Below are 54457 nucleotides of genomic sequence, written 5' to 3'. Positions count from 1 at the left end.
GGCCCTCGGTGATCCGGAGGGATATATTCTCAGCCGGGGAGGGCGGGTTTTCTTCGCGCGGTACGAGGGTGAGGTCGTCGGCACCTGTGCCCTGCTGAACGCGGGCGACGGGGTGTTCGAACTCGTGAAAATGGCCGTCGCGCCCAGAGCGCAGGGAAAGCAGATCGGCAAAAAACTGTGCCTGCATGCCGTAGAGGAAGCCCGGCGGATGGGCGCCCGGCAGGTGTTTCTGGAGTCGAATACCGTCCTGACGCCCGCCATCGAACTGTATAGAAAAGCCGGTTTCCGGCAGGTCGACCTCATTCCGTCGCCCTACCGTCGGTCGAACATCCGGATGCAGATCGATTTGTGAACCGGAAACCAGCCCGCTTATTCGAGTTGGCTGGGAAGGGACTGATACCGGCTTCCATACTGGTTGATCCAGTCGAGCAGGCGGTCGACGTCCGCTTTTTTGAAGAGTTCAGTGCCGGGGTTCATGGTCGCGGCCGATCCGCAGGCCACCCCGAGCCGGACCATTTCCCCGAAGGTTTTGCCCTGAGAGAGCGCCCAGGTCATGCCGGCCACCATGCTGTCGCCGGCGCCGACCGTACTCAGTTTCTTCACCATCGGGGCCGGCACGTGTTCGCACTGGTCTTTTGTGACATACAACGCCCCCGAAGGCCCCAGCGAAACGACCACTACTTCACAATCTCCGCGGGCAATAATGGCTTTGGCCGCATCGTCGACGTCATCCGCTTCGAGTTTTTCGACCCCGGCCAGCTTGCTCAGTTCGCCGAGGTTCGGTTTCAGCAGGTACACCCCTTCGTTAGCGGCCAGCCGGAGCGGTTCGCCGGAGGTATCCAGAATAAAACGGGCACCGAGGCTGCGTACCTCCCGGGCGATGCGGCCATAAAAGTCATCGGGCAGACCGGGAGGGAGGCTTCCGCTGGCAACGACGTACTCGGGTCGGGCAGGCAGTTCACGCAGGGCCGTCAGCAGAGCGTCGGCCTCGGCAGCCGTCAGCGTCGGGCCGGGCAGGCCGAAGCGGTATTGCGCGTTAGTGCGGGTTTCGGTAACGATGAAGTTCTCCCGGGTCCATTCCTGCGTGGCGATGATCCGGAAGTCGATGCCTTCCTTTTTCAGAAGATCCTGAAGCAGCTGGCCGGAAGGGCCTCCCGACGAGAAGAACGCCAGCGACCGTCCGCCCAGGCGTTTCAGGGCTTTTGAAACGTTCAGCCCCCCTCCGCCCGCGTCGTAGCGGGGCGTCGAGCAGCGCAGTTTCTGTTCGGCTACGAAATAATCGACCGTCGTACTTTTATCAACCGCCGGGTTGAGCGTAAGCGTGATGATGGGGTAGGTCATGAAGTGGGTACAAGTTGGTCTCCCAAAGTCGTGAGCGCCTGCCCGAGGTTCCTCATCAGAATCGTCAGTTCGCCTTCCGGGCCGATTTCAGCGCCGAATTCCAGCACGGCCGTACCCAGGTCCTTCAGAATCGGCTGGATCGTGTCCGAACCGGCGGAGTTTTCGACGGCCTTCTGCAATTCCGACAGTTTTTCGGCCATCGGGCGGGTGTTTTCAGCTTCATTCAGAATACCGATCCAGGGCGCAATCAGACTTTTTCCGTCGTTCACTGCCCTGGAAGCCGGGTCCTGGCTGAGCGCGTCGAGCGTCCGGTCGAGCAGCTCCATCGTTTGAGAGTGGGTAGCCATAAGATGAAAGCAATATTAGGCGGAAAGCGCCGGATTTACAAAGAGGTGGCCAGCGTCTGGATCGCGTCGGCCAGATCGGCCAGTGGCCGGCGCAGGTCCGCGTCGGCGTTGGACGCCAGCACGCTCGTCTGGTCCGAAAGGTCGAGCAGGATCGTACGGACCACCACCGCATCGGGGTTGCCGCTGTCGATCTGGCTTTTCAGATCGTTGAGCGAGGTGATGATCTGCTGCGTCTGGCCGGAAGGTTCCAGCGTGTCGAGCCACTGATCGAGCAGCGGAAACGCGTCGGGCGGGATGATGCTGGTAATCCCGCCGTCGTTCAGAGAAGTAACGGTCGTTGTAATAAGCTCCGTAGGCTGTTCCATGGTTACTGTCTTATAGTTGGTTACCGAAATCATTCAGCGCCTGGGCGATCTGTTCCAGGTCGTTAACCCAGGGGCCCTCCAGGTTCTGCGCCAGCATATGAGTCCGGTAGGACAGATTGCCGAGCAACTGCTTCAGCTGGTCCGTGTCGGGATTGGGCATCATCAGCATGGACCGGAGCTGCATCAGTTCCTGCCGAAGCGTAGCCGCCGGCTGCGACTCGCCGATGACCTTCAGCCAGTCATCGATAATCGATAGACCGTCGCGGGGTGAAACATCGGCAGGGCCGTCTCCCTGCAAGGTGCTGAGCGTCGCTCGTATGGTGGTCTGGGTTAGTGCGTTCGAAGGCATGAGAGGACAAATTGTTGAGTTGTTGAATGATTGAATTGTTGAATAAGCGCTGCCATTCTGAGCACCGCGAAGCTTCATTCAATCATTCAACAATTCATTTATTCAAAAATTGATTACGCTAGTTGGTTTCCGAAGTTCCTTAAAGCCGTGGCCAGGTTCTGAAGCCGGGCCGGGAATTCTCCGCCCGCCTGCGGGACCCAGCGTTCGGTCTGCTCGGCCAGGCCCAGCAGAATGTTTTTGACGTGAACATTGTCGATCATGGGCTCCTGCAAAGCGGCTTTCAGTTTCTGGAGCGTTCCGGCAATGTTGTCGGCTTCGGAGGTTTTAAGGGAATGAAGCCAGTCGTTGATGAGCGACAGCCCTTCCTGGCTTGAAATAGAAAGCGGCCCGCCGTCGAACGACTGCATCGTCGAATCGATCAGCGTCACGGCGTTGGCGTGCGGAGCCTGAGAATGTTGGTTTGCCATACGTTGTAACTATTGTGAATATACGAACTAATTAGTGAGGTCGGAACCGCTTTCGATCCGGCCCCGACGTCTTTACAGCTGCCGGCTGTTGCCTCCGCCCTCGCCGGTCGAACTGCGTTCGGGGCCGGCGCCGGTAGGCTCACTCGGTCCGGAATCCGGGGCGCCTGCGGCTGTGGCACCGGTGCCCATTTCCGGGGCACCCGCGTTGCCGGCCGCGCTGCCGGTGCCGGTCTGGGTGAATATCTGCCCGCGGCCCTGCATGAAATCCTCCTCGCCGGCGCCTTCATGGGGCTCCCCGGCAATCAGGTGTCCGAAGGACCGCAGGGACTTGGCCAGCTGGTTGAGTTGCGGTTCGATCACCTCATCGGCCGATTGGGCCGCGTCTTCCGTCTGGGAAGCCAGGTTATGCAGGGTTTCCTTGATCTGCTGGGTATCGGGGTTACCGGCCTGGAGCAGGTTTTTCAGTTCCTGGAGCGTTCCGGCCACCTGCTGGGCGTTTCCGTTGTCTCCACCGCTGCGAATGGCCGTGATCCAGTTGTCGATCAGCGAGATACCGTCCTGGGGGGAAACGGAGGAAACGGCGCCGTTGAATACCTGCGTCGTGGTGTTGATCAGCTGGGTTGAGGGCTGAGATGCCATGATCTGTATAACTTCGTTTAAGGTGTTTCGTTTATTTGGCCATGGCCCGGCTGAAATCCCGAAGGTTTTCGACCAGTTGGTTGAGGCCGTGACGACTGTCGCCGGTGGCGTTTGTGGCAATGACGGCCGTCTGGTCGGCGATGTCTTTCAGCAGTCGCTGAACCGCCACCAGGTCGTCACCGTCGAGGGCATCCCGAAGCTGTTCGAGCGCCGGAACGACCGTGGTCCATTCGGGCTGGGTTCGGAGGATCACGATCCAGTCTTCTACCAGATTGACGCCCTCGGCCGTGGTCGACGAGGGGGCCCCTCCGCCGAGCGCCTGGTTGGTATCGTCGAGCATCGTATCGATTTTTTCGTGGTGTGCCATGTCGTTGCCTGTTTGGTATTCGTCGGGCGGTTGTAGTATGAAAGAACCCTGAGCCTGTTCGATTGTTTGTACCTTTGGCCGGTATTTGGATAAAAATGATTAAACAAACCGGCCGTAACGCGCATGGACCCCACACGACTTTTTCCGGAATTGCAGTTTCAGTTTGCCCGCAGTGGCGGCAAAGGCGGTCAGAACGTCAATAAGGTTTCGACCAAGGCGGAGCTGTATTTCGACGTTCCGAACTCGGCCCTGCTGGGTGAGGAAGAAAAGGCGGTATTGCTGGAAAAGCTGGCCGGCAAACTGACCACGGAGGGCGTACTGGTGCTGTATCACCAGACCGAACGGTCGCAGCTCGCCAACCGCGACAAGGTGACCGAAAAGTTCTGTCAACTCATCCGGAAAGCCTTCGAGAAGCCTAAACCGCGCCGGGTCACCAAACCGACCAAAGCCTCGAAGGAGGAGCGGCTGGGAGAGAAACGGAAACGCCGGGAAGTGAAGGAAGGAAGACGGAAAATCGACTTCTGAGCCGACCGGCTATTTGTGTTCGTGCTGGTAATGTTCCGCCAGCACATCTTCGCCGAAATCACTGTTCAGGTCCCGCACGACGGAATGAACGTGGTTGGCGTTGTTCTGCGCGTTGTCGTACTCGATCAGGATCGTCGGGCCGTGGATGCGGTAGTATTGCCCCTTGCCGGGTCCGAAGCCGGGTTGCCGGTCGCCCGCCCAGGCAAAGACCAGCTTCTCCAGCCCGGTTTTTCTGAGCTTGTCCATCTGCTGGTTCTTCAGCGTGACGTGGTAGTTGTTCAGATAGGTTTCCAGCAGCGCCATGAACGTTTTCTGCTGACTTTCGGTCATCTCCGGCATCGGCAGCCCCTCCATTTTTTCCAGCGACGCCTTCCGTTTGTTGGTGGTGAAGATGTCGTTCGGGCAGGTTTCACTAATCAGCGCCTTCTTCAGCTGGTCGCTGTTCAGCGAATTGACCAGCGCCAGCGCCAGTTGTTCCTCGTCTTTCAGAATCTGTTTGCCCTTCTGCGGAACCTCGATCCGGACGATGCCCGGGTTGCTGCCCAGAAAAGCCGGGGCCATGCCGATGATCTTGCCGTTCAGGGAGGAGAATTGAAGCGACAGGTGGTGTCCGTCGACCCGCCAGCCCCAGGGTTTGTCCTTGTCGGCCCCTTTTCCGGTCGGTTCGCCGAAGAAGGTGAAGTAATAGTTATCCTGATTGCGGTAGGTGTCGTTCGGCGGCCGGTTTTCCACTACCCGCAGCACGTTTTCGAGGTCGATGATGGAAGTGGCTTTCGTGTAACCCTGATCGCTCAGGGCGGTTTTGAGGAGGGCCAGGGCGGCTTTCTGCTGCTCGGGTTTCATCTTGCCGAGCGGCAGTCCCTTGCGTTCTTTCGGGATGTAATACCAGTTGAACCGTTCCTCGCTCTCGAACGGGTAGACCGCCAGCTGACGCTGGGTGTTGTCGAGCGTGCCCAGAAAGGCCTGTACGGCCGAGGCCATTTCCCTGCTGATGGGTTCTCGGCGAGCGGGCACAAACGCCAGGAGCAGGCTGGTCAGGAAAATCAGGGGCTTTTTCATGGAGGTTCAGGATTCTTGTGCGAAAGGTACTAAAAATATCACTTTTTCACTTTATATCCTCATATCTCTTCAAAAGCTGCAACGGCATGACGGCCACCCTCTCGCAGTAGGCCGACCATCGGCTCCGAAAAAAGCGGTTGTTTTCGTCCAGCCCGTTCTGAAGCCGCGTTTCCACCGCCCCCACCAGCCGGGATTCGGCAGCGGTGGGCACGTCCGTCCGTCCGATCAGGAAAAGCCGGAGTTCCTGAATCTGTTCCGGCAGGCTTTGCCGTCCGGCAATGGTGTCCGCCCACCGGTTCTGTTCCGTCCGGAGAAGCTGCCGGATCGAGCGGGATTCGGACCGGAGGGCTTCGAACTCCGATCCCTGCCCGGTTTGGGTCTGTTTCAGCACCAGGTCCGCCCCGTCCAGAGCCTCCTGAATCCGGTGCGCGGCTTCCGCCAGCCGGACCTGACAACGCGAAAGCCGGTCGAGCAGCGCCCGGCGGGCCGCGACGGCTTCCGGACGGTAGTCGAGGGCGGGGTCGGGTTTGACGGTCACCTCGGTCGAATCCCGGAGATTGCCGTAATGGAAAACCAGTTTGTAGCGTCCGGGAAGCACCGGCAGAGCCTCCGGCCCGGCACCGACCGAAGCCCCCGGCATCCGTTCGTGCAGGTCCCAGGTGATCTGCTGCATCCCGGCGCTGGTATCCGCCGGCTGGCCGAGTGTCCGCAGAAGGCGGCTGCCTTCGTCGTAAATCCGCACAAATAACGAATCGGCGGAGCCGGAAACCGATGCGGGTGTTTCCGATTTTGGAAGGGCGGAAACGGCGGTTGCCGGAGGGGTCGCCGGCCGGGCCGGAGGAGCGCCGGATTCCTTCGTCCGCATGATGCTCCGGCGTAGCTTGCTGCTGGCCGGCGAAGCGGAGGAAGATGATGGGGTTTCGTCGGACGGGGACGGACGGCTGCCGGGGGCGATAAAGAAGGTGAGCGTCACCCCCTCGGGCCGGTTCCGGCCCGAGTAATGGTTTTCGGCCCGGCTCAGGCTTCCGGCCGGTTTTCCGACGGCCGTGAACCACCCTTCCGGCGACTCGAAAACCAACAGCGGGCGGTCGAGCAGCCGAAGCCCGGAAGCCGCCAGCCGGCGCAGGGGCCGGAGGTTGTCGAGAACATACACCGACCGGCCGCTGGTAGCGATGATCAGGTCGGCTTCCCGTTCCTGAAGGGCCAGCCCGGTCACCGCCACGGAGGGCAGGCCGTGTACCCAGCGGGTCCAGCTTTTTCCGTCGTCGATGCTGATCCAGAGGCCGGTTTCGGTCCCGGCAAACAGCAGGCGCGGTTCCACGGGGTCCTGAAGAAAGCAGAGCGCATAGCCGCTCACCCGCCGTTCATCGAGGAGCCGTATCCAGGTCTGCCCATAGTCGGTAGTGCGGAAGACGAACGGGCGGCTATCCCCGCCGTTCCGGAAATTTTCGGCCGTAAGGAACGCTTCTCCGGCCCGGTGTCGTGAGGTTGAAATCTGCCGGATGGGAACACCCGCCGGCAGGCCCTGAATGCGGTTCCGCAGATTCACCCAGGTCTTTCCGCCGTCGCGGGTCAGATGAACGCTTCCTTCCGTCGTGCCGGTCCAGAGAATGCCCGGTTCTCCGGGACCCGGAGCCACGGTAGTGACGGCGGCCGAAGGACCGGCCAGTTCGGGCGAAACGGGTTGCCAGGTGTCGCCCCGGTCGGATGATCGGTACAGAACCCGGCGGCCGAAATACAGCGTGTTGGGCGCGGATGGGTCCACGGCCAGCCCGGCTTCGGGCGCGGAAGTCCGCAGGGCCGCCGAATCGGTCAGCAGCGGGTCGATGGAAATGGTCTGCCCGGATTGCCGGTCATACCGCATCAGCCGGCCGGTTTTCGAGGCTGCATACACAAAGCGGGGCGCCTGCGGGTCGGGCTGGAGGGTGGTTCCGTCGGTCAGGATCTGCCAGTCGTGGTTGCGCAGGCCGTCCGGGCCAAATCGATAGGCGGGTCCGGTCCAGGTGCCGTTCCGATCCGTACCGGCATAGATCCGATAGGGCATCTGATGATCGGAAACGACGGAGGTGAAGGTACCGACAGGCAGGGTTTCTGGCTGGTTCCAGGTGCGGCCCCGGTCGCGGCTGAGGGCAATCCCGCCTTCGCTGCCGGCGATGAGCAGGTCCGGCCGGTCGGGATGAATCCAGAGGGTTTGCTGGCCGGCGGGCAACCGGTCGCTCAGGAGCTGAAAGGTTTTGCCGCCGTCTTCCGACACCGCCGGTAAGTCGGCCAGCAGATAAAGCCGGTTTTCATTGCCGGGATCGACTTCGATCTGCCGGATGCCGGTTAATGGTTTGTCGTTGATATTCAGGGTATTGTTGACCGAAATCCAGGTTTCACCCCCATCTTCGGAACGGTACAGCGTCGATTCAGCCTGGGCGAACACCCGGCCGGGTCGGCTTCGCGAAATGGCCAGCCGCATCGGCCCGCTGCCTTCCGGAAGCCCGTCGGCCCGGCCCTTCCGGCTCCAGGTCCGCCCGCCGTCGTAAGTGATGAACAACCCGGAACCGGGGCCGCCCGACTGGAGTGCCCGGGGCGTCCGGTGGTGCTGCCAGAGCGTCGCCAGCAGCTTCTGCGGGTTGGTCGGGTCCATGACCACATCGGCCACGCCCGACTGCTGGTTGGTGAAAAGCAGCTGCTCCCAGCTTCGTCCCCCGTCGGTCGTGCGGTACAGGCCGCGTTCGGGATGGTCGAAAAAGGGGGAACCCAGCACCCCGGCGTAAACGGTATTGGGCTGGCCGGGATCGATCAGGATGCGGCTGATGTGAAAGGATCGTTCAAGCCCGATTCGTTTCCAGGTCCGGCCCCCGTCGAGCGATTTGTACAGGCCGTTGCCGGAGCCGGTGATGCGGTCGGGATGGGCTTCGCCCGTGGCGACCCACAGGACGGCGGGGTTGTTGGGCTGGACGGCGACGGCACCGATGTTCAGGGTGGCCTGGTCGTCGAACAGGGGTTTCCAGGAAGTCCCGCCGTTCTCCGACTTCCAGACCCCGCCCGAAGCTGTTCCGGCCACGATGACGTCCGGTTGGGTGCGGACGGCATCGACGGACGTCACCCGGCCCCCGGCCGTGGCCGGGCCGATGCTGCGGGCTCTGATTTCCTTAAAAAGCGCGGAGGGAAGAGGCTGGGCGGCTGCTTCTATGCACAAACTACCGAACGCTGCGAGCCAGAAAAGAACGTGCCTCATACGGAAAAAGGGGTGGCCCGGCAATCCGGGCCACCGAATCGACTGAATACCAGTAAACTATAACTCCCGGATGCGGATGTTTCGGTACCAGACCACTTCCTGAGGGCTGTGGTTCTGGAGCGCAATTTTACCTTTGGCGTGCGGTTTGGCATACGCCCAATCCTTGAACTTGCTTTGGGACACCATCTGCTTCCAGGCGTCGCTGCCGTAGTGGTATTCCACCACTTTCTTCCCGTTCAGGTAATGCTCGACGTGGTCGTTGTTCACGATGATCCGGCCGGTATTCCACTCACCGGCGGGCTTCACGACGTTCAGGTCGCTGGGAGCCTGCATGTCGTAGTTGGCGCCGGTCATCTGGCTGCCCTTCAGTTTGGCGCCGTCGCCCAGCTGATAGCCCTTGTCGTCGATGACCTGGTATTCCGGTCCCGACATGTAGGTGGTTTTGTAGTCCGGGCTTTCGATGACCTTGTAGATCACCCCGCTGTTGCTTTTGGCGGGCAGTTTGAACTCGAACTCCAGTTCGAAGTTCTCGTATTCCTTATCCGTCACGAGGTCCCCTCCGGTTCCGTCGGGCGTCAGGGTTCCGTTTTCGATATTCCAGCCGACCACCTTGTCTTTCTGGTAGCTGTGCCAGCCTTTAATGGCTTTGCCGTCGAAGAGCGACACCCATTTCCCCGGTTTTTTTTCGGGGCCGGTAAAGCTCGTCAGGGAAATGATACCGGCCAGCAGGCCGATTGCAAGGGTTCTTCTTTTCATGGTTTAGTCGTTATACGGTATTCTGAATTTTCATTGCATTCGGGTCCCATCCGACGATCTGCTTTTTGAACAGGCTGATGTTGCCGCACTGGGTCGGACCGCAGGCCCGCAGCCCGAAGGTGGCGTCCTCAATGGACGGCTTGTTGTTCCGGATGGAATCGAAGAAGTTTACGAAGTGCTCATAACGGTCGCCCTTATACTCCTTCGGCGTTTTATAGACCATCTCGCGCGGCCCTTCCATCTCGTACACGGTCGGGTAAAGCTTCTTGTATTCATTCAGGTAGGCTTCCTGCTGATCTTTCGGGAAGTTGTCGATCGACAGGCCCGGCGCCTTGGGCAGTTTGTGGTGCCGGACGGTCAGGCTGTCCCAGCCGATGGCCAGATCGCCTTCCGTGCCGACGAGCCGGACGAGGTAGCCGCCCCCGCCCCCGTCGACGAAGTTGGCCCGGGTGGTGAGGTTGAACTCGGGATGTTCGGCGGTTTTGGGGTAGTCGTAAATGGCGAGGTGAAGGTCCGGCACGTCGCGGCCGTCTTTCCAGTACCGCAGACCCCCGCTGGCGAAGATCCGGTTGGGACCTTTGGAACCGGTGATGGTGTGGAGCGTCGTCAGGAGGTGTACGTAGAGGTCACCGGCCACGCCCGTGCCGTAGTCCTGGTAATTGCGCCAGCGGAAGAACCGCAGGGGGTCCCAGGCCCGTTTGGGGGCGGTGCCGAGGTAGGTGTCCCAGTCGACGGTCTGCGGAGAGGCATCCGGCGGAATCGAATACTGCCAGGCGCCCATGGCACTGTGCCGGTCATACTGCGCTTCGGCGAAGACCAGCTCGCCGATGTCGCCGGCTTTCAGGAGTTGTTTGGCCTTGCTGATGATGATGGAACTGGCAAACTGGCTGCCCACCTGGAAGACCTTTCCGGTTTCTTTCTGGACTTTGATGATCGTGTGGCCGTCCTCGAACTTCTGCACCATCGGCTTTTCACAGTAGACGTGCTTGCCTTTCCGCATGGCGTCGGTCGAGATTTTCTCATGCCAGTGGTCGGTGGTGCCGTTGATGATGGCGTCCACGTCCTGACGCTCGATGATCTGGCGGTAATCGCGGGTGGTGAAAAGGGCATCGCCCCACAATTCCTTCGCCCGGCGCAGACGGCCGTCGTAGAGGTCGCAGGCGGCCACCATCTCCACGCCTTCGACCATCAGGGCCGTCTGGGTATCGCCGATGCCCATGCCGCCGGTGCCGACGAGGGCGATCCGGATGCGGTCGTTGGCGGCCGTGCTGTTATGACGTTTGATCAGGTTGAGATAAGCCGGGGCGCTGCCGGTGCCGGCCAGTGCCGCCGGGGCCGTTGCCGCTGCCGTGCCTGCCAGGCCCAGTTTTTTAATGAAGGAACGACGGGAGGAAGCCTGTTCAGGTTTTTCCATAAATTGAGAAAGTAAGGTTACAAGGAGCCGTAAGTTACGACTTTTTATAATAAGCTCCCATGAAAAAAGGCCCTCAGTTCGACTGGGGCCGGGAAAACCTTTACTTTCTAAACGGAAAAGAGACCGTCTTCCGCCGGAAATCCGGCTTTTTATTTTTATTGTCAAACACCCCGGCGGGTATTCAGCCACCCGCCGGGGCAGTCGGTTACAACGCCCGTTTCATGCGGAAGAAGCCTTCGATCCGGGCGGTCCCGAGGTAGCCCCGGGTGTCGTTGTACACCCCGGCCTTCTCCATCTCGAACTTCCCGATGATGTAGTCGCCTTTCTTGCCGAACCGATAGAAGGTGAGGGCGCCGGGGCTGGGAATGAAAACCGGCGGAACGGCGTAGAAGTGTTTGTAATACACTTTTCCTTTTTCATCCGTAAGGTGAAAGAGCGGACTGGTCGGTTCGAGCGACCACGGCATCGTCATGCTGGTATAGGTCAATGCCAGGTTCTCATCCGTTTCCACCGGAGGCTGGTAGGTCTGGATGTTGACGCCCCAGTTGTTTCCTTCCTGCGTAACGCCCGCGGCCATGTCGAGATACCGGATGCCCTGCTGGGTCAGCAGCCGCCCTGTCGCCAGGGTGGTGATCCACTTGCCGCCGTTTATCCGGAAGGTGAGGCCCTCGCTGCCGATATAGAGGTTCGACACCAGCTGCAGTTCCCCGAAAGTCTGGCCGTCGATGGAGGTCGGAGCCTTCAGTTTAACACTCACCGCCACCGGATTCACGGCGGGCAATGCGTTGGGAGCCACATACCGGGCTTTCCAATTGTCGGGTGTCAGGTTTCCGGAACCGGCGAGCTTCCAGGTACTTGCGTCGATCAGATCCGCGGGGGAAACATACGGTTCAGGAATTTCCGTATCCTTTACCATCGGCACGAGGATTTCGTCGTTCAGAACGATTACCTCCAGGCCGATATCTTCTCCCGGTTTCACGAAACCGATTTCCGGCAGCAATTTGGCCCGCTCCAGGAGCGCCCAGTCACTGAAGTGCGTCGTTTCTACCGTGACGGCCTGGGCCGCCTTGTCTACCTTTCCTTTGGCCGCCAGCGTCCAGACGCCTTTATCGTTCTGGTAGGCCGGGGCCAGCGCTTCGGCCACCGAGCCGGTCAGCATGGCCGGGTTGTACCGGAAGCGAATGGTTACCGGCTTTTTAAACGTCGTGCCGTGGGGCGACAGCCGGAAGGCGTTGCCCAGCGACTGGGGGCCGGTGCTGCCGATCGGCTGAATGCTGAAGGTCTGGGCCGCATCCACCGCGCCGGCCGGAACGATGATCGTCAGCCGGTCGTCGGCGGAGGTCAGCTGCCCGCCGGCCGGGCCGATGGTCGCGGTGACGGCGGCTCCCTGCGGGCTACCGACCGGATACACTTTTCCGGGCCGCTTCTGCGGTTGTTCGGAGGGAACGTTCGGCTGTTCCGGGCTGACCGGATCGACCTCATGTTTACAGGAGGACAGAGAAACGAGGAGGGCAAAGCCGAAATAGAGGGTCCGTAACGGATTCATTGTCTTTTGTTGTTTACGTCCCCAAAGATAGAACCCGCCAACCCCTCCGGCGGAGCGTCCAACCCGATGAAACGGAAAATGCCGTTTCTGAAGCGGTTATTTTAGCCGGATAATCAGGCCCGTCGTTTCCGGTTCCGGGCATAAAAAAAGCCCCTCCGGATGGAGAGGCTCTGTAGGATATCCTGTCCGCTGCGCGGTCAGATGACGTCCTGTCGGGCGGCTTCGGGATCGTTGTAGTTCCGATCGAGCTGGTCCGTCGATTTCATGTCCGACGGCGCTTCGGCGGTCTGATGGTTTTCCATGGGGCCTTTTTTTACGGCGCTTTCGTCGAGGGCCTCGCGGGGCTGGTCCATCATCTGGGCCGTCTCCTGGGGCCGTTCGGCAGGCTGATAGGGGTCGGCGTCCCGGGCGTTGACGTCATAGGGACGCGCCGAATCGCCGGTATCCGGTTTTTCCTCCATGCCCTCGTCGGGGCCGGGGTCTGCCTGGGACGAAGGCCGTCCGGGAACGTGTTCCTTCGTACCCGGATTCGTGCCCTGGGTGGGAACGTCGGAACCCGGCATACCGGGTCCCTTCGATGCATCCTTACCGGTTTCCATACGCTTTCTTAGTTGGAACCGCCCTGGTTATTGATCTCGTGCGAACGGCCCGGCTGCGACGGTTCGGTTATTTCCGGACGGTCGGGGCGGGATTCGCCCGGGAGGTCGGGAATTTCGGGGCCGGCCGGGACGGGTGCCGGCGGGCTTGGCGTTTCCGGGGCCGCCGGGATCGGGTTGTTGGGGTCCGGCGTTGCCGGGATCATTTCGCCGGTCGGATTCTGAGTGCCCTCCTGGCCCTGAATCTGATCCTGATCGTCGTCATTCCGGCCCACATCAACCCGGTCGTAGGTTTTATGATTGGGGGCGTTGAGGCCCTGTTCTTCGTCGTTGGCATACTGGTTGGTGAGGTCGTCGGGCGAGATGCTTTCGGTATCCGCCGTCGGCACGAGCTTTCCGTCCACCAGTTTCACCATATGAGTCTGAGCCTGATCCTGACCAAACTTGTCGTCGGCGTGGTCGGGGTCCATCAGGCCGGCCGGTCTTGAATCATGAAACACATTTGATTCCATAACGTCGTTACGTATTAAAGGGTGAGGGCTTCTGCAGCCGAAAAACATTTCTGTAATAACCGTTCAGTCAGAAAAAGGTTTTCCGGCGCGGGAGACGGCAAAAAAGGAAAACCTCCGGAGCCTGTCCGGGGAAGGGGTGAAGTGCCTTCAGGCACTGCTCTGCTGGTTGCTGCCTTGCGAAAGCTACAGCCATTCAGTCGCTCTGCGACTCAAATCAGGGCATCGTCCTTTCCGGCAGCCGTGCCCTTGTTCCTCAGGATGACAAAAACGGGCGGGATGGCAAAGGGCGTCGGGAGGATAAGCCGGTCGGGAGGACAAAAGGGTTTCTCCTCACAACCGCTCAGGGGCTGAAGGCTCTCCGGAGGTCAGGGTTTGGGGCCTTCCTCCGGCTTCTCCGAATCACCGAAAAGTTCGTTGAAAAAACCTTTGGCTTTTTCTTTCACCTCGTCGAGGGTTTCTCCGGCGTCGCCCCGGAGTTCTTCCAGTTTTTCGGAGAGGACACCGAGTTGTTCGGCGGCCTCGACTTTCAGTTCGGCCAGCTTCTCGGCGGCTTCCGATTTGATTTCCTCGAATTTTTCGCTTGCTTCGGCTTTCACTTCCTCCAGCCGGGCCGAAGCCGTCTGCATGGTTTCCCGGGCTTCGACTTTGAGTTCTTCGATTTTGCGGCCGGCGGCTTCCTGGGCCTCCTGGGCGGTTTGGGCGGCCTGGTCGGTGAGTTGTTTCAGTTTGTCTTCCATGCGGTTCGGGGGATGAGTGAGCCGGTCAAGTTGGACAGAATTTCGAAAATATCAAATTTTTCAGCCTAACCGTCTCACAATTAACCCGTTGACAAGGTCGAACAGGGCGCCGGGTTTCAGCGTCCGCCAGTTGTCGATCTCGTCGAGGGTGCCGCCGAAGTTCATATAATAATCCAGGCGATACCGTTTCCACTCGCTTTCGACAAAATCCCGGAAATTCACGGCCGCGATCCAGCCGTCTTCCACATCCTCGAACCACTCCTCATAGTAAGAATCGTCGGAACCGTGAAAATTCAGGATGTTTTCGCCGATCAGGATAAATTTGTTGATCTGCCGGTCGACGAGCGGGTCGATGACCTGGCGCTTCAGATACATGATGTCGTTGTGCAGCGTGTCATTCCATTCGCCGAACAGCTCGATGATCACGAACCGCCGGTGGTAGTCGGCAAACAGAATCTTGCAGTAGAGCGTCTCGGAACCGATCTCATCCCAGAGCGGGTGAATGTAATACCCATAAATATCATGGGTATAATGGGTCATGTCGTAGGTTCGGCCGTAGAAAGGAGACTGGGGATCTTCGGAAGCGATATAGTGCTTCTCCCAGTTGTAAAAGGGTTCAATTTCGTGCATAAAAAATCCGGCGGTACGTTGAGCAGGCCGGCTATGACAAATATAAGAAGGATACGGGGCTGGGGGGATTCCGGGGCAGATTAAAAAACGATAAACAAAAAAGCCCGGACGCTTTGCAGCCGGGCTTTTCTTCGGAAACGTGTATGGCAGCAAAAACTCTACCTCCTCAGAGCCTTATACCGCTTGCCATAGACTTACGAGCGAGAAGCCCCTCCGGATTTCTCCCGGCCGAAAAAATTTGAATTATTTTTTGTCTTACTGGTAAGTGTCTGTAAGTTAATCAGTTAATCGGTAAAAAAACCTAATTGTTGTGGAACGACTTCTGGCCCTCATTGAAAGCAGTTCGGTTCTGACGCCCGGAGCGCGGTCGGCGCTGTCCGGCCTTTTCCGGCCACGCACCCTGGCCCGTCACGAATTTCTGGTCCGGGCCGGCGAGCCGACCTACGACGTCGCTTTCGTACTGGAGGGCGTTCTGCGAGCCTATTTCACCTCGCCGGACGGCGTCGAGTACAACAAGACATTGTTCATGGAAGACGATTTTCTGGCGATCTATTATTCCTTTCTTCAGAACCGGCCCAGTCATCTGCACGTGCAGGCGCTGACGCCCTGCCGCCTGCTGGTGGCCGACTATCGCCGGATCGAGGCCCTGTATGACCTCTATCCCTGCCTCGAGCGCTTTGCCCGCCGGCAGGCCGAATACCTGTTTCTGGTGAAGGAGCAGCGCGAGATCGACCTGGTGACGCTCGATGCCCGGACTCGCTACGAAAAGTTTCTGCGCGAGTACCCCGGCCTTGACCAGCGCATTCCCCAATACCATATCGCTTCCCATCTGGGCATTACGCCCACGCAACTGAGCCGAATCCGGGCAACCCTTTGAGCACCGTTTCTTTACCTATGTAAATGACATTGGCCGGGCAGTGCCTTTGTTTTGCTCTGTCAACGATTCAAACGATGAAATACACGGTTTTTGTCCTCTATCAGACCACACCGGCCTGGCTGGCCCGGACCCGGGAGCAGCGCAGTGCCTTTTTCAGCGAAACCGTCGCCCCGCTGCTGGCCCGCTATGAGAACCGGCTCAGCGCCCGGTTTTTCGACAGCGAGGCTTTTCACGCCCTCGTCTCCGACCTGCTGATGATTTCCTGCGACGAGTTGCAGGACTACTACCATTTCATGGAGCACCTCCGGGATACCGCCCTGTTCACGGTGCCGTATGTGGTGCTGAAAGACGTGATCGTCTCGCTGGAAAACGGGTTCCAAAAGTTTGAAAAAGGAGAGCTGCGACCATGAAAACTACCGGAAACACCATTCTGCTGACGGGCGGCACCTCAGGTGTCGGGCTGGCTTTGCTGGAGCGGCTGTACGAAGCCGGAAACCGCCTGCTGGTGGTCGGGCGAAATCGGGAAAAGATCGCCGAACTGGCCCCCCGTTACCCGGAAGCGCGGTTCATGGCCTGCAACCTTTCTTCCGAAGCGGACCTTCAGCAACTGATTTTAACCCTTCAAACCGACTTTCCGGATTGTAACGTGCTGATCAACAACGCCGGGGTGCAGTTCAACTACCGGCTGGGCGATGACCCGGAGGCCTATTCCCGCATCGAGAGTGAAATCCGGACGAACCTAACGGCGGCCGTCCAGCTTTGTGAGGCCCTCCTGCCGGGTTTTCGGCGGCAGCCGGAGGCCGCTATTCTGAACATTACCTCCGGGCTGGCCCTCTCGCCCAAGCGTTCGGCCCCGGTCTACTGCGCTACCAAAGCCGGCCTTCGCATCTTCACGAAAGCGCTGCGGTACCAGTTGGAAGGAACCCCGGTCCGGGTGATGGAGGTGATGCTGCCGTTGGTGGATACGCCCATGACCAGCGGGCGTGGGCGCGGCAAGATCAGCCCGGAACAGGCCGCCGATGAAATCCTGCGGGGCTGGGAAGCGGACCGTCCGGAAATTTATGTCGGAAAAGCCGGGATGTTCCGATGGATCTACCGCCTGGCCCCGGCGCTGGCCGACCGCATGCTCAGAAACGGTTAAACCCTGGTCGATTCTTCCAGGTTCGGGACCGGCCGGAACTTCCACCACGCCAGCGCGCCCACGGCCGCAATGCAGAGCGCGAACCAGTAGAACGGAAACCGCAGGTCCAGAATCGACAACCCTCCGAACACCACGGTCGTGGTGAAGCTGGCCAGCCCGTTGAGCGCCTGGTTGATGCCGAAGATTTCGCCCCGATCGTCGTCGGTGGTCAGGCGGGCGGTCAGCCCTTCGAGCAGGCCCCAGATGAGCGAGATGGTCAGGCAGTCGACGGTGACGATGGCATATAGCCCGAACAGGGAGGTTCCGACGTTGGCGTAGGCTACATGGATCAGCAGCCCGGCGAGTGCGAACCAGACGATGGTCCGGCGCTGGTCGATGCGGTCGGCAAGGTAGGTGTAGAACACAAAGTTGATCACCACGCTCAGGAGACCGAAATACATGAAGAAGAACGAGATGCCGCGGGCGTCGAGGTGCAGCGGACCGAGGCTAATGAAGGTGACGAAGTAGAAATAATACCCCTGGCTCATCATCAGGCAGATCTGCATCACGACCAGAATCATCAGCCCCGGCTTGTCACGGTCTTTCATCCGGAGCCGGTTCCAGAGCGTCAGGACGTTGAGGGAGCGCACCACCTCCCTCCGCAGCTGCGCCGGTTCGAGGGGGCTGCGGTTGCGGTGGGTTTCCTTCAGTAAAAAGGAAAGCAGCAGATTGAGGGCCGACAGACCGATGGCGATCTGCACCACGGTCCGGGCCTGCTCGGGGGCCGGCACGTCGAGGGCGGTCAGGAGCAGGCCCGAAACCATCGGTCCCAGCACGAAACCGAACGACACGATGGTACCCTCGATGCCCATATTCCGAAAGAGGTCTTCCTTCGGCGAAATATCGGCGATGGCCGACCGCACGGTGGCATACATCCCGTTGGTGAGGCCGTCGCTCAGGCGGTTGCTCAGGTAGGCCCAGGTCCGGATCGGCAGCAGGAGCAGGTCGGCCAGAAACGTGCCTGTCGCAGCAAGCCGCATCACGGGCCGCCGGCCGATACTGTCCGACAGCTTGCCCAGCAGGGGGGCCGAGAACAGCTGAATACCCAGAAACAGGGCCGTTCCGACGGCCAGCCAGAGCTGCGGTTCGGGGCGGCCCTTGACGAAATCCGGCAGGATCGGGCTGATCGCCGAGCCGACGACAACATCCACAAATACAATGGCGTAGATCAGCAGCAGACGGCGGTCTTTCAGCATTCGCTCAGTAGGTCTTGGTCATGTCGTCGGGGATGAGCAGGACGAAGCTGGCCAGATTCTCACCGGTTTTTTCGGGCCGCTCCAGGTCAGGCACCTCGACGGACGCGATGGTTATGATTTTCAGGTCGGGCTGTTTCTGGCGCAGGTACCAGACGATGCCTTCGAAGTTATTGGAGTGATAGGAGCCGTTGAGGTGCAGGAAGGTGGTGCCGGGTTTGCGGTTCTGCAGGATGAAGTGCGCCATGGTGGCATCCTTAATGGCCTGCGCGCGGGCAAAGTTCGCGGCCGGGTCGGCGGCCGCCGTGCCGCCGGTCGCCGGGGTGGGCGTATCGCCGTGCATCATGCCCAGCATGGCCTTGTAGCCGGGCAGATTCAGGTCCACGTCGATGGGCAGGGGCGCAATCCAGCTTTTGTCGCGGGCGGGCAGCGAGTCGAGGGCCGTCAGTCCCTGGCGGGCGACGGTGCCCGCATACCGCCGGGGCACGTTGGTCGCGATCATGGCGATGCGGTTCTGCCGGGCAAAGTCGACGATCGGACGGTAGTCGGTAGCGTAGTTGGCCCAGAGCCGGGCCTGTTTGGGAAATTCCTTGTCGGTAATCCGTCCGCTGAGATAATCCGACAGCGCCGGCTGATTGTCGGCTTCGAACATCTCGGCTCCCAGCACGAGCGCGTCCTTTTTCTCCCCGTACAGGTCCTTCGCCAGCTGCAGTTCCATCCAGTGACAGATCGGGTTGTTGTGCAGTTCGCCGAACAGGACGACATCGGCGCGGGCCGCTTCCTTCAGCATCTTGTCGTAGCTGGACGGTTTCAGATTGCCCGTCAGGAGCCGGTAAGCGGGTTTGTCGCTCATAAAGGCCAGGCAGTAAAGCAAAAGAAGATACTTCATGGGGCAAGGCAGATACACGTAAAGTACGTATTATCCGGGCAATATGTTTCGGACGGGCCGGTTTTTCTGCCGTCTGGCCCCAGAAGCGGACAGCCTCCGGCCGGGTGGACGGAGGCTGTCGGAGTGGGGGCGGAGCGGCTTAGAGTTCGCGAATCCAGACGTTGCGGAAGCTGGTCGGGTTGCCGTGGTCCTGAAGTTTGATGGGGCCTTTGCCGTGGGGCTTCACGATGGGCAGACCGACGTAGGGCGTCGGGCCTTTGATGGCCGTATGGTTCTGCACCAGCACGCCGTTATGCAGCACGGTGATGTAGGGCGGGGCCAGCATCATGCCGTCCTTGTTGAACTTCGGGGCAGTATAGATGACGTCGTACATCTGCCATTCGCCGGGTTTACGGCTGGCGTTCACCAGCGGCATGGTCTGTTTGTAGATCGACCCGGCCTGGCCGTTGGAATAGGTACGGTTATCGTAGCTGTCGAGCACCTGGAGTTCGTAGATGCCCTGCATGAAAATACCGCTGTTGCCGCGTCCCTGCCCGGTGCCGACCACCTCGGACGGTGCCCGGAATTCGATATGCAGCTGATAATCTTCAAATTCCTGTTTGGTCTGAATATCGCCGGCTCCTTTGGCGACGGTCATGGCGTTGTCGGCCACGGTCCATTTGGCGGCCGAGCCGTCTTTGGAAGAAACCCAGTTGTTGAGATTCTTGCCGTCGAAAAGCACGATGGCGTCGGAGGGGGCGGTGAGGCCGGAAGCCGCGGGAGAGGAGGTTCCGGCAGTGACGATGCGCGGAACGGGTTCCCAGATTTCGGTCGATTCGGGGGTCTGCTTACTGGGCTGAGGTTGAGCCAGGGCCAGCCCGGCCGCCCCCGTAAGGAAAGCAAGGGTCAACGCACTTTTTTTCATTGATCGAAAAGAATTTGAGGTATACGCCTTCAAAGATAGGGCAATTGTCAAATTCCTGTCCTTGCCTGAGAAAAATTGGTAACTTTCCGCGCTAATCGCCAAACCTAATGATGTTCAACTTTATGACTACCACATTTGCCCGACTGCTGATGGGCGTCGGGTGGGTATGCAGCGCCGGCCTGGCATTCGCCCAGCCGGCCGGCAGCGCGTCCGCCCAGGCCGGAATGTCGGCCCTGCCACTCAACGACTTAAGTGCTTTTCCGAACATCGGAAAGAACTGGTCCATCGTCGGCGACGTGACCGCCGATCTGGCAAAGAACAATGCCCTGACTTCCTCCAAAGGAACCGGTACGCTGGTGAATCTGCCCGACGACAAGAACAAGAGTAACCTGGTGACCGCGCTTCAGCACGGGGACGTCGATCTGGAACTGGATTATATGATCGCCAAAGGGTCGAACTCCGGCATCTATCTGCAGGGCCGCTACGAAGTCCAGCTGCTCGACAGCTGGGGCGTCAAAATCCCGAAAGCCGGCGACAACGGCGGTATCTACGAGCGTTGGGACGACAGCCGTCCCGAAGGGCAGAAAGGCTACGAGGGCCATGCGCCCCGCCAGAACGCCAGCCGTGCCCCCGGCCTGTGGCAGCACCTGCGCATCTCCTTCCAGGCTCCGCGCTTCGACGCCGGCGGCAAAAAAATCGAAAACGCCCGCATGCTGCTCGTCGAACTGAACGGCGTCACCATCCACGAAAACGTCGAACTGACCGGCCCGACCCGCGGCCCGATCGCCAACGACGAAAAACCGATGGGGCCCCTGCTCATTCAGGGCGACCACGGCCCGGTGGCGTTTCGCAACATCATGATCAGGAACTACGATAAACCGCGCCCTGAACTGACCAACCTGAAATACGCCGTGTATAAAGGGAAGTTCGACAAGGAGCCGGATTTTGCCAAACTGCCCCCCGAAGCCGAAGGGTCTTCCGTCATCCTGAGCTCGAACGTAACCCGCATTCCGAACGAATTTCTGATCCGGTATACCGGCACGCTGAAGGTGAAGGAACCCGGCGAATATGCCTTCAACCTCGGCACGGCCGGCGGGGGCGGCCTGATGAAAATCAACAACCAGGTGGTGATCAACCCCGGTGACCGGGGCGGCCGCGGCCGGATTACCCTGCCCGCAGGCGACGTGCCGTTCGAACTAATGTATGCCAAATTCATGGACTGGGCCAAACCGTCCATCGGCCTGGCGGTTTCCGGCCCCGGCATCCGGGAATACCTCATCAGCGATGCCGGCAGCAGCGTGGAGAATGAACCCGTCGAACCGATCATGATCGACGCTCCGTCGAATACCATTCTGCGGAGCTTCATGGATCTGCCCAACGTCCGGACGGCGCAGGGACGCCCGATGCGGGTCGTTCATGCGGTTTCGGTCGGCAGCCCGGAGCGCGTTCATTACACCTACGATATGGACAAAGGGGCCCTCATTCAGGTGTGGCGCGGTCTGTTCCTCGACGCGACGCCCATGTGGCACAGCCGGGGCGACGGCTCTTCGCGGCCGAGCGGCATGGTGCAGCGCATGGGCGCACCGGTGCTGACGATCGGCCGGCTGGCCTCTCCGCAGGCGCCCTGGGCCGCCGATACCACCGGCAGCGGTTTCCGGCCGAAAGGCTACATGCTCGACGAAAGCGACCGGCCCACGTTCCGCTACGGCGTCTACGGCGCTGCGGTGGAGGATGCCATCCGGGTGCTGGAGAACGGCCAGGGGGTCCGCCGGGACATTTCGGTGCAGAACCCGTCCGGTGATCTTTTCGCCCGACTGGCTGAAGGCAGCACCATCGAAACGCTGCCCAACGGGATGTATGCCGTCGACGGGAAAAGCTATTACCTGCGGGTCGATGACGCCGGGGGAGCCAAACCCAGCGTTCGGAGCGTCGGCAGCCGCCAGGAACTGATCGTTCCGGTGCGGGGTAAACTGAGTTATTCGATCCTGTTTTAATCATTCCGCACCGGGGCCGGTGCGCTAAAATATCGTTTCCTATGTCTTTCAATGGTATTACTCATTTCCGCCGGACCGCCCTCAGCCTGCTGCTGTCGGCCGGGATCGCTTCGGTGGGCTGGGCGCAGGAATCGCCCAAGGAGGAAGATTTCTACAAAATCATGCGGGTGGTCGCTCCGGAAGGCACGCTGCTCGAAGTGGGCGGCATGACCCTGCTGCCCAACGGCGACCTGGGCGTGGCGACCCGCCGGGGCGATGTGTTCATCGTCGAGAACCCGACCAGCCGCCGGCCTTTCTTCCGCAAATTCGCTTCGGGCCTGCACGAGATTCTGGGTCTGGCCTACAAGGACGGGGCCCTCTACTGCGCCCAGCGCGGGGAGCTGACCAAACTGGTCGACGCCAACAAGGACGGCAAGGCTGAAATTCTGGAGACGGTTTATGCCTGGCCGGTGTCGGGCCATTACCACGAATACAGCTTCGGGCCGAAAATCGCCCCCGACGGCTCCTTTTTCGTGTCGGGTAACGTGGCCTTCGGCGACGAGCAGTGGTGGCGGGGCGAAAGCCGCGTCCCCTGGCGGGGGTGGATCTTCAAGATTACGCCCGCCGGCCAGCTTGAACCCTGGGCCACCGGGGTCCGATCTCCGTGCGGCCTCGGCATGATCGACGGTGAACTGTTCTACACCGACAATCAGGGCGACTGGATGGGGTCGGGAGGGGTCTGGCACGTCAAAAAAGGCGCGTTCATGGGCCACCCGGCCGGTCTGCGCTGGTCGGGCGCTCCGAACTCTCCGGTTAAACTGACCACCGAGCAGCTGTATGCCAAAATCGACCCGCGCGACAACCGTGACGAGCGCGGCCGGGCCATCAAGCCAGAAAACGTCGTTGATGAGAAATTTCAGACGCTTTTCGAAATGAAAAAGGAGTTTCCGGAAGTGCAGCTGCCGGCCGTCTGGCTTCCGCACGGCATTCAGGGTATCTCCAATTCCGAGATCGTGCAGATTCCGCAGGGCGCCTTCGGTCCGTTTGCGGGCCAGCTGCTGGTCGGTGATCAGGGCCAGAGCAAGATTACCCGGGTATTCCTGGAAAAGGTGAACGGTGAGTTTCAGGGCGCTTCCTTTGACTTCCGCAGCGGTTTCCGCTCGGGCGTCCTGCGGATGGCCTGGGGCCGGGACGGTTCGCTTTTCGTCGGTGAAACCAACCGCGGTTGGGGTTCGGCGGGCGATGCCGACGAAGGGCTTCAGCGCCTGGTCTGGAACAACCAGATGCCGTTCGAGATGCGGTCCGTTCGGGCCATGCCGGACGGGTTCGAGGTAGAATTCACGATGCCCGTCGACCGCAAATCCGCTGAAGACCTGGCATCATATGCGGCCGAAAGCTTCGTTTATAAATACCATCCGGTTTACGGTAGCCCGACGGTGAACAAGGAAAAATGCGAAGTGAAGGGCGTCAAAGTATCGCCGGACGGCCTGAAGGTCCGCGTGATCGTGGACAACCTGCGCCAGTACTATATTCATAACCTGACGCTCGACGGCGTTCGGTCGGTCGAAGGGTCGTACTCGCTGGTTCACCCGACTGCTTATTATACGCTGAACAACATTCCGGACGGCCAGAAACTGGCGCTGTCGGAGGTGAGCACCCGCAACTCGGCCGCAGCGTCGTCCACCCCGGCGGCTTCTTCCGCTCCGGCGGCTCCGGCCAAAAAGGGCGCTCCCGCCAAAGCGGGTGCAAAAGCCGGCGTCAAGACGGCGGCCACCCCAGGCGCTCCGACGGCGAAAACGGCTACGGCCATTGCCAAAGCCCCGACGCTGGAGGAGATCAAGCCGCTGCTGAACCGGCACACCTGCTCGGCCTGCCATAACGCCGAACGCCGGCAGGTAGGACCGGCGTTCGCCGACGTCGCCAAGCGCGGGTATTCCAACGAGAAGATCGTGGAGCTGATCTATAATCCGAAGCCGCAGAACTGGCCCGATTATGCTACCGAGATGCCGCCCATGCCGCAGGTGCCGAAAGCCGATGCCCTGAAGATCGCGGCCTGGATCAATTCGCTGGCGGCTCCGGCCAAAGGCGGTGCGGCCGCCAAAAATGCCGACGAGCCCTGATCGATTACCGGCGAATAAACACCGGTAGAAAAACAGAGGACCGGAAGCCTGCCCTTTTCCAGGGGCCGGTTTCCGGTCCTTTTGTTGTGTAATTAATCATTTGCTGGAGCTTTTACGGCTCGTGTTCTCGGAATTGCTGTTTTTGCCCTTGTTCTGGCCACCTTTTCTCCCAGCCTCTCTTGCCCGTTCCGGATCGTCGGCGAAATTGCCTTTTCCTTTCGTGTTAGCCATGATGGTACCTTTTTAGTTGAACAATCGATGAAATCCACAATCTGATGCGGATTGTGTGCGGTATTAAGCGGAATGTCCGGCGAAATGTTTATTAAAATTTCTGAGAGGGAAGGGGGAAGGAAAAGAAAAACCCGGTCGTCGGACCGGGTTTTGTATTCAGGGAAAGAAAGGACGATCAGTTCGTACCGCCGGCGGCTTTCACCGGAATCGAGATCATCGCCTGATCCCAGGCGATGGTGACGTCGGAGTCGGTCGGTGTGATGGTCAGCTTTTCAACCGGCGCCTTGTTGCTTTTGGCCGGCACCTTGATCTGGGCGACATCCTGACCTTTTACCTTTTCGTAGTCGTAGGCACCCCACTGGCCGAGTTTGCTGTTCAGGATCACGGTCCACTCTTTTTCGTCGGGGATGGTGAACAGCGTATACGTACCGGCTTTTACCATTTTGTCACCAAACATCACATCTTTGGCGAAGGAAATCTCGGTGGCTTCATTAGCGCCGGTGCGCCATACTTTGCCGAATTTTTCCAATCCGCTCGGGCCGAAGATGACGCGGCCCCGTTTTGAAGGCTGCCCATAAGCAATCTTTACGGTTTTGCTCGGGCTTTCGGCCGTTACCCGGGGACTCATCGGGGCGCTATTGCCCTGAGCCAGCACCTGGGAGAACAGAGCTGAAACAATCAGCATCGTCATCAGCAACAATCCTCTTTTCATAAATTTCAAAAGGTTTTTAGTGAATACAAACAGTGCAAATAAAACGATTCTTGGATGATTTATGTACACCGAAAGTTTAATCGGTCGAGAATCTTAGTTAAATGGTCCGTCGAATTTATTGAAATATTATAGGATAAAAAGGAATCTAATTGAGAAAATGAGCCGCGAAGGGCGGTTTGCCGCCCTTTTTCCGTCTTCCTTTTCCCAATCCCCGCCTAACCCGTTATTTTTGTAGTTCACGCAGGAGAACGTATGCCGCTGATTGCTCCATCGGATTATCGCCCGCCCGCTCATTTGTGGAACGGCCACCTCCAGACCATTGTCCCTTCGCTGTTCCGGAAGGTGGAGGTGGCCTATACCCGCGAGCGGATCGAAACGCCGGACGACGATTTTCTGGATCTGGACTGGAGTGTTTCCGCAGTCGGCTCCCGGCCGCCGTCCGCAGCCCCGCTGGTGCTTCTGTCGCACGGGCTGGAGGGCGACAGCCGGCGGCAGTATCTGGCCGGTATGGTCAGGCACCTGACGGCCCGGGGCTACGATTGCCTGGCCTGGCATTACCGGAGCTGCAGCGGGGAGATGAACCGCCAGGTACGGTTTTATCACCTCGGCGAAACCGGTGATTTAGATTTTGTTATACAACACGCCCTGCAACGCGGCTATCGGGAAATTTATCTGATGGGCTTCAGCGCCGGGGGCAACGTCACTTTAAAATATCTCGGCGAGCAGGGAAAAGCCGTTCATCCGTCGCTGAAAAAGGCGGTGGTTTTTTCGGTTCCGCTGCATCTGACGAGCGCATCCCGCCGGCTGGAAGCCTGGGACAGCCGGATCTATAACATCCGGTTCAACCGGACGCTGAAGCGGAAGGTGCTGGAGAAAGCCGCCCTGATGCCGAACGCCATTCGGACCGAGGGACTCCGCAGCGTCCGGACGCTGCGGGAGTTCGACAATTATTTTACGGCCCGGCTGCACGGGTTCCGCGACGCGGAAGATTATTACCGGCAGAGCAGTTCATTGCAGTATCTGGACCGGATTACCATTCCGACACTCATCGTCAACGCTAAAAACGATCCTTTTCTGTCGCGGGAATGTTTCCCGGAAGACCTGGCCCGGCAGTTACCCTGCGTCTGGATGGAATTTCCGGCCGAGGGCGGCCACTGCGGTTTCGCTCCGGCCGACCGGCGGAATCCGGTTTACTGGTCCGAACAGCGGGCGTTGCGCTTTTTGAAAGGTATTGGTTAAAGTGAAACGGCTATATTTCCGGCAATCTTATGAATGCTGAAGCGATCAAGGAAATTCTGAAAGCCAACAAGGAGGCTTTATTTCAGCGTTATCCGCTCAAAACCATGGCCTTGTTCGGCTCCTATGCCGACGGGACGGCTACGGAAGAAAGCGATGTGGATATTATGGTTGAATTTAGTCAGCCGGTTGGCTTCGAAGTGGTCGATCTGGCCATTGAACTGGAGGAATTATTGCATAAACGCGTCGATCTAATCACCCGAAAAGCAATCAAACCCAGTTTAATGAGCTTTGTCAGCAGGCAATTGCAATATGTCTGAACGCTCGAATTTGGTTTTGCTGGCCGATATGGTGGAAGCTATCGAAGCGGTTCGCAATTATACGGAAGGGCTGGATTTCGACACCTTTATGAGTGCGCCTATGGTCCGCGATGCGGTCGTCAGAAACGTTCAGGTTTTAGGTGAAGCTGCCAACCGGGTTGCAAAACCTTTTCGGGAGCAGCACCCTCAGATCGAGTGGATGCGTATTATCCGGTCGCGCCATGTTCTGGTTCATGATTACTTTGGGATTGACTACGAAATAGTCTGGAAAATCATAAGTGTTCATTTTCCACCGCTTCGGCAGGCGCTGGAAGAGATTATAAAAGCCGAAAATAGCCGGCAGTAAGCCATATGGTAACCAAAACGCTCGAACAAACGTATTTCGTCATCGACTTCGACAGCACCTTCACGAAGGTCGAAGCGCTGGACGTTCTGGGGGAAATCTCTCTGGCCGGCAACCGCGACCGGGAGCAGATTCTCGAGGAGATCAGGATCATTACCGACCGGGGGATGTCGGGCGAGATTTCGTTGTCGAAATCGATCGAACTCCGGCTGAAGCTGCTCAATGCCCACCGGTCCCACCTGCCCGCCCTGATCGAAACGCTGGGCACCAAAATCTCCGACTCCTTTCAGCGGAACCGGCAGTTTCTGACCGAACACGCCGACCAGATCTACATCGTTTCGAGCGGCTTCAAGGAGTTTATCGTGCCGATCGTCACGCTCCTCGGCATTAAGGAAGACCACGTCTTTGCCAACACGTTCGTCTACGACGGGGAAGGCAACATCGTCGGCTGCGACTGCGATAACCCGCTGGCCTCCGACCGCGGCAAGGTCGAGCTGATCCGGAACCTGAATCTCGACGGAGACATTTACGTGATAGGCGACGGTTATACCGACTACGAGATCAAGGAATCGGGTCTGGCGAACCGCTTCTACGCCTTTACGGAGAACGTTATGCGACCGAAAGTCATTGAAAAAGCCGACCATATCGCGCCCTCGCTGGACGAGTTTCTGTATCATAACAAGCTGAGTCGCAGTCAGTCGTATCCGAAAAGCCGGATCAAGGTTCTGCTGCTCGAAAATGTCCACCCGGTGGCCGTTCAGCTATTCGAGAGCGAAGGGTTCCGCGTGGAAATCCTGAAAGGCGCCCTGGACGAAGACGAACTGATCGAAAAGATTCGCGACGTCTCGATCCTCGGGATCCGTTCCAAAACCCAGGTAACGAGCCGCGTGCTGGAGGCCGCCAACAAACTGATGTGCATCGGTGCGTTCTGCATCGGCACGAACCAGATCGATCTTAAAACCTGTACGAAGAAAGGCATTGCGGTCTTCAACGCCCCCTACAGCAACACCCGCTCGGTGGTCGAACTGGCGATTGGGGAAATCATCATGCTGATCCGGAACATCGTACCGAAAAGCAACAAGATGCACGAGGGCGTCTGGGACAAATCCGCTAAGAACAGCTTCGAGGTGCGCGGGAAGAAACTGGGCCTGGTGGGCTACGGCAACATCGGGACGCAGTTGTCGGTGGTTGCCGAAGCACTCGGGATGGAGGTGTATTTCTACGACATCGTGGACAAGCTGGCGCTGGGCAACGCCCGGAAATGCAAAACGCTCGACGAACTGCTGGCCGTGGCCGACATCATCAGTCTTCATACCGACGGTCGGGCCAGCAACAAAAACCTGATCGGCGCCCGGGAGTTTTCGCTGATGAAAAACGGCGTGATCTTTCTGAACCTGTCACGGGGCCATATCGTGGACGTTCCGGCGCTGGTCGAGGCCCTGAAGAGCGGGCAGGTGGCCGGTGCGGGCGTGGACGTATTCCCGTACGAACCGAAAACCAACAACGAGGAGTTCGTCAGCGAACTGCGCGGCCTGCCGAACGTCATCCTGACCCCGCACATCGGCGGCAGCACCGAGGAAGCCCAGGAAAACATCGGGAATTTTGTGCCGGGTAAACTGCTCGAATACATCAACAACGGCAGCACCTACGGCAGCGTCAACTTCCCCGAGCTGCAACTGCCGCTCCTGAAGGATTCGCACCGCCTGCTGCATATTCACGCCAATATGCCGGGGATTCTGGCGAAGATCAACGCCATTTTCGCGCGCTACGACATCAACATTCAGGGGCAGTATCTGAAAACCACCGAGGAGATCGGCTATGTGATCACCGACGTGGCCAAGAACTACTCCGATGAGGTCGTCGGTGAACTTCGAAATATCGAGAATACGATCAAGTTCAGATTGCTGTATTGAGTCATGAACCGGAACGCCGGCCCGAAACCGGCGTTCCTGCACCCCTATCTCAGCCATTCGATGAAGCAAGTGTACTTTACGGCCGGTCCTGCCGAATTATACCCGACGGTTTACGCGCACCTTCAGGAGGCCATGGACCGACAGATCGGGTCGATTTCCCACCGGAGTGCCCAGTTTCGGAGCATCTACCAGTTTTGCGCCGAGCAACTGCGGGCTCTGATGAGCATCCCCGAGACCCACGGTATTTTCTTTACGGGTTCGGCTTCCGAGGTCTGGGAGCGGGTGCTGCTCAATTGCGTCGAGCACGAAAGCTTTCACCTCATCAACGGGTCGTTTTCCAAAAAATTCTGCGAATACGCCACGGCCGTCCACAAGTACACCCACAAGCAGGAAAAACCGTTCGGCGAAGGGTTCGATTACGGTGAGGTCGAAGTGCCGGAATACGCCGAACTGATCGCCGTTACGCAGAATGAAACCAGCTCGGGGGTGCAGATGCGGACCGTCGACATTCACAAACTGAAGCGAAGCAATGGCCGGAAGCTGATGGCCGTCGATATCGTCTCGTCGGCCCCATATCCCGACCTTGACTTCTCTCTGATCGATTCCGCTTTCTTTTCCGTTCAGAAGGCGTTCGGCCTGCCGGCGGGGCTGGGCGTCTGGATCGCTAATGAAAAGTGCCTCGAAAAAGCGGAGCTGCTCAGACACGGTGACCAGACCATCGGGGCGCACAACAGCCTCCCCCTCCTCTGGAAGAACTTCAAAAACTACGAAACGCCGGCCACGCCGAACGTGCTGCTGATCTACCTGCTGGGCAAAATCGCCGAAGACTTCAACCGCATCGGCGTGGAAACCATCCGGAAAGAGACGGAGGAGAAAGCGAAATCACTGTACAAATTCATTGAAAATCACCCCCTTTTCGAACCTTTCGTGAAGGAGGAGCGGCATCGGTCCCGGACGGTCGTCGTGGCCACTACCAAAAAACCGTCGTCCGAAATTATTGCGAAGGTGAAAGAAAGCGGCATGGTGATTGGCAGCGGCTATGGGCAGTTCAAGGATTCGCAGATCCGGATCGCCAACTTCCCGGCCACGAGTGCCGGGCAGGTCGGCCGGTTGATCGACGTCCTCGGGAAACTCTGAGCAGACCGGCTGCAGGGTTTCTTTCGATGGAAACGAACGCTTCACCAAATAACATTTTGTTTTCTGTCCGGTTTACGTTCTGAGATCACCTCAACGCGTAACGAAAAACCGGTATGAAACAACTATTCAGTCTGCTGATCGGCCTCTTTCTCTTTTCGATAACGGCCCGGGCGCAGAATGCCGACACGCTCCGTACCGACACGACCACCGTCACCCGACCACCGGCCAGGATCGCTTCGGACACGATACCTTCCTACGAAAAGCCCAAAACCGGCCTCGACTGGTTCTGGAGGAGCGCCGGCTTCGGCGGAGCCTCCCTGGGTTTTGGTCTGGGCCAGGGACAGGGCCTGTATGCCACCCTCAGCCCCCGCCTGGGCCTGTTCATTCAGGATGGGTTTGCCATCGGCCTGCGGGGTTCCTTCGAGCGCCGGGCCAGCACCAGTTACCGGGCCAACTCCGGCGGTGCCTTTGTGCGCTACTATCCCCTCCGGGGTAATTTCTTTGCCTTCGGGGAAGCCGGCTTCAACATCGGTAAATATAGTTCGAGTAATGTCGGCCCGGACGACAGCCGACGGTTCAGTAACCTCAACATCGGCCTGGGAGTCGGCTTTCGGGCGTCGGGAGGGCTCGGGCTGGAACTGATGATCGAAAATAATTATTACGACAAAACGCCGGTTTTTGCCGGCCGCAACCGGGGGCCACAGCTGAAGGTCGGGGCCAACTTCCACATCGGCGCCCGCCGGTAAGGCTATAGAAGCGGCCGGCCGCGCAGGGCACCCATCAGAATCAGAACGGTGATGAACGCATAGGCAGCCGCCATGCCGACCACAACCGCGCCCGGCAGCCGGGGATTGTTGCGTAACAGCAGCAACGTGGCGATGGGCAGCACCTGAATGGCGTGCATCCCGACGAAGTGGGCGATGCGCAGATCCCCTGCCGTGCTGCTCCAGTTCACGAACGGCAGCCCAGGCCCTCCGTCCGGAGCGCCGACCGTATGCGCCATCCTTCCGACCATTAAGAATCCCTGTAGACTCGCCAGCACGAAAATCAGCAGGCCCAGCCGGATGCTCCAGAGGAAAGCCGGCGGCATTCCCGGAATGGCCGGCTGGAGGAAGAACCGGATCATGACAAACGCCACCACGAACGTATTGATCATGATCAGGATACCCATAATATTGAACAGAAGCCCGTTCAGCGGGGTGCTGATGTTGAAGTGCGACGTCTGCCCCCGGGCGGCCTGGGCGATGATGATGCTTATTTCGGGAACCATCACCAGAATCACGATGGCCTGCACCCAGAAGCGGCCCCGCGGCCCCAGGTCCGAATACGTCAGCAGCCAGGCCAGCGTGAGCGTATAGATCGCGATCGAAATGGCGAACTTCATCGGTTTGATCCAGAGGCTGACGCCCATCAACTGCCGCGAATCGAGCAGAGCAGCTACCCCCAGCACCACGAACAGGACAAGATGACCCAGACCCAGCAGCCAGAGCGGACGGCTGTCCAGCTGGATGCGGTGCAGGATGGCGGACAAGGAGGCCGTATCGGCCAGTACGGGTGGTTCCATGGGAAAGAAAAAGACGTACCGTGAAGATACGTCTTTTTCGCCGGGTTCCCTCCGGCCTACAGCGGGTTCTTACCAGACTTTGGTCTGATCGACTTCCGGCTTGTACATGCGGTCGCCCGGTTTTACGTTGAAGGCCTGGTAGAAAGGCACAAAGTTGGTCAGCGGCCCGTTCACCCGGAATTTGGCCGGTGAGTGCGGGTCGACCTGCACCCGGACGCGCTGGTCTTCGTCGCGGATCTTGATGCGCCATACCTGCGCAAAACCAAGGAAAAACCGTTGTGCGGGCGTAAAACCGTCTATTTTCTCGTTGCTCTTGCTCTGGTCGGTGAGCCTGAAGGCGTCGAAGGCAATGGCCAGCCCGCCCAGGTCGGCCAGGTTCTCGCCCAGCGTTAGCCGCCCGTTCAGTTTGAGGTTGTTCAACACCGTGTAGTTGTTATACTGGTTAACGACCTGGTTGGCCTTCGCCGTGAACTTGTCGGCATCGGCTTTCTGCCACCAGTCGCGCAGGTTGCCGTTGACGTCGTACTGGCGGCCCTGGTCGTCGAACAGGTGCGTCAGTTCGTGGCCGATTACCATCCCGATGGCCCCGTAGTTGATCGCATCGTCGGCGTCCTTGTCGAAGAACGGAAACTGGAGAATACCGGCCGGGAAAACGATCTCATTGAACGACGGGTTGGCGTAGGCGTTCACTTCCGGTGGCGTCATGCCCCATTCAGAGCGGTCCACCTTGTTGTCGATCTTGGCGAAGTCCTCCCTGATGTCGTGCCTGCGGGCGCTCTGCACATTCCCGAAATAATCGTTCCGTTTGATGGTCACGTCCGAATAGTCCTTCCACTTGTCGGGGTAGCCGATCTTTTTGGTAATGCCGTCCAGCTTGACCAGCGCCGTTTTTTTCGTCTCCGGCGACATCCAGTCCAGCCGCTCGATCCGGCTTCGGTAGGCCTTCTGGAGGTTGTTGACCAGCGTGAGCATCCGTTCCTTGGCTTCGGGCGTAAAGTATTCCTTCACCCAGAGCTGGCCCAGCAGTTCGCCCAGATAGGTGTCCGTATTTCCGGCCACCCGCTTCCAGCGTTCGGAAAGCTGGGGCTGACCCGACAGGGTCCGGCCGAAGAAGTCGAATTTGGCGTTGACGAAAGGCGAGCTCAGCAGGGTGGCGTTGTGGTCGATGTAGTTGAACGCCAGCTTATCCTGCAGCACGTCGATGGGCGTCGAGGGCAGGAGGCTGCTCAGGGCCTGATAATACTCCGGCTGGCTCACCAGCACCGTGTCGGTTTTGACGGTCATGGTGTTCAGGAACGACCGCCATTCGATGTTGGGCGTCAGTTTGTTCAGCTCGGCGACCGTCAGTTTGTGATAGTTTTTGATCGGGTCGCGGAGATCGGCGGGCGCTTTGTGCGATTTGGCGAGGGCGGTTTCAAAGGCCAGAATGCCTTCCGCTTTTTTCCGGGCGGCTGTCGAGTCGGTGCCGGTCAGGGTAAACAGCCGGGTGATGTAGCTGACGAAGGCCGCCCGGACTTTCTTCGTTTCATCGTCGGTCTTGAAGTAATAATCCTTCTCGGGAAGGCTCAGACCGCTCTGATAAAAGTTGATGCGGTTGAGGGTGCTCTGCCGGTCGTCGGGGCCGACGCCCAGCCCGAAGAGGGCCCCGCCCCGGTTGGCTTCGTCGGCAGCCATGTAGTTCAGCACCTGTTTGTAATCCTTCAGGGCGGCAATCTTCGCCAGTTCGGCCTTCAGCGGGTCGTAGCCCAGCTTTTCAATGGTGGCCGTGTCCATTCCGCTGGCGAAGAAATCACCGACTTTCTGCTCGACGCTGCCGGCGCTGTGATCGCCCGAGGCCGCCCGCTCCAGGATGGCTTTGGTTTTCTTCTGGTTTTCTTCGTACAGGGTGTAAAAAGAACCCCAACCCGTCTGATCCTCAGGTATTTTGCTGTTTTTTACCCAGTTGCCGTTGGCGAAGCTGAAAAAGTCGTTGCCGGGCCGGATGGTCGTATCCATCCCCGAATTGTCGAAGAAAGTGGTACGTACCGATTCGTCTTTTTCCTTCCGGCAGGCGCCGAACAGGAGTATCCCGGTAACGGCCAGCCACAGTGGTTTTTGAAGGTTCATTGGGCTAAAATGTTGTAAGTCGTTTAGGTAAATCGCTAAAAATAGCAATATTCCGGTTTTTCAGACGTCCTCCAAACCGGGGGATATTGATGACCGGACAATCAAATGCTTCACGGATAGATACTTGCATAGTTGCACATTTACGAATTTTGATGCTATTTTTGTGCAGTTTAAAACAACTGCCTCTGAATACCTCTCTTCTTTCCGGCTTCCGGCCTGGACTGGTATACTGATTGACCCGTCACGGGACGCTCCCGTCATGGGACGCTTCGTCACCCGAAAGGTGTCCCGATTTCTCATTGTCTTTTTCGTCAATCATTGATCATTCCATCCCATGTTTACTCTTTTTTCCGATCGGCTTCAGCTGATACCGCTTACTTTATCTGATCTCCGGCTGCTCGCTGAAAGCCGCCATGAATTCGAAACCACCTATGGTCTGGCTCTTTCCGACCTCGCACTCAATCCTGAGTATGATTTTATGGACGAGTTCACGGAGACCCTGACTTCCTACGTCATCCCGGCGGTGGAAGCCCACCCCGACGCCTGGTTTCGGTATACCTCCTGGCTCATCGTCCACCGCGAACGGAACCTCACCATCGGCGGGATGGGCGGAACCGGGGCGGCCGACGAAAACGGGCAGGTCATGTTCGGCTATTTCATCGACCGTAAGTTCGAGGGACAGGGCTTTGCCAGCGAAGCCGCCGGGCGTTATGTCCGCTGGCTGTTCGAATTCGACGACGTCAAAGCCGTCATTGCCGACACGCCCGCCGAACACCAGGCCTCCCAGAAGGTCCTGATCCGCAACGGCTTCGAATCGGCCGGTCCGGTGGAGGAGGGTCTTCGCTGGATTCGATACCGCCCGGAAACCGTTCAGGTGTAAAGCCAGGCCCACCAGATCAGAACGCCCTGCAACGGTAACCGGGCCCACAGAATCCACTGCGGGATATCGGGGAACCTACCGGACGTGGCCATGTAGAGATTGGCCGGAAAAACTGCAATCAGTAACAGAATGAGTCCCCACGCGGCTGCGGAACGGGTTGCCGGAAACAGCAACCCGATTCCCAGCACGATCTCGGCGGCCCCACTGAGGCTCACCATCAGGGCCGGGTAGGGAATGTAGGGCGGCATGATCCGGAGGTAGGTTCCGGGCCGGATAAAATGAAGCACACCCGAAACGATGTAAATGGCCGCAATGCTGTACAGGCTTAGGTAATTCATGAGCTAAAGATGCAATATTCTGCCGAACAACCGTCGGGTCGGACAAACCGCACAACCGGAGCCGCGAAATTCGATAAGTATTTCCGGAATTTCTTAACAAAAGTACCCTCCCGGTCTATTATGTAATGTACACAATGCTACTACACATGGTAAGTCAGGAAAAAGAACTGGCGGGGAAAGTCGCTTTGATTACCGGTGCCGGATCGGGCATTGGAAAAGCCGCAGCCCTGCTGATGGCCCGAAAAGGGGCCAGAGTGGCCGCGCTGGGCCGGTCGGAAAAGGAACTTCAGGAAACCGTAGAGCAGATTGGCCGGGACGGGGGTGAGGCCGTCGCCTTGCTGGCCGATATATCCGATGCGGCCCGGATGCAGGCGGTTTATCAGGAACTGGAAAGCCGGTACGGGGCGCTGCACATCGTTTTTGCCAATGCCGGAGTGAACGGCGTCTGGACGCCCATTGAGGAACTGGAGCCGGAAGAATGGGACAAAACGATCAACATCAACCTGCGCGGCACTTTTCTGACGGTCAAATACGCCATTCCGCTGCTGAAGCGCAACGGCGGCTCGATCATCATCACGGCCTCCGTCAACGGCACCCGGATTTTCAGCAATACCGGGGCCACGGCCTATTCCACGACCAAAGCCGGTCAGGTGGCCTTTACACAGATGGCCGCGCTCGAACTGGCCAAACACCGCATCCGCGTGAACGTGATCTGCCCCGGTGCAATCACCACCCGAATCGACGAAAACACGGAAAAGCGCGACCTGGAATCGGAACGGGAACCGGTCGAGTTTCCGGAAGGCAAAATACCGCTGACCGACGGCCAGCCCGGCAGCAGCGAGCAGGTGGCCGAGCTGGTGCTGTTTCTGGCCTCCGACCGGGCCAGCCACATTACCGGCACCCCGATCTGGATCGACGGGGCCGAATCCCTGCTGATGGGCTGAGCCGCCTACGCGATGACGTGCCCCACGAACTGGGCGCCGTTGTCGAGAATGACGCCCCCGCGCCGGAACCCAAGCCCGCAGCCTTCTCCGGCATAGAAGACGCCGGCCTGGTAGTGGTTTCCGGCGCCGTCGCGGGGCATCTCCACAAATTCCTGGTAGATCCGGTCGTAGTCGCCGTACTCGCCCGGCGCTTCGGCTTTTACCCCGCCGTCCGTATCCAGAATGCGGACGTTGGCTCCCTCCCGCCCGAAAAACACTTTCTCGACATAAGGCCGGTCGGTCAGCGGCCCGTTTTCGGTTTTGAGCAGCAGGGGATGATACGGGAACAGTTCCCACATGACCTTCAGGATGTATTTCGACTGAAACAGCAGCGTGTAGGCCGGATTTAGGATCAGCACCTGCCGTCGGCGCACGGCTTCGGTCAGCATCCGGGCCAGTTCAGGCTCTTCAAAACCGATGTACTCCCAGGGCAGCAGCTTGAACCAGAAGTCGAACTTATCGAACTGCCCGCTCTCCGGATTATGTCTGAAAACGCCTTCCTCAGCGGAAAATTCAACCTTGTCGACGTATTCGAAATCCACCGAAAAGCCGGCTTCGCGGGCGGCTTCACCCAGCACGGCCACGTTGCTGTCGTCTTCCGGGTAGCCGCGCATGGCCGATAGCAGGAGGGAAGGGTTGAGATCGGCGTTCTGTTCGCGGAGTTCCCGGAACTGCCTGACCAGAGTTTCGTAGACGGCGTTGAACTGCTGCTGTTCGTCGAGGCCGTTGGCCAGGAGGTGGGCATACTGCACCACCGCCGTTTCGGGAATGCAGGTGGCCGTGTCGGCATTGAACTCGATCAGTTTAATGGGCTGCCCGTCGATGCCCCCGGCCAGGTCGAAGCGCCCATAGAGGTGGATGTGCCGGTCGTCGTTCCATGAGAGCCGGATCAGCTCGACGAGGTTGTCGGGGATGCCCAGCTCGGCGAAGCGGTTAGTATCGATCACGTGCTGGGCGGCTTCGACCAGCATTTCAAACAGTTGGTTGGCGGCATCGTAGTAGGCTTCTGCCTCCGCCGATTCGACCACAACGGCCTCGTTGGTGAGGTAGGGGAGGGTGTCGGTGCCGAGCATCCAGTCCCAGCCGATGTTGCGAAGCTGCGGAATCGGAGATACCGGTAAGGAACGGGTCTGAATCATCAGGAAAAAAAGGTAAACATCGACGGTTTGGTCACCATCAGGTAGATGGTCAGACCGGCCAGCAGGGACGAAAGCCCCTCACGAACGGGCCAGTCGGGTGAAAAGAATATCTGGTTTTGCTTTACGATGGCTCTCGGCTCCCCGTCGGCGCTGCTCCAGAGCCAGCGGCTCCGGAACACGTTGGAGGCATTGAACCGCATCTCGCGCCCGTCGTGGAACCGGAGGTAGCGCCGGCCCCACCAACCGCTGCGGACGTCGGCAATGAGCTCGCCGTCCGTGTCTTTGATGTGCAGGGTCGTAAAGAGCGACTGTCGCTGGATCGTATAGGTTCCGTACTGGGTTTCAAGCGTGGCGCTGACCTGCCCGTTGATGGTCAGGACTGCCCTGGGCATGCCGAGTTCCGAGTAGATTTCATACCGCTCGGCCGTGGAAGGCTGAATCCAGTTCAGGATGGTTCGTTGCTGGGGGGCCGGATGCATTCAGTTGAGTAAAAAGTATCGAATAACGTTAGCGATGAAGTGAAACGGACACGCCGTTCCTAACCATACTGAATTAACGATTTTCACCAACCGTTATTCGATCCTCCTTCCTCCTTCCTGCAATTCTTTTACGAAGAAAAGCCTCTGTTCCGGCCACCGCCGAAGAACCCGCTGCGGCCCCCCGACGGCCGCCCGACGCGCGAAGCCCGCAGGTTATCACCGATCCGGCTCGCGCGTTCGTATACCCTCGGGTTGGTGTAAGAACCTGAGCTGTAGCGCTGTTCATACCCGTAGCGGGGCGTGGTGGAACGGCCGAGCATATACCCCAGGCTTCCCCAGAGCAGGGCATTGGCCAGACCGTTGGAATGGTAACCCGCATAGGCTCCGGGGTTGTTGAAGTACTGGCTCGTCGAGGCATCGCTCTGCACCAGCCGGCGGGCGGCTTCGACGCTCAGCGTATCGCGGTGGCCGTCGGCGTAGTTGACGACGGCACCGGCCTGCGAGGGGCCTACCTGGACTTCGTCCGTGATTTTAAAGTTTCCCGGGCTGGTTTCGGTGATATAGGTGCGGACGCCACGGCCGAAGGAATCCCGGCTTTGTTCGTAGCCCGACTCCTCGTCGTTGCGGTTATTGCCGCAGCTTTGCAGCACCACCGAGCCGTTGAGCAGGGCGATGGTCAGGGTGGTTCCGAGGGTAATGTCTTTTACCCGGCGGAGAATGGAATGTTTTCGGACTGGAGTCATCTTCGTTCAGGGCCGTACATAAACCTGAAACTACAATGACCGCGTTCAGGTTGCAAGAATTTACCGGATGAGTGGAACCGGGCGGGGCCGTGGGGACCGCCGGGCGGGCTGAATGGCGGAAGTTCGAAGCAGGCTGCGCGGTTTTCGGGAACCGTCGTATTTTTGGGCCGGTATGCCGGATAACTACCATCTGATCAGCGAACAAATCGACCGCATCGCCGGACTTCAGTCCGGCGGGGACCGGTATTTTCCGGCGGGATTGTTCCCCTCTTACCGCGCCAATCCGCTCTGGCTGGGCTACCGGCGGCCCGACGCCAACGTGTTCTTCACCGCCATCACGGTCTTTACGCTCCGGAGCCTCCTGTTCCGGCTCCCGGAACCGGACCGGAAGAAGGTGGAGGCCATGACCGCCCGAGCCGTACGGACCTACCCCGACTTCCGGAACAAGGACGGCCTGAAAACTTATAATTTCTACCGGACACCCCGCAACGGCCGGCCCTCCGGCCACTTTCCGAACGGCCGCCTGCTGCACCGCCTGGACCATTTCCGGCTGCCCGACGATGCCGACGATACGGCCATGATCTACCTGACAACCAGCCCTTCACGAGAAGAATTGCTGTGGCTCAAGGAGAAGCTGGCCGGCCACGCCAACCTTGCCACCCGGCAGGTTCGGAATACGTATGCAGACTACCGTTCGTTGCGGGCCTATTCGACCTGGTTCGGGAAGGCGATGTATGTGGAGTTCGACGCCTGCGTGCTGAGCAACCTGCTGTACTGCATTTACCGCTACGACCTGCCGCTAAACGATCACGATCTGGACAGCCTGACTTTCATCCGGTCGGTGATCGAAACCGGTCGGTATCGCCGGGAGCCGTTTCGCTGCTCACATTCCTACCCCCGCACGGCCCTGATCCTGTACCATGTGGCCCGGCTGCTGGCGGCTTTCCATCCGGGACCGCTGGCGGGGCTGGGCAGCCGGCTGATCGAGGATGGTTTTGCGCTGCTACAGCGGACGGATCTGCCGAAGATGGACCGCCTTGTCGTGTCCAGTTCGCTCCTGCGGCTGGGCGAAAAACCGGCTCTCATCGACCTGGCGGCCTTTTCCGGGGACGACCTCCGTGATTATTCGTTCTTCATCGCCGGGATGCTGACGGCCTACGAGAACCGGCTGCTGTACCGGCTGGCTCCGTCGCGGGCCGTGCGGATGACCTGGACCTGCGAAGCCCACACCCGCGCCCTGCTGACGGAATATCTCGTTCTCTCAGAGAATGAGTCCGTATAATAAGTTCAGCTTTCCTGTCCGGGTTTTGTAGAGTATATTCAAGTTCTGTTTACTCGCCGATTCCTACCTCTGACCGTTACGAATTAAACCTCCTTGGCCGACAAGGATTTGCACTCTGAAATGATTTCAGGGTGCCGGATTTGCTTTCCGGATCCCGGCTCTGGTCGGGAAATAACCGATAATCGCTTTTGATAACCGCTTTAAACTTTTTAGGGCGGAACCGGTTTGTGAAATGCATGTAAAACTTTTCTTTCATTAATATAATTCTACCACCTCTATGACACGTCAACAAACCATATCCTATCTGCAGAGCCAATACCGCCAGCTCAGCGAACGGTGCGACCAATGGGCCGCCTTCACCGTTGATCCGGCATTTGCGCGACTGCTCCGGGGGCAGGCGGCTTTCTACCGCCAGCTCGCCAATGATCTGGTGCCTTCAACGATTACGGCGTCGCGGCAGCAACTGAAAGCGACGATGGAATGGCTGGCGGCTCTTTATCTGCAACGGGACGACGTGTTGGTAGCCAGTGCCTGTTACCGGGCCATGAAGCCGCTGATCGGTTTTTACCAGTCACTGCTGAAGGACCCGTCCGTTCCGAGCGATCTCAAACAACTGGCTGACCAACACTATGCCATGATCAACCGGGGGGCGACCGTCATGCACCGCATGATGATGGTTTAACTCCCCGTGGGGCTTACTAACCCGATAAACGCATGCCTTTCGATGCCACTGCCTCCGGGCGGTGGCATTATTTTTATAAATTCAGGCCATTTTCATTGAAAACACAATTGAAATCCTGCATGAAAAGACGTTTGCGACTACTGACGACCGCATTGATGGCCGGTTTAGTGATCATTGGTTCCTGCCGCGGGCCGGAGGGACCGGAAGGCCCGAAAGGGGACCCCGGTACACCGGGAGCGCCAGGGACGCCCGGAACGCCGGGGGCGAAAGGGGACAAGGGCGACAAGGGGGATAAAGGACAGGACGGCAGTTCAAACGTTCAGCAGATCAACTTCCCCGCCCAGGGCCACGACGGCACGAAAGACATGGTGCTGAAAATGCCCGCTTCCATTACGCGCGAAATTGTCGAAAAAAGCCTGTTTTATGTGTATGTGAAGCAGTCGTTCCAGGATGAAAACGGCCAGGAGCAAACCTACTGGTTCGGAGTTCCCGGCGAAACTCAGCGCGGCAACCAGTACGTTCAGTTTGTCGTCGCGGGAGGGGGCCAGACGGCCTCGGCGGTCTTCATTCGCCGGACGGCTACCTTCGTCGCCGGCGTCGAACCCTTCGAAGCCATCCGTGTGCTGGTCGTCACGGCCAACACCGTCTCCAACGGCCGTCAGGCCGCGCCGGACCTGAGGGAATTTTTAAATGATTGAATGATGGAATTGTTGAATGATAGAATGGGCTTCGCAGTGCAGAATAGGCAGCGCCCATTCAATCATTCTATCATTCAACAATTCAACAATTTAAAATGTCGTCCGGCAACAGGGGCAGATAGGGGGTCAGCGGCTCGGTGGAAGTGAAGGCGGAAACTCTCAGAAGGCGGTTTCCGAGCGTGTCGTACTTCAGTTCGACGTAAAACATATCCAGCGCATACAGCAGGTAGATATGCGTCTCTTCATAGCGGTTGGCCAGGACGGAGCCGCGAAACCAGAGTTGTTCCTGTTGGTGGTCGTGTGGGAGTGTCAGAAAATCCTCCAGCGTCATGTGAGATGGGACTTTGGCCTAAATATCCATATTTTTCTCACCTCGGCAAGCGTTTTTCTGAAAAACCCGGCGGGCGGTAGCCGGGAAAAAGCCTACTGCTTCTTCATTTCTTCCTGCCGCATCGGCATACTGTCCACGATTTTGAACAGTTCCTGCGGATCGAGGGGTTTTTTGAAGGTATGTTTGATGCCGCCGTCCTTGCCGATCAGCCAGCCCTGAAAATCCTCCGCCAGATTCAGTTTGAACGGTCCCTCGACCAGATACCGCCGGTCGGGTTCTTCCAGGGTATAATCTACCAGTACGATCACGTCCATCTCCCGTTCGGCCAGTTCCTGCACGATGTTTTTCGGGTGCAGGGCTTCCTGCTGTTCGATGATAAAATGCTGGCTGAGGTGACGACCGTACAGAACCAGTACGCGCCGGTGGTTACGTTTTTCTTCCAGAATCGCCTTGAGCGACTTGTTCAGATTAGCTACACTTTCCATAGTTCCGATTAGAGTAATACTAAGCAGTATACCCATTAACCACCCGATGCGCATAGTGTTTGAAAAGTTTGGGAGTGGAGGGGGTCGGGAGTTAGGGTGTTTGGGAGTCTGGGAGTTGGGGAAGTTGCCATCCCTTTAACTCCTTAACCATAAACCCCCAACTCCTAAACTCCTCCACTCTCAAACCCCTAAACTCTCTGTTACTCAAATAGGTTTTCGGAACGTTCCAGCAGGAGGATGGCCGACTGTGGGACGATAAGGTATTTTTCGCCTTCGTATTCCAGTTCGATGGCGTTGCGCTGCAGGTAGATGGCCAGATCGCCCTCCTGAGCCTGGAGGGGCATGTATTTTACTTTTTCTTCGGTTTCCTTCCAGGGTTCGTCCTCGACGGGCGCCGGAATCGGGTAGCCCGGCCCGACCTTGATGATGTACCCGCTTTGCACCTGCTCCTTTTCCTGCACGGTCGCCGGCAGGTACAGCCCGCTGTTGGTGCGGTCGTTCGGACTTTTTGGTTTGATCAGCACCCGATCGCCTACCACGAGCAATCGTTTCAATCGGTTATCTGCCGTTATTTCCATTCTGATAGTATTCGGTATTGAGTTGACAGTAGTACAGTATAAAAAGCCGCCCTGCAAGAATCAGGCAAACCCGTCGACCCGACAATTTGTCAGCCCAACTCTTCAACTCCTCGATCCCTCACCTCTCAAACTCCTCAACCCTCACGGAACCGGGTCATATCCGCTGCCGCCCCACGGATGGCAGCGGGAGATGCGTTTCAGGCCCAGCCGGCCGCCTTTTACGGCCCCGTGCTTCCGGACCGCTTCGATCATGTATTGCGAGCAGGTAGGCGTGTACCGGCAGGCGTTGGGCAGGTAGGGCGAAATAGCGCCCTGATACAGCCGCACCAACCCGATGATTATGGTTTTCATGAGGATACCGATTCGTTCATTAAATCTTTTCTATCTTTGCCCGCAGGAGCGGAAAACCACCGCGTGAACCCGTTTGAACCCAGGCCCGCCGGTGCGGGTCCATCCGTAAACACTTCACAGACTCGAATGCTTTCGTACATCATCTGGGACATTAACCCCGAGTTATTCAGTATCGGTACCTTCTCCGTTCGCTGGTATGGCCTTCTGTTCGCACTGGGATTTCTGATCGGACAGCAGATTATGATCCATGTCTTCAAACGGGAAGGCAAGCCCCTGAGCGACATCGACGCCCTGACCCTGTACATGGTCATTGCCACGGTGGTGGGCGCCCGCGTCGGCCATTTTCTCTTCTACGAACCTGAAGTGCTGCTCCGCAACCCGCTGGAAGTCATTCTGCCGCCCTACCGGGGGCTGGCCAGCCACGGAGCCGCCATCGGTATTCTGGCCGGCCTCTGGCTATATTCGCGCCGGAAAGCCAGCCGGGCTACCCACCAGACGTTCCTCTGGGTCACCGACCGCATCGTCATCACCGTCGCCCTGGCCGGCTGTTTCATCCGTCTGGGCAACCTGATGAACTCCGAAATCGTCGGCCGGCCGACCGACCTGCCGTGGGGCTTCGTGTTTGTAAACAATACCGAATACCTACAGATTCCCCGCCACCCCGCGCAACTCTACGAGGCCATCTCCTGCCTGGTGCTTTTCTTTTTCCTGTTCTGGTTCTGGAACCGCTACCGGGAGCGAACCCCGCGCGGCAGTCTGCTCGGCGTCTTCCTGATCTGGGTCTTCTCCCTGCGGTTTTTCTATGAGTTTTTGAAAGAGAACCAGGTCGAATTTGAAAACAAACTCACCCTCAATATGGGTCAGATTCTGAGCATTCCGGCGGTGCTGCTCGGGATTTATTTCCTGGTCGTCAGTTTCAGAAACCAGAAGCAAACGGCGGCCTGAGCCAGCTGAATCAGCAAAAAGCCCCCGCATCTTTACGCTGCGGGGGCTTTTTGTTTTCCGGGTAGTCGACGGCTTATTTGTTCTGCACGAACCAGGCCACGATCTGCGGATACAGGTCGGCCACGGTGGTACCGGGTTTGCGGTTGCGGTACAGGTCGACCAGAAACCGGTCGAATTCCGTAAACCGCTTAAAACCACGATATTTGGTCATTCGTCGGTCGTTTTCGGCCAGCAGGTTGTCGAGGTCGGTCGGGGGCGCATAGTCGATATACCGGAGTGAAACCAGCCCCCAGTTCATGTATTCGTTGAAGCAGGACAGGGGGTTGCCGTAGGATTTCAGCGCAATGCCCTCCGCCCAGTGGGGCAGGTTCTGAAAGGCGGTCTGAAGATCTTTCGTATACCGGCTTTTATCCGCTTCCGGCCCGATGTAGGCGTGGTTGATCTCCGTGAAAACGATGTTCCCGCGCTTCACCGCATTGCTGACGACCGACACGTCCGACTGATTGGCTACCGTGCGGTATGGGAAGTTAACGTGGGCCTGCATCTCCTTGAAATTGTTGTCGCTGAACCAGTTGGCCGACTGGTTGTAGCCTACCAGGGGCGACCAGATGACCTTCAGTGCATTGTAATGCGTTCCCGGAAAATTTTTGTCCAGCCAGCTGACCATCTCCTTCACGTTGGCCGAATCGCGGTAAAACCGGATCTGTCCGTCGTAAAAGCTCCGGTGGTCGGCGTAGAACTTCCGGAACCCGGTTTTTCGGGCAAATTCCTCCAGCAGACCGACATAAGGGAGCAGCGTATTCTCCCGTCCCCAGGAAACCCGGTCGTAGACCTCGCTGCGGACAATGCGGCCCTTTCTGTCGAAATTAAATGCATAAGCGTCCATCTTCACATGGAAATACCGGCCGGCCTGGAGCAGGCTGTCCATCGTTCCGACGGCCGGCTCCCCGGCATATGGGGAAAAGGAATCGATGACCTGACCGTAATACGGAGACTCGCGGGAAACCGCGTTGGGATCGTTCCGGTAGGTCGGCGTCAGGGCGAAAACAATGTTTGCCAGTTCGTATACTTCCGGTATTTCGGTGAACGTCCTGCCGTCGCTGGCCTTCTTATAGGCGTCCGAAAACCGGACCGGCGGGATGACGGCGCGGCCCACCACCTGCGTATAGGCGCTGTCCCGATCGTTGAGCAGGATCACGAAGTTGTAGACGTCGCCCGGTTTTACCCGGAAGGAGATCGAATCCCGGTCCGTAATGAAGGCGAGCGAGGTTTCCTTCCCGACTATGTCCACCTCATAGACGTCGGGCCGAACCTGGGGAGAAATCTGCCAGCGGTCTTTGTACAGCGTGGTGTCGAAGCGGAGGGCAACCAGGGGATTGGTCGCGCGGATGACCGGAATCCGGGAGGGGGTCTGGGCCAGGCCGTTCAGGGAAAGGAGCGAAACGAGAAACAGGTTACGCAGTGCCTTCAACATGATAAGAGTGACGAATGAGAATTGGTGATGGATACCGGTAACCTACAAAAAAGCCCCGACAAATGAAATCTGCCGGGGCTTTTCTTCTCTTCAGTTCAATCAGCGGGAAACGATCGGGTCGGGGTTGCCGTCCGGGTCGCCGGTGACGGTGCCGTTGCTGCGCGGGCTGCCCAGCAGCAGAACCCCGGCCACGTGCGGGGTCGCCATCGACGTGCCGCTGATGGTGTTGTATCCACCACCCTTCCAGGTCGATTTGATGCCGACTCCCGGAGCCGCAAAATCGACCGGCGGGTTGCCGTAGTTCGAGAAATAGGCAAAGACGCCTTTGATGTCGAAGGCCGAAATCGTGTAGATGTTGGTGCCGTTGACCCGGCCCGGCGACGAGTTGTTGGCGTTCTGCGATTCGTTGCCGGCCGCCAGTGCGAATTTGATGCCTTTGGCCGCAGCATTCTTCACCGCGTTGTCCAGCGTGGTCGAAACCCCACCGCCCAGACTCATGTTGGCGACGTCGCCGGATTTGCCTTTGGTGGCGACGTAATCCACCCCGGCCACAACACCCGAAATCGATCCGCTGCCGTTGGCGCTCAGCACCTTCACCGGCACGACGGTGGCCCCGGCGGCCACGCCCACCACCCCGACGGAATTGTTCAGGGCGGCAATCGTGCCGGCCACGTGCGAACCATGGCCGTTGTCGTCGTCGGCGGTTTTGCGGGTATTGATAAAGTTTTTGCCGAGGTTGGCGTTCACCTTCAGGTCAGGGTGATCCAGGTCGACGCCCGTGTCGATGATCCAGGCGACGCCCGTTCCGGTGTAGGTCACCGGCCCGCCGACGCGCGTAATGCCCCAGGGTGTTTCCTGACCGGCCTGGGCCGTGACGTCACCGGAAGGAACTTTGAGCACCACCGCCTGATCGGCTTCGACGGAAGCCACGGCCGGCGACTGGGCGAGCGAAGCGGCTTCCTGGGCCGTCAGTACGATGGAGAACCCTTTGACCGCTTTGGTGTATACTTCCTCCGCACGATCCGACACTTCCTGTTTCAGGAGTTTTTTGATCAGGTTCCGCATCTTGTTCCCGCGGCCCTCGTAGTCGGTGTCTCCGTCGGGCAGCAGCTGCGTCATTTCCGCATCCGGCTTCAGCACGACGAGGTACTTCTGACGCTCGGCCTGAACCCGGGCGCCGGGATCACTGCCCGAATACCGCACGACGTCGTTGGCTTTGGGAGAGGTTTCCGGCGAGTCGGCGTTCTGACAGGCCGTAAAAAGGGCGGGGAGCAGGGCTAACAGGAGCCCTGTCTTTCTGTAGGCATTGTGCATAAACATAGTAAAGGTTAAGATGTAAACCGGTATGTAAAATCGATAATTCGATTATCAGACACAAGCATCGCGGGGTTTTTACTGATTGAACGGTCCGATTTACGTTTACTCAAAATCCGGCGGTTCGGGGCGGAAAACCTGCTTTATTTGTTGCCTCAATCAATTTCTATCTTTAACCAAACGCCCTCATGAAACTGACAAAACTGGTACCTGTGTACCTGCTGGCAACCCTGGTAATGATGAGCTGCGGAAGCAGCAATGAAGAAAAAGAAGAGGCCGAAGAGGACGGCGCTTCGGTTTCGGCGACGGAAAGCGTAGCCGCCCTTAAAAAAATGGCTGATAAGGCCGAAGAAATGCAGGATAAGGGACCGGTTGAAACGGTCGATTTCCGCAAATTGAAGGAACTGCTGCCGGCGGACGCCGACGGCCTGAACCGGAAGGAAGCGACCGGCGAAAAGAACGGCATGGCCGGTTTCAACATCTCTACCGCCAAGGGAGAATACGGCAATGAAGACGGCAGTCAGTCGATCGAGATCAACATCGTCGATGCCGGCGGCACCGGTGCGCTGATGGGCCTGGCGGCCTGGTCGATGATTGAAGTGGACAAGGAAACCGACAACGGCTACGAGAAAACCACCAAATTCGGCGACTACAAGGCCTATGAAAAATACAGCAATGCCGACAGGAACGGGGAGATTGCCGTACTGATCGACGACCGCTTCATCGTAACGGCCAAAGGCAACGGCGTCGAGATGAATAAAATCAAAGCCACGCTGGAGGACGTAGATTTGAGTAAATTAGCAGCGTTGAAATAAGGCGGCCTATTCGATTGGAGAGACTGAAAAAGACTGAAAGACGGCGAAGAGGTCCGCAAAAATAGTGCGCCACCGCCATCTTTCAGCTTCATTTTCAGCCTCTCCGACGTATTTCCGCTTTTTGCCGAATCAAAACGGAATGCTGCTGACCTTTCTATTCTGGACGCTTTCTCTGGCCGATACGACCGGCCGGCCCGCACCGCCGGTCGATTCGCTGAACACGCCCGTCGTGGTGCGTTCGGTTCAGATTCGGGGGAATCACCGCACCCGTGAGCGCATCATCCTGCGGGAAATGGACGTCCGGGTCGGCGATACCATCCGGCGGGAAGACCTGACCGCCAAACTGGCCTGGGACCAGCGTAAAATCACCAATACCAACCTCTTCGTAACGGTCGACGTCGTCGCCCATGACGTCGGTTCGCAGCTGGTCGACGTCGAAGTCAGCCTGAAGGAACGCTGGTATGTATTCGTCATCCCGGTGTTCGAACTGGCCGACCGGAACTTTAATGAATGGTGGTATGAGCGGGGCCGCAGCTTCCGCCGGACCATCTACGGCGCCCGGCTCAGCTACAAAAATGTCACCGGCAATGCCGACAAACTCAGCGCCATCTTCGAGTTCGGGTTTGCCCGTCGGACGCAGGTCGTCTACTCCCTTCCCTACATCGACCGGGCACAGAAAACCGGGATCAGCGTCGGCGTTTCGTACCAGACCAACAAGGAGGTGGCCTACCGCTCCTCGCTCGATAAACTGGTGTACCTCCGAACCGAGGATCTGCTCCGTGACCGGTTTTTTACCAACGTCGTGCTGACCCGGCGGAACCGGTTTTTCAACTTTCACCGGCTCGAACTCCGGTATGCCCGAAACAGTATCGCCGACACCGTGGCGAAGCTGAACCCCGATTATTTCCTGGACGGTCAGACCCGGCAGCGGTATCTCCAGCTCAGTTACGCCTTCATCCACGACCGGCGGGATGCCGTCGCCTATCCGCTTCAGGGTCACTGGCTGACGCTGACGGCCAATCAATATGGGCTGCTCCCGTCCGATCATCTGCGCCTTTTCGAGGCCACCGGGAATTACACGCGCTACTGGTCGCTGGGGGGGCGGTTTTACGCCAGCAGCAGCCTGCGGGGCAAACTCTCCTGGCCCGACCGCCAGCCGTATCTCAACTTCCGGGGCCTTGGCTACCTTCAGGATTTTGTGCGCGGATACGAATTATACGTGATCGACGGCCAGCGTTACGGGCTGGTCAAGAATACGCTCAAATACCAGTTGCTGAACGTCCGGAAGCAATTCGACTGGGTGCCGGTCCGGCAGTTCAATACCGTACCCTTCGCCATGTATGTGGCCGTTTTCGGCGATGCCGGGTATGTCGGCAGCACCCTGGCCCGGGAATACGACAGCCGCCTGGCTAATTCGTTCCTGTTTGGGGGCGGCCTGGCCCTGGACTTTGTAACCTTCTACAACCTGGTCGGGCGCATCAGTTACTCCGTCAACCGGCAGGGAAAAACCGGGCTGTTCTTTAATCTTACCTACGATTTATAACTTTGCGCCATCAACGAACTTAGTATGAGGAAGACCTTTATCAGTGTGCTGCTCGCGGGAGCGGTGTTTGTGAATGCCTGTAAGAATAAACAGCAGACCGCCGATGCCTCCGGGGCCGACACGACCGAAGTGCTGGCCGACCGGCAGAGTCCCGGTCAGGAAGTGGTGCTGAGCGATCGGCTGAAAACGCTTCTGAAGTCGGATGAGGGGCTGTTCCGCGGGGTGAATCTCGGCGATGAGATCAGCGCGGTGAAAGAGAAGGAAACGGCGGAAGCGTTCGAGAGCGATAACGACCACCTCGGCTATACCATTGAATACCGGAATCTGGAATCGGCCGACATTCAGTATTTTCAGGATAAGGACCGGCGGGTCAGCCGGATCGAGGTGGATTTATATCTGAACAACCGCCAGTCGGTCGACAGCTTTCGGAAGGAACTGGGTGCGTATTTCGACCAGAAGTTTGGTCAGGGCACTCCGCAGGGCTGGACGGCCGGCAACAACGCCCGCATCACCCTCACCGACGTCTCCAAAGGCAAGGACTTCGGTCTGAAACTGCGCTTTAACCTCGCCGGTGGGGCCGTGACGGCGAGGAAATGAAGAGTTTAAGAGTTGGGGAGTTCAGGAGTTAAAGAACAACTCCTGAACTCCCCAACCCCTCCACTCCTAAACTTTATACATGAACCCGAACGTATCCTCGACCCGGCCGGTGCGGAGGTCGTTCAGGAACTTGTAGACTCTTTTGGAGAGCGAATTTTCCTCGGCCACTTCCGGCAGCATATAGTCCTTGCCCTTGTAACCGATCACCGAATACGGCGATACCACCACGGCCGTACCTGCTCCGAAGGCTTCCAGCAGGGTGCCGTCTTCGATGCCCTGGATCACCTCGTCGATCGACACTTTTCGTTCTTCCACCTCGACGCCCCAGCTCCGGGCAATCTGGAGGATGCTGTCGCGGGTGACGCCTTTCAGGATGGAATCCGAAGTAGCCGGAGTTACCAGTTTGCCGTTCATGTAGAACATGATGTTCATCGTGCCGGACTCTTCGATGTATTTATGCTCGACGGCGTCCGTCCACATGATCTGGTCGTAGCCTTCCTGCTGCGCCAGCAGGGTGGGGTAGAGTGCACCGCCATAGTTGCCCGCACATTTGGCGTAACCCACCCCGCCCGGGGCCGAGCGGATGTATTCGGTCTCGACTTTCAGCTTGGGCGGCTTGGTATAATAGGCTCCCACCGGACAGGTGAAGATGCAGAAACGATACGATTTGGAAGGGGCCACGCCCAGGAACGTGTCCGTCGCAAACATATACGGACGGATGTAAAGCGAACTGCCCGCGGTGCCCGGAACCCAGTCGGCATCGACCCGCAGCAGCGTTTCCAGGCCGCCCATGAAGATTTCTTCCGGGATGGTAGTCATGCACATCCGTTTGGCCGACTCGTTCATCCGCCTGAAGTTTTCCAGCGGGCGGAACATCAGCACTTCGCCCTGCTCGTTTTTGTAGGCCTTCATGCCCTCGAAAATCGACTGGCCGTAGTGCAGCGACGACAGGGCGGGGCTCAGGGAGAAATTGTCGAACGGAACTACCTGCGGGTTCTGCCACTGGCCGTCCACGAAATCGGCCACGAACATGTGGTCGCTGAAATGCTTGCCGAACGGCAGGTTGTTGAAATCGACTTCCGCAAGGCGGGATTTTTCTGCTTTCCGCAGCTCGATGTTTAACAAGTCGGTTGTCATGATGATAGGTAACTTATGGTCTGTCGTACTAATCCAATAACGGGGGCAGCGGGTTGAGAGTCAGCAAATGTGGGAAAATCCCGGGTAGCTTCCAAGAAAAAATAGTTGTTATGCTAATTATTTTTTTAGCGGTAAATTCCCGGGATAAACCGTAGGAAGAAAGTCACTCTCAACCCTTTACCGGCCCGGGCGATCAGCCGGGATTCTGCACCCGGGGTTTCCAGACCACCTCCTCTGCCTGCACCTCCTGGGCCATTTTCCGGCTCAGCACGAACAGGTAGTCCGAGAGCCGGTTCAGGTACTGAATGACCAGCGGATCGACCGGCTCCTCATCATTAAGGGCGATCACAAGCCGCTCGGCCCGCCGGCACACCGTCCGGGCCAGATGACAGAACGAAACGGAGGGGTGGCCGCCCGGCAGCACGAACGCCCGCAGCTCCGGAAGGTGGGTGTCCATTTCGTCCATAGCTTCCTCCAGCCCCGTAATGTCCGTTTCCACGATGGCCGGCATCGGTTTCCTGGGATTTTTCTCGGGGTCGGTGGCGAGTTCGGCCCCGACCGTAAACAACCGGTCCTGAATCTCTTTCAGCAGGTCTTTCCGGGCTTCATTGACGGGCTGGTCGCGCACCAGCCCCAGAAAAGAGTTGAGTTCATCCACCGTTCCGTAGGTGTCGATGCGGAGGTGGGCCTTGCTGACCCGCCGGCCTCCGATGAGGGATGTCTGGCCTTTGTCGCCGGTTTTGGTATAAATTTTCATGGTAATGAAGGGATTCTGAATTATGTCTGGCCTACGCCGTACACCCCACCTGTTCAATGCGTAACTTTGCGGCCCAAAACCTGCATCAGGTAAACTAAACAAATTCATGAAAGTTAGCACTTTTGCAATCCGGTTATGGCGGCTGGCCTCGATTTTAGGGTTCGGCGCCGTACTGATCTATACCTACGTTTCCCTCGAAGGCCAGGTGGTCGTGGGGTTCACCCCCGACGGTCGTCCGGAGGTCTTCCTGAATCGTGAATATCTGTTTTATGGCTGTGTGGCCCTCTTTCTGATCAACAATACCCTGCTGAACGCGCTTTCCAAAATGTTTCCCAAAGTGCCCGGATCGGCTCTGCCCGTACCGAATCAGGCTCTGTGGGTCAGCCACCGCGACCAGCTGAACACGCTGCTGCACAACTGGTTTTTCTGCCTGATGGCCGCCATCAATACCGTCATGGCCATTTCGCTCTATGTGCTCGGCCGGCTGAATCACCAGCTTGGTGAATCCCGTCTGAGTGGCTATCAATGGCTCCTGCCGGCCTGTACGGCCATTCTGGCCATCGTCATCATTTCGTTGCCGGTTCGATTATTTCTGAAGCCCGCCCGGGAGGAGTAGGCGCCATGCAGGAGTTTCATCTCGATCAGTTTCAATACGACCTGCCCGACGACCGCATCGCCCGGTTTCCGCTGGCCCGTCGCGACCAATCCAGACTGCTGGTGTACGACCGGGGCCGGATCGAACACCGGCAGTTTACCGATCTGCCCGGCCGTCTGCCGGAGAATAGCCTCCTGGTTTTCAACGACACGAAGGTAATCCCGGCCCGCCTGTATTTTCAGAAGCCGACCGGGGCCGTCATCGAGCTGTTTCTGCTCAACCCGTTTCCGTCCGACCGGCTCGTCAGTGAGGTGATGGCAGACCGGAGCCGCAGCGTCTGGCAGTGCATGGTCGGCAATCGCAAACGCTGGAAACCGGACGAGACGCTGTCGCTTTCTCTGGAGGTAAACGGCGTTCCGCTCCGTCTTCTTGCCTCCTGGGTCGATCATGAACAGTCCGTTATCGGGTTCGGATGGGAAACCCGCGAGTCTTTCGCGGCCATTCTGCACGAAGCCGGCAACATTCCGCTTCCGCCGTACCTGAAGCGCGAAATGACCGAGGCAGACCGTGAAACGTACCAGACCGTCTATTCCCGGATCGAAGGGGCCGTGGCTGCGCCGACCGCCGGTCTTCATTTTACGCCCGAGGTGTTCGACCAGCTGAACCGCAAAGGCATCCGGAGTGAGTATCTGACGCTGCACGTCGGGGCCGGGACTTTTCAGCCGATCAAATCGGACGACATCCGCCGGCATCTGATGCACACCGAGCAGGTTGTCTATTCCCGTCGGAACCTGGAGAACCTGCTGACGCACGAGGGGCCGGTCATTCCCGTCGGGACCACCTCCATGCGTTCTCTGGAAAGCCTATACTGGTTTGGTGTCCGGCAACTGCGGCAGGAAGCCGAGCCTTTCCGGCTCGACCAGCACTATGCCTACTCGTTACCCGAAGAGGCTCTGCCTGCGAAGACCGAGGCCGTTCGGGCGCTTATTCAGTATATGGAGACGACCGGCCGGGAAAGAATCGTGACGCAGACCGGTATTTACATCACCCCCGGTTACCGGTTCCGAATGTGCGACGGCCTGGTGACTAACTTTCACCAACCCGGCTCGACGCTGATCGTTCTGGTGGCCGCTCTGATCGGAAACGACTGGCGGAACGTCTACGACGAAGCACTCCGGAACGACTACCGGTTTTTAAGTTACGGCGACTCGTCGCTGCTTTTGCCCTGAAGCCCTATCTTTACGGCCCGAAACCGGTACAGCCGTTGCGGGCGCTTACAGGACATGGATTACATAGATATATAAGGAAGAAAGCGATGATTGATTTTATTGAAGAACTGCGCTGGCGGGGCATGCTGCAGGATATGATGCCCGGGACCGAGGAGCAACTGCGAAAAGAGATGACCGCCGGTTACATTGGTTTCGACCCGACGGCTTCTTCCCTGCACATCGGCAACCTGGCCACCATCATGCTCCTCGTTCATTTTCAGCGGGCGGGCCATAAACCGTTTGCACTGGTCGGCGGGGCCACCGGCATGATCGGCGATCCCTCCGGCAAGGTAGCCGAGCGGGAATTTCTGTCGGAAGACGTCCTGAAACATAACCAGCAGTCCATCCACCGGCAGTTGATGAAGTTCCTGCACTTCGACAGCGGAGCCAATTCCGCCGAAATGGTCAATAATTACGACTGGTTCAAGGGCATTTCATTCCTGGAATTTCTTCGCGAAGCCGGGAAGCACCTGACCGTCAATTATATGATGGCGAAGGATTCGGTGAAGAAACGGCTCGAAACCGGTATTTCATTTACTGAATTCTCCTACCAGTTACTTCAGGGGTACGACTATTACCATTTATATAAGACCAGAGGAGTCCGGCTTCAGATGGGCGGGTCCGACCAGTGGGGCAACATCACGACCGGAACCGAGCTGATCCGGCGGAAGGAAGGCAGCCAGACCGGCCTGAAAGAAGAATACCAGGCATTTGCCCTGACCACTCCGCTGGTGACCAAAGCCGACGGGACCAAATTCGGAAAGAGTGAAAGCGGCAACGTCTGGCTCGATCCGAAAATGACGACGCCCTACCAGTTCTATCAGTTCTGGATCAATGCCGCCGATGAGGACTGCGGCCGCCTGCTGAGGGTGTTTACTCTTTTAAGCCGCGAGGACATCGAGGATCTGGAACGGCGCCATGCAGAGGCTCCGCACCTGCGGATCATGCAGAAGGCCCTGGCGGAGGACGTAACGACCCGGGTGCATTCCCGGCAGGGATACGACCTGGCCGTGAAAGCTTCCGAAGTGCTTTTTGGAAAAGCCACGATCGAAACGCTCCGTACCATTCAGCCGGATGAGTTTGAAGTAATTTTCGAGGGAGTACCGCAAACGGAAATCACCCGGTCTGATCTGGAGGCAAGTAAGGATATTGCCGATCTGCTCGCCGTTGCCACCCGGGGTGAAGTCTATCCATCCAAAGGAGAAGTACGCCGGGCCATTGCCCAGAATGCTGTTAGTATAAATAAGGTAAAGGTGGCAGACCCCGCTGCCGCACCGGTTTTGGAATGGTTACAGGACCGGTATCTGATCGTTTCCAAAGGGAAAAAGAACCATCTGATCAAATTAAATGAGGTCGGCTGAATTTTTTTTCAGAGGGTAACTGGCTGATAAAGAAATGGGTGCTTCCCGGATCGAATAAGTCCGGGAAGTTTTTTAAAAGGGGGACTTGACAAAGGGGAAAAAAGTGGC

The 54457-nt window shown here is 58.3% G+C and carries 60 protein-coding genes (1 of these 60 cut by a window edge); 25 read left to right on the top strand and 35 right to left on the bottom strand.

From position 1 onward, the window contains the following. Positions 1–352, top strand: partial view of a GNAT family N-acetyltransferase gene (locus tag DX909_RS13985; RefSeq protein WP_128545805.1) — the 3' portion only. The gene continues 119 nt to the left of window position 1, outside the view; only the last 352 of its 471 coding nucleotides appear in the window; its start codon lies beyond the left edge, outside the window; its stop codon occupies positions 350–352. 17 nt (positions 353–369) lie between these two features. On the opposite strand, the gene DX909_RS13980 is transcribed toward DX909_RS13985, so the two are convergent. The 7 genes from DX909_RS13980 to DX909_RS13950 form a co-directional block, all read right to left on the bottom strand. After that, positions 370–1341: a 1-phosphofructokinase family hexose kinase gene (locus DX909_RS13980; RefSeq protein WP_128545804.1), complete on the bottom strand. Its 972-nt coding sequence runs from the start codon at positions 1339–1341 to the stop codon at positions 370–372. Then, a complete protein-coding gene (locus DX909_RS13975) occupies positions 1338–1688 on the bottom strand; it encodes a hypothetical protein (RefSeq protein ID WP_128545803.1) in 351 nt (116 codons plus the stop codon). Before DX909_RS13975 ends, DX909_RS13980 begins: the two co-directional genes overlap by 4 nt. Before the next feature lie 35 nt (positions 1689–1723). After that, positions 1724–2053, bottom strand: coding sequence for a hypothetical protein (locus tag DX909_RS13970; protein WP_128545802.1), 330 nt, complete (start codon positions 2051–2053; stop codon positions 1724–1726). Positions 2054–2063: 10 nt separating this feature from the next. Beyond that, positions 2064–2402: a hypothetical protein gene (locus DX909_RS13965; RefSeq protein ID WP_128545801.1), complete on the bottom strand. Its 339-nt coding sequence runs from the start codon at positions 2400–2402 to the stop codon at positions 2064–2066. A 113-nt stretch (positions 2403–2515) separates the two neighbouring features. Continuing rightward, positions 2516–2869 (bottom strand): hypothetical protein, encoded by a 354-nt coding sequence (locus tag DX909_RS13960; protein ID WP_128545800.1) that lies wholly within the window; start codon positions 2867–2869, stop codon positions 2516–2518. A gap of 72 nt (positions 2870–2941) precedes the next feature. Beyond that, positions 2942–3508 carry a hypothetical protein gene (locus DX909_RS13955; protein ID WP_128545799.1) on the bottom strand — a complete coding sequence of 189 codons (567 nt, stop codon included), beginning with the start codon at positions 3506–3508 and terminating at the stop codon, positions 2942–2944. Between the two features lie 31 nt (positions 3509–3539). Continuing rightward, complete coding sequence (locus tag DX909_RS13950) at positions 3540–3875, bottom strand: hypothetical protein (protein ID WP_128545798.1); 336 nt, start codon at positions 3873–3875, stop codon at positions 3540–3542. A 123-nt stretch (positions 3876–3998) separates the two neighbouring features. Between DX909_RS13950 and arfB the strand changes: the two genes are divergently transcribed. After that, on the top strand, positions 3999–4400 hold the full coding sequence (arfB, locus tag DX909_RS13945) for an alternative ribosome rescue aminoacyl-tRNA hydrolase ArfB (RefSeq protein ID WP_128545797.1): 402 nt from the start codon (positions 3999–4001) through the stop codon (positions 4398–4400). A 9-nt stretch (positions 4401–4409) separates the two neighbouring features. On the opposite strand, the gene DX909_RS13940 is transcribed toward arfB, so the two are convergent. From DX909_RS13940 to DX909_RS13900, 9 genes are all read right to left on the bottom strand, one after another. Next, positions 4410–5459 carry a DUF3500 domain-containing protein gene (locus tag DX909_RS13940; RefSeq protein WP_164851280.1) on the bottom strand — a complete coding sequence of 350 codons (1050 nt, stop codon included), beginning with the start codon at positions 5457–5459 and terminating at the stop codon, positions 4410–4412. A 46-nt stretch (positions 5460–5505) separates the two neighbouring features. Next, a complete protein-coding gene (locus DX909_RS13935; protein WP_128545796.1) occupies positions 5506–8685 on the bottom strand; it encodes a VPS10 domain-containing protein in 3180 nt (1059 codons plus the stop codon). 57 nt (positions 8686–8742) lie between these two features. Further along, positions 8743–9441 carry a 3-keto-disaccharide hydrolase gene (locus tag DX909_RS13930; protein ID WP_128545795.1) on the bottom strand — a complete coding sequence of 233 codons (699 nt, stop codon included), beginning with the start codon at positions 9439–9441 and terminating at the stop codon, positions 8743–8745. A gap of 10 nt (positions 9442–9451) precedes the next feature. Next, positions 9452–10855, bottom strand: coding sequence for a Gfo/Idh/MocA family protein (locus DX909_RS13925; RefSeq protein ID WP_128545794.1), 1404 nt, complete (start codon positions 10853–10855; stop codon positions 9452–9454). A gap of 205 nt (positions 10856–11060) precedes the next feature. Next, the gene (locus DX909_RS13920) at positions 11061–12401 is read right to left on the bottom strand and encodes a hypothetical protein (RefSeq protein ID WP_128545793.1); all 1341 of its coding nucleotides are present in this window, start codon (positions 12399–12401) and stop codon (positions 11061–11063) included. 197 nt (positions 12402–12598) lie between these two features. Next, positions 12599–13000: a hypothetical protein gene (locus DX909_RS13915; protein WP_128545792.1), complete on the bottom strand. Its 402-nt coding sequence runs from the start codon at positions 12998–13000 to the stop codon at positions 12599–12601. Between the two features lie 8 nt (positions 13001–13008). Beyond that, positions 13009–13509: a hypothetical protein gene (locus DX909_RS13910; RefSeq protein WP_128545791.1), complete on the bottom strand. Its 501-nt coding sequence runs from the start codon at positions 13507–13509 to the stop codon at positions 13009–13011. Positions 13510–13874: 365 nt separating this feature from the next. Further along, entirely contained in the window at positions 13875–14246 is a 372-nt protein-coding gene (locus tag DX909_RS13905; RefSeq protein ID WP_128545790.1) for a hypothetical protein, read from the bottom strand. 60 nt (positions 14247–14306) lie between these two features. Then, positions 14307–14876, bottom strand: coding sequence for a hypothetical protein (locus tag DX909_RS13900; protein ID WP_128545789.1), 570 nt, complete (start codon positions 14874–14876; stop codon positions 14307–14309). Between the two features lie 310 nt (positions 14877–15186). Here DX909_RS13900 and DX909_RS13895 point away from each other — a divergent pair, with 310 nt between their 5' ends. From DX909_RS13895 to DX909_RS13885, 3 genes are all read left to right on the top strand, one after another. Next, the gene (locus DX909_RS13895) at positions 15187–15753 is read left to right on the top strand and encodes a Crp/Fnr family transcriptional regulator (RefSeq protein ID WP_128545788.1); all 567 of its coding nucleotides are present in this window, start codon (positions 15187–15189) and stop codon (positions 15751–15753) included. Positions 15754–15827: 74 nt separating this feature from the next. After that, positions 15828–16163, top strand: a complete 336-nt coding sequence (locus DX909_RS13890; RefSeq protein ID WP_128545787.1) for a darcynin family protein — start codon at positions 15828–15830, stop codon at positions 16161–16163. Then, positions 16160–16894 carry an SDR family oxidoreductase gene (locus tag DX909_RS13885; RefSeq protein WP_128545786.1) on the top strand — a complete coding sequence of 245 codons (735 nt, stop codon included), beginning with the start codon at positions 16160–16162 and terminating at the stop codon, positions 16892–16894. Before DX909_RS13890 ends, DX909_RS13885 begins: the two co-directional genes overlap by 4 nt. Here DX909_RS13885 and DX909_RS13880 read toward each other — a convergent pair. The 3 genes from DX909_RS13880 to DX909_RS13870 form a co-directional block, all read right to left on the bottom strand. Then, complete coding sequence (locus DX909_RS13880; protein WP_128545785.1) at positions 16891–18129, bottom strand: MFS transporter; 1239 nt, start codon at positions 18127–18129, stop codon at positions 16891–16893. The genes DX909_RS13885 and DX909_RS13880 overlap by 4 nt on opposite strands. 4 nt (positions 18130–18133) lie before the next feature. Beyond that, the gene (locus DX909_RS13875; RefSeq protein ID WP_128545784.1) at positions 18134–19015 is read right to left on the bottom strand and encodes a ChaN family lipoprotein; all 882 of its coding nucleotides are present in this window, start codon (positions 19013–19015) and stop codon (positions 18134–18136) included. Between the two features lie 139 nt (positions 19016–19154). Next, a complete protein-coding gene (locus DX909_RS13870; RefSeq protein ID WP_128545783.1) occupies positions 19155–19919 on the bottom strand; it encodes a 3-keto-disaccharide hydrolase in 765 nt (254 codons plus the stop codon). A gap of 122 nt (positions 19920–20041) precedes the next feature. On the opposite strand from DX909_RS13870, the gene DX909_RS13865 reads away from it, so the two are divergent. Both DX909_RS13865 and DX909_RS13860 read left to right on the top strand, forming a co-directional pair. After that, complete coding sequence (locus tag DX909_RS13865) at positions 20042–21913, top strand: 3-keto-alpha-glucoside-1,2-lyase-like domain-containing protein (protein WP_229311044.1); 1872 nt, start codon at positions 20042–20044, stop codon at positions 21911–21913. Between the two features lie 41 nt (positions 21914–21954). Continuing rightward, positions 21955–24012, top strand: a complete 2058-nt coding sequence (locus tag DX909_RS13860; RefSeq protein ID WP_128545781.1) for a c-type cytochrome — start codon at positions 21955–21957, stop codon at positions 24010–24012. A 96-nt stretch (positions 24013–24108) separates the two neighbouring features. Here DX909_RS13860 and DX909_RS29905 read toward each other — a convergent pair whose 3' ends face one another. Beyond that, positions 24109–24243 carry a KGG domain-containing protein gene (locus DX909_RS29905; RefSeq protein ID WP_128545780.1) on the bottom strand — a complete coding sequence of 45 codons (135 nt, stop codon included), beginning with the start codon at positions 24241–24243 and terminating at the stop codon, positions 24109–24111. Positions 24244–24418: 175 nt separating this feature from the next. After that, on the bottom strand, positions 24419–24955 hold the full coding sequence (locus DX909_RS13850; RefSeq protein ID WP_128545779.1) for a DUF2911 domain-containing protein: 537 nt from the start codon (positions 24953–24955) through the stop codon (positions 24419–24421). A gap of 252 nt (positions 24956–25207) precedes the next feature. Here DX909_RS13850 and DX909_RS13845 point away from each other — a divergent pair, with 252 nt between their 5' ends. From DX909_RS13845 to DX909_RS13820, 6 genes are all read left to right on the top strand, one after another. Further along, complete coding sequence (locus DX909_RS13845) at positions 25208–26194, top strand: YheT family hydrolase (RefSeq protein ID WP_128545778.1); 987 nt, start codon at positions 25208–25210, stop codon at positions 26192–26194. Between the two features lie 29 nt (positions 26195–26223). Further along, positions 26224–26511, top strand: a complete 288-nt coding sequence (locus DX909_RS13840; protein ID WP_128545777.1) for a nucleotidyltransferase family protein — start codon at positions 26224–26226, stop codon at positions 26509–26511. Beyond that, on the top strand, positions 26504–26857 hold the full coding sequence (locus DX909_RS13835) for a HepT-like ribonuclease domain-containing protein (RefSeq protein ID WP_128545776.1): 354 nt from the start codon (positions 26504–26506) through the stop codon (positions 26855–26857). The genes DX909_RS13840 and DX909_RS13835 overlap by 8 nt, the downstream gene beginning before the upstream one ends. Before the next feature lie 5 nt (positions 26858–26862). Next, on the top strand, positions 26863–28767 hold the full coding sequence (gene serA, locus DX909_RS13830) for a phosphoglycerate dehydrogenase (RefSeq protein ID WP_128545775.1): 1905 nt from the start codon (positions 26863–26865) through the stop codon (positions 28765–28767). Between the two features lie 60 nt (positions 28768–28827). Then, complete coding sequence (locus DX909_RS13825) at positions 28828–29904, top strand: aminotransferase class V-fold PLP-dependent enzyme (protein WP_128546023.1); 1077 nt, start codon at positions 28828–28830, stop codon at positions 29902–29904. 113 nt (positions 29905–30017) lie between these two features. Next, the gene (locus tag DX909_RS13820; RefSeq protein WP_128545774.1) at positions 30018–30650 is read left to right on the top strand and encodes a hypothetical protein; all 633 of its coding nucleotides are present in this window, start codon (positions 30018–30020) and stop codon (positions 30648–30650) included. 2 nt (positions 30651–30652) lie between these two features. Here the strand turns inward: DX909_RS13820 and DX909_RS13815 are convergent, their stop codons facing one another. Together DX909_RS13815 and DX909_RS13810 are read right to left on the bottom strand one after the other, a co-directional pair. Beyond that, the gene (locus DX909_RS13815) at positions 30653–31468 is read right to left on the bottom strand and encodes a hypothetical protein (RefSeq protein ID WP_128545773.1); all 816 of its coding nucleotides are present in this window, start codon (positions 31466–31468) and stop codon (positions 30653–30655) included. Between the two features lie 69 nt (positions 31469–31537). Further along, complete coding sequence (locus tag DX909_RS13810; RefSeq protein ID WP_128545772.1) at positions 31538–33574, bottom strand: M13 family metallopeptidase; 2037 nt, start codon at positions 33572–33574, stop codon at positions 31538–31540. A gap of 334 nt (positions 33575–33908) precedes the next feature. Here DX909_RS13810 and DX909_RS13805 point away from each other — a divergent pair, with 334 nt between their 5' ends. Then, positions 33909–34454 carry a GNAT family N-acetyltransferase gene (locus tag DX909_RS13805; RefSeq protein ID WP_128545771.1) on the top strand — a complete coding sequence of 182 codons (546 nt, stop codon included), beginning with the start codon at positions 33909–33911 and terminating at the stop codon, positions 34452–34454. Here DX909_RS13805 and DX909_RS13800 read toward each other — a convergent pair. Then, a complete protein-coding gene (locus DX909_RS13800; RefSeq protein WP_128545770.1) occupies positions 34445–34792 on the bottom strand; it encodes a DoxX family protein in 348 nt (115 codons plus the stop codon). The genes DX909_RS13805 and DX909_RS13800 overlap by 10 nt on opposite strands. Before the next feature lie 146 nt (positions 34793–34938). On the opposite strand from DX909_RS13800, the gene DX909_RS13795 reads away from it, so the two are divergent. Beyond that, complete coding sequence (locus tag DX909_RS13795) at positions 34939–35736, top strand: SDR family oxidoreductase (RefSeq protein WP_128545769.1); 798 nt, start codon at positions 34939–34941, stop codon at positions 35734–35736. A gap of 5 nt (positions 35737–35741) precedes the next feature. Here the strand turns inward: DX909_RS13795 and DX909_RS13790 are convergent, their stop codons facing one another. The 3 genes from DX909_RS13790 to DX909_RS13780 form a co-directional block, all read right to left on the bottom strand. After that, positions 35742–36914 carry a glutathionylspermidine synthase family protein gene (locus tag DX909_RS13790; protein WP_128545768.1) on the bottom strand — a complete coding sequence of 391 codons (1173 nt, stop codon included), beginning with the start codon at positions 36912–36914 and terminating at the stop codon, positions 35742–35744. Then, positions 36914–37393, bottom strand: a complete 480-nt coding sequence (locus DX909_RS13785) for a hypothetical protein (RefSeq protein ID WP_128545767.1) — start codon at positions 37391–37393, stop codon at positions 36914–36916. Before DX909_RS13785 ends, DX909_RS13790 begins: the two co-directional genes overlap by 1 nt. A gap of 128 nt (positions 37394–37521) precedes the next feature. Then, the gene (locus DX909_RS13780) at positions 37522–38136 is read right to left on the bottom strand and encodes a Cj0371 family chemotaxis-regulating polar lipoprotein (RefSeq protein ID WP_128545766.1); all 615 of its coding nucleotides are present in this window, start codon (positions 38134–38136) and stop codon (positions 37522–37524) included. Between the two features lie 172 nt (positions 38137–38308). On the opposite strand from DX909_RS13780, the gene DX909_RS13775 reads away from it, so the two are divergent. The 3 genes from DX909_RS13775 (at position 38309) to DX909_RS13765 (ending at position 40798) form a co-directional block, all read left to right on the top strand. Then, a complete protein-coding gene (locus DX909_RS13775) occupies positions 38309–39418 on the top strand; it encodes a hypothetical protein (protein WP_128546022.1) in 1110 nt (369 codons plus the stop codon). A gap of 277 nt (positions 39419–39695) precedes the next feature. Further along, positions 39696–40100 (top strand): hypothetical protein, encoded by a 405-nt coding sequence (locus tag DX909_RS13770; RefSeq protein WP_128545765.1) that lies wholly within the window; start codon positions 39696–39698, stop codon positions 40098–40100. Positions 40101–40219: 119 nt separating this feature from the next. Then, the gene (locus DX909_RS13765; RefSeq protein WP_128545764.1) at positions 40220–40798 is read left to right on the top strand and encodes a collagen-like triple helix repeat-containing protein; all 579 of its coding nucleotides are present in this window, start codon (positions 40220–40222) and stop codon (positions 40796–40798) included. 82 nt (positions 40799–40880) lie between these two features. Here DX909_RS13765 and DX909_RS13760 read toward each other — a convergent pair whose 3' ends face one another. The 4 genes from DX909_RS13760 to yidD all read right to left on the bottom strand — a co-directional run bounded on the left by DX909_RS13760 (position 40881) and on the right by yidD (position 42543). Next, positions 40881–41129: a hypothetical protein gene (locus DX909_RS13760; RefSeq protein WP_128545763.1), complete on the bottom strand. Its 249-nt coding sequence runs from the start codon at positions 41127–41129 to the stop codon at positions 40881–40883. Positions 41130–41221: 92 nt separating this feature from the next. Beyond that, positions 41222–41614: a DUF4174 domain-containing protein gene (locus tag DX909_RS13755; RefSeq protein WP_128545762.1), complete on the bottom strand. Its 393-nt coding sequence runs from the start codon at positions 41612–41614 to the stop codon at positions 41222–41224. A gap of 200 nt (positions 41615–41814) precedes the next feature. Next, entirely contained in the window at positions 41815–42192 is a 378-nt protein-coding gene (locus tag DX909_RS13750; RefSeq protein WP_128545761.1) for a co-chaperone GroES, read from the bottom strand. 141 nt (positions 42193–42333) lie between these two features. Further along, complete coding sequence (gene yidD / locus DX909_RS13745; RefSeq protein WP_128545760.1) at positions 42334–42543, bottom strand: membrane protein insertion efficiency factor YidD; 210 nt, start codon at positions 42541–42543, stop codon at positions 42334–42336. Between the two features lie 126 nt (positions 42544–42669). Here yidD and lgt point away from each other — a divergent pair, with 126 nt between their 5' ends. Continuing rightward, on the top strand, positions 42670–43488 hold the full coding sequence (lgt, locus tag DX909_RS13740; RefSeq protein ID WP_128545759.1) for a prolipoprotein diacylglyceryl transferase: 819 nt from the start codon (positions 42670–42672) through the stop codon (positions 43486–43488). Between the two features lie 73 nt (positions 43489–43561). On the opposite strand, the gene DX909_RS13735 is transcribed toward lgt, so the two are convergent. Together DX909_RS13735 and DX909_RS13730 are read right to left on the bottom strand one after the other, a co-directional pair. After that, positions 43562–44962 carry a DUF4932 domain-containing protein gene (locus tag DX909_RS13735; RefSeq protein ID WP_128545758.1) on the bottom strand — a complete coding sequence of 467 codons (1401 nt, stop codon included), beginning with the start codon at positions 44960–44962 and terminating at the stop codon, positions 43562–43564. Positions 44963–45061: 99 nt separating this feature from the next. Next, a complete protein-coding gene (locus DX909_RS13730) occupies positions 45062–46276 on the bottom strand; it encodes a S8 family serine peptidase (RefSeq protein ID WP_310589847.1) in 1215 nt (404 codons plus the stop codon). A gap of 188 nt (positions 46277–46464) precedes the next feature. Here DX909_RS13730 and DX909_RS13725 point away from each other — a divergent pair, with 188 nt between their 5' ends. The 3 genes from DX909_RS13725 (at position 46465) to DX909_RS13715 (ending at position 49231) form a co-directional block, all read left to right on the top strand. Beyond that, on the top strand, positions 46465–47091 hold the full coding sequence (locus DX909_RS13725; RefSeq protein WP_128545756.1) for a transposase: 627 nt from the start codon (positions 46465–46467) through the stop codon (positions 47089–47091). A gap of 139 nt (positions 47092–47230) precedes the next feature. Further along, positions 47231–48634, top strand: coding sequence for a POTRA domain-containing protein (locus tag DX909_RS13720; RefSeq protein WP_128545755.1), 1404 nt, complete (start codon positions 47231–47233; stop codon positions 48632–48634). A gap of 24 nt (positions 48635–48658) precedes the next feature. Beyond that, positions 48659–49231 carry a hypothetical protein gene (locus tag DX909_RS13715; RefSeq protein WP_128545754.1) on the top strand — a complete coding sequence of 191 codons (573 nt, stop codon included), beginning with the start codon at positions 48659–48661 and terminating at the stop codon, positions 49229–49231. Between the two features lie 66 nt (positions 49232–49297). Here the strand turns inward: DX909_RS13715 and DX909_RS13710 are convergent, their stop codons facing one another. After that, positions 49298–50368, bottom strand: coding sequence for a branched-chain amino acid aminotransferase (locus tag DX909_RS13710; RefSeq protein WP_128545753.1), 1071 nt, complete (start codon positions 50366–50368; stop codon positions 49298–49300). A gap of 193 nt (positions 50369–50561) precedes the next feature. Next, positions 50562–51125, bottom strand: a complete 564-nt coding sequence (locus DX909_RS13705) for a cob(I)yrinic acid a,c-diamide adenosyltransferase (RefSeq protein WP_128545752.1) — start codon at positions 51123–51125, stop codon at positions 50562–50564. 106 nt (positions 51126–51231) lie between these two features. Between DX909_RS13705 and DX909_RS13700 the strand changes: the two genes are divergently transcribed. The 3 genes from DX909_RS13700 to tyrS all read left to right on the top strand — a co-directional run bounded on the left by DX909_RS13700 (position 51232) and on the right by tyrS (position 54349). Further along, positions 51232–51741: a hypothetical protein gene (locus tag DX909_RS13700; protein ID WP_229311043.1), complete on the top strand. Its 510-nt coding sequence runs from the start codon at positions 51232–51234 to the stop codon at positions 51739–51741. A gap of 5 nt (positions 51742–51746) precedes the next feature. Continuing rightward, a complete protein-coding gene (locus DX909_RS13695) occupies positions 51747–52949 on the top strand; it encodes an S-adenosylmethionine:tRNA ribosyltransferase-isomerase (protein ID WP_128545751.1) in 1203 nt (400 codons plus the stop codon). Between the two features lie 89 nt (positions 52950–53038). Beyond that, positions 53039–54349: a tyrosine--tRNA ligase gene (tyrS, locus tag DX909_RS13690; protein ID WP_128546020.1), complete on the top strand. Its 1311-nt coding sequence runs from the start codon at positions 53039–53041 to the stop codon at positions 54347–54349. The last annotated feature ends 108 nt before the right edge of the window (positions 54350–54457 follow it).

This window comes from Larkinella soli, from assembly GCF_003703975.1.
Taxonomy (GTDB): Bacteria; Bacteroidota; Bacteroidia; order Cytophagales; family Spirosomataceae; genus Larkinella; species Larkinella soli.
The sequence above is the reverse complement of the archived record's forward strand: the minus strand, read 5'-3'. Positions and strand labels throughout refer to the sequence as shown.

Bases quoted from the DNA above. Each gene is read 5' to 3' on its own strand.
- DX909_RS13960 (WP_128545800.1), bottom strand. From the start codon at position 2,869: ATGGCAAACCAACATTCTCAGGCTCCGCACGCCAACGCCGTGACGCTG.
- DX909_RS13825 (WP_128546023.1), top strand. From the start codon at position 28,828: ATGAAGCAAGTGTACTTTACGGCCGGTCCTGCCGAATTATACCCGACG.
- DX909_RS13965 (WP_128545801.1), bottom strand. From the start codon at position 2,402: ATGCCTTCGAACGCACTAACCCAGACCACCATACGAGCGACGCTCAGC.
- DX909_RS13715 (WP_128545754.1), top strand. From the start codon at position 48,659: ATGAGGAAGACCTTTATCAGTGTGCTGCTCGCGGGAGCGGTGTTTGTG.
- DX909_RS13920 (WP_128545793.1), bottom strand. From the start codon at position 12,401: ATGAATCCGTTACGGACCCTCTATTTCGGCTTTGCCCTCCTCGTTTCT.
- DX909_RS13755 (WP_128545762.1), bottom strand. From the start codon at position 41,614: ATGGAAAGTGTAGCTAATCTGAACAAGTCGCTCAAGGCGATTCTGGAA.
- DX909_RS13805 (WP_128545771.1), top strand. From the start codon at position 33,909: ATGTTTACTCTTTTTTCCGATCGGCTTCAGCTGATACCGCTTACTTTA.
- DX909_RS13975 (WP_128545803.1), bottom strand. From the start codon at position 1,688: ATGGCTACCCACTCTCAAACGATGGAGCTGCTCGACCGGACGCTCGAC.
- DX909_RS13915 (WP_128545792.1), bottom strand. From the start codon at position 13,000: ATGGAAACCGGTAAGGATGCATCGAAGGGACCCGGTATGCCGGGTTCC.
- DX909_RS13840 (WP_128545777.1), top strand. From the start codon at position 26,224: ATGAATGCTGAAGCGATCAAGGAAATTCTGAAAGCCAACAAGGAGGCT.
- DX909_RS13955 (WP_128545799.1), bottom strand. From the start codon at position 3,508: ATGGCATCTCAGCCCTCAACCCAGCTGATCAACACCACGACGCAGGTA.
- DX909_RS13760 (WP_128545763.1), bottom strand. From the start codon at position 41,129: ATGACGCTGGAGGATTTTCTGACACTCCCACACGACCACCAACAGGAA.
- DX909_RS13835 (WP_128545776.1), top strand. From the start codon at position 26,504: ATGTCTGAACGCTCGAATTTGGTTTTGCTGGCCGATATGGTGGAAGCT.
- DX909_RS13870 (WP_128545783.1), bottom strand. From the start codon at position 19,919: ATGAAAAAAAGTGCGTTGACCCTTGCTTTCCTTACGGGGGCGGCCGGG.
- DX909_RS13970 (WP_128545802.1), bottom strand. From the start codon at position 2,053: ATGGAACAGCCTACGGAGCTTATTACAACGACCGTTACTTCTCTGAAC.
- DX909_RS13885 (WP_128545786.1), top strand. From the start codon at position 16,160: ATGAAAACTACCGGAAACACCATTCTGCTGACGGGCGGCACCTCAGGT.
- DX909_RS13765 (WP_128545764.1), top strand. From the start codon at position 40,220: ATGAAAAGACGTTTGCGACTACTGACGACCGCATTGATGGCCGGTTTA.
- DX909_RS13925 (WP_128545794.1), bottom strand. From the start codon at position 10,855: ATGGAAAAACCTGAACAGGCTTCCTCCCGTCGTTCCTTCATTAAAAAA.
- DX909_RS13695 (WP_128545751.1), top strand. From the start codon at position 51,747: ATGCAGGAGTTTCATCTCGATCAGTTTCAATACGACCTGCCCGACGAC.
- DX909_RS13780 (WP_128545766.1), bottom strand. From the start codon at position 38,136: ATGACTCCAGTCCGAAAACATTCCATTCTCCGCCGGGTAAAAGACATT.
- DX909_RS13720 (WP_128545755.1), top strand. From the start codon at position 47,231: ATGCTGCTGACCTTTCTATTCTGGACGCTTTCTCTGGCCGATACGACC.
- DX909_RS13790 (WP_128545768.1), bottom strand. From the start codon at position 36,914: ATGATTCAGACCCGTTCCTTACCGGTATCTCCGATTCCGCAGCTTCGC.
- DX909_RS13860 (WP_128545781.1), top strand. From the start codon at position 21,955: ATGTCTTTCAATGGTATTACTCATTTCCGCCGGACCGCCCTCAGCCTG.
- DX909_RS13785 (WP_128545767.1), bottom strand. From the start codon at position 37,393: ATGCATCCGGCCCCCCAGCAACGAACCATCCTGAACTGGATTCAGCCT.
- DX909_RS13930 (WP_128545795.1), bottom strand. From the start codon at position 9,441: ATGAAAAGAAGAACCCTTGCAATCGGCCTGCTGGCCGGTATCATTTCC.
- DX909_RS13950 (WP_128545798.1), bottom strand. From the start codon at position 3,875: ATGGCACACCACGAAAAAATCGATACGATGCTCGACGATACCAACCAG.
- DX909_RS13815 (WP_128545773.1), bottom strand. From the start codon at position 31,468: ATGGAACCACCCGTACTGGCCGATACGGCCTCCTTGTCCGCCATCCTG.
- DX909_RS13850 (WP_128545779.1), bottom strand. From the start codon at position 24,955: ATGAAAAGAGGATTGTTGCTGATGACGATGCTGATTGTTTCAGCTCTG.
- DX909_RS13935 (WP_128545796.1), bottom strand. From the start codon at position 8,685: ATGAGGCACGTTCTTTTCTGGCTCGCAGCGTTCGGTAGTTTGTGCATA.
- DX909_RS13725 (WP_128545756.1), top strand. From the start codon at position 46,465: ATGAAACTGACAAAACTGGTACCTGTGTACCTGCTGGCAACCCTGGTA.
- DX909_RS13810 (WP_128545772.1), bottom strand. From the start codon at position 33,574: ATGAACCTTCAAAAACCACTGTGGCTGGCCGTTACCGGGATACTCCTG.
- DX909_RS13905 (WP_128545790.1), bottom strand. From the start codon at position 14,246: ATGGAAGACAAACTGAAACAACTCACCGACCAGGCCGCCCAAACCGCC.
- DX909_RS13865 (WP_229311044.1), top strand. From the start codon at position 20,042: ATGACTACCACATTTGCCCGACTGCTGATGGGCGTCGGGTGGGTATGC.
- DX909_RS13700 (WP_229311043.1), top strand. From the start codon at position 51,232: ATGAAAGTTAGCACTTTTGCAATCCGGTTATGGCGGCTGGCCTCGATT.
- DX909_RS13795 (WP_128545769.1), top strand. From the start codon at position 34,939: ATGGTAAGTCAGGAAAAAGAACTGGCGGGGAAAGTCGCTTTGATTACC.
- DX909_RS13800 (WP_128545770.1), bottom strand. From the start codon at position 34,792: ATGAATTACCTAAGCCTGTACAGCATTGCGGCCATTTACATCGTTTCG.
- serA (WP_128545775.1), top strand. From the start codon at position 26,863: ATGGTAACCAAAACGCTCGAACAAACGTATTTCGTCATCGACTTCGAC.
- lgt (WP_128545759.1), top strand. From the start codon at position 42,670: ATGCTTTCGTACATCATCTGGGACATTAACCCCGAGTTATTCAGTATC.
- DX909_RS13820 (WP_128545774.1), top strand. From the start codon at position 30,018: ATGAAACAACTATTCAGTCTGCTGATCGGCCTCTTTCTCTTTTCGATA.
- DX909_RS13940 (WP_164851280.1), bottom strand. From the start codon at position 5,459: ATGAAAAAGCCCCTGATTTTCCTGACCAGCCTGCTCCTGGCGTTTGTG.
- arfB (WP_128545797.1), top strand. From the start codon at position 3,999: ATGGACCCCACACGACTTTTTCCGGAATTGCAGTTTCAGTTTGCCCGC.
- DX909_RS13775 (WP_128546022.1), top strand. From the start codon at position 38,309: ATGCCGGATAACTACCATCTGATCAGCGAACAAATCGACCGCATCGCC.
- DX909_RS13910 (WP_128545791.1), bottom strand. From the start codon at position 13,509: ATGGAATCAAATGTGTTTCATGATTCAAGACCGGCCGGCCTGATGGAC.
- DX909_RS13735 (WP_128545758.1), bottom strand. From the start codon at position 44,962: ATGTTGAAGGCACTGCGTAACCTGTTTCTCGTTTCGCTCCTTTCCCTG.
- DX909_RS29905 (WP_128545780.1), bottom strand. From the start codon at position 24,243: ATGGCTAACACGAAAGGAAAAGGCAATTTCGCCGACGATCCGGAACGG.
- DX909_RS13770 (WP_128545765.1), top strand. From the start codon at position 39,696: ATGACACGTCAACAAACCATATCCTATCTGCAGAGCCAATACCGCCAG.
- DX909_RS13750 (WP_128545761.1), bottom strand. From the start codon at position 42,192: ATGGAAATAACGGCAGATAACCGATTGAAACGATTGCTCGTGGTAGGC.
- DX909_RS13730 (WP_310589847.1), bottom strand. From the start codon at position 46,276: ATGCACAATGCCTACAGAAAGACAGGGCTCCTGTTAGCCCTGCTCCCC.
- DX909_RS13875 (WP_128545784.1), bottom strand. From the start codon at position 19,015: ATGAAGTATCTTCTTTTGCTTTACTGCCTGGCCTTTATGAGCGACAAA.
- DX909_RS13710 (WP_128545753.1), bottom strand. From the start codon at position 50,368: ATGACAACCGACTTGTTAAACATCGAGCTGCGGAAAGCAGAAAAATCC.
- DX909_RS13845 (WP_128545778.1), top strand. From the start codon at position 25,208: ATGCCGCTGATTGCTCCATCGGATTATCGCCCGCCCGCTCATTTGTGG.
- DX909_RS13705 (WP_128545752.1), bottom strand. From the start codon at position 51,125: ATGAAAATTTATACCAAAACCGGCGACAAAGGCCAGACATCCCTCATC.
- DX909_RS13980 (WP_128545804.1), bottom strand. From the start codon at position 1,341: ATGACCTACCCCATCATCACGCTTACGCTCAACCCGGCGGTTGATAAA.
- yidD (WP_128545760.1), bottom strand. From the start codon at position 42,543: ATGAAAACCATAATCATCGGGTTGGTGCGGCTGTATCAGGGCGCTATT.
- DX909_RS13880 (WP_128545785.1), bottom strand. From the start codon at position 18,129: ATGCTGAAAGACCGCCGTCTGCTGCTGATCTACGCCATTGTATTTGTG.
- DX909_RS13900 (WP_128545789.1), bottom strand. From the start codon at position 14,876: ATGCACGAAATTGAACCCTTTTACAACTGGGAGAAGCACTATATCGCT.
- DX909_RS13890 (WP_128545787.1), top strand. From the start codon at position 15,828: ATGAAATACACGGTTTTTGTCCTCTATCAGACCACACCGGCCTGGCTG.